Annotated in this window: 43 protein-coding genes, 1 tRNA gene and 2 pseudogenes (1 of these 46 running past the window's edge); 23 read left to right on the top strand and 23 right to left on the bottom strand. The window is 42.7% G+C overall.

Annotation, left to right across the window (positions count from 1 at the left end; translation table 11 throughout):
* The first annotated feature begins 322 nt into the window (after nucleotides 1–322).
* Nucleotides 323–2,182, top strand: a complete 1,860-nt coding sequence (locus AC5JM2_RS31675; RefSeq protein ID WP_495839478.1) for an alkaline phosphatase family protein — start codon at nucleotides 323–325, stop codon at nucleotides 2,180–2,182.
* Nucleotides 2,183–2,266: 84 nt separating this feature from the next.
* Here the strand turns inward: AC5JM2_RS31675 and AC5JM2_RS31680 are convergent, their stop codons facing one another.
* The 4 genes from AC5JM2_RS31680 to AC5JM2_RS31695 form a co-directional block, all read right to left on the bottom strand.
* A complete protein-coding gene (locus AC5JM2_RS31680) occupies nucleotides 2,267–2,527 on the bottom strand; it encodes a DUF7219 family protein (protein WP_495839480.1) in 261 nt (86 codons plus the stop codon).
* Between the two features lie 432 nt (nucleotides 2,528–2,959).
* Nucleotides 2,960–4,759, bottom strand: coding sequence for a S8 family peptidase (locus AC5JM2_RS31685; RefSeq protein ID WP_495839482.1), 1,800 nt, complete (start codon nucleotides 4,757–4,759; stop codon nucleotides 2,960–2,962).
* Between the two features lie 242 nt (nucleotides 4,760–5,001).
* Nucleotides 5,002–5,247, bottom strand: a complete 246-nt coding sequence (locus AC5JM2_RS31690) for a hypothetical protein (protein WP_495839484.1) — start codon at nucleotides 5,245–5,247, stop codon at nucleotides 5,002–5,004.
* A gap of 64 nt (nucleotides 5,248–5,311) precedes the next feature.
* Nucleotides 5,312–5,524: a high light inducible protein gene (locus tag AC5JM2_RS31695; RefSeq protein ID WP_495839485.1), complete on the bottom strand. Its 213-nt coding sequence runs from the start codon at nucleotides 5,522–5,524 to the stop codon at nucleotides 5,312–5,314.
* A gap of 420 nt (nucleotides 5,525–5,944) precedes the next feature.
* Here AC5JM2_RS31695 and AC5JM2_RS31700 point away from each other — a divergent pair, with 420 nt between their 5' ends.
* The 4 genes from AC5JM2_RS31700 (at nucleotide 5,945) to AC5JM2_RS31715 (ending at nucleotide 9,832) form a co-directional block, all read left to right on the top strand.
* A complete protein-coding gene (locus tag AC5JM2_RS31700) occupies nucleotides 5,945–7,324 on the top strand; it encodes an endo-1,4-beta-xylanase (protein ID WP_495839487.1) in 1,380 nt (459 codons plus the stop codon).
* A gap of 240 nt (nucleotides 7,325–7,564) precedes the next feature.
* A complete protein-coding gene (gene rsmA, locus AC5JM2_RS31705) occupies nucleotides 7,565–8,416 on the top strand; it encodes a 16S rRNA (adenine(1518)-N(6)/adenine(1519)-N(6))-dimethyltransferase RsmA (protein ID WP_495839489.1) in 852 nt (283 codons plus the stop codon).
* A gap of 103 nt (nucleotides 8,417–8,519) precedes the next feature.
* The gene (gene ispE / locus AC5JM2_RS31710; RefSeq protein WP_495839491.1) at nucleotides 8,520–9,515 is read left to right on the top strand and encodes a 4-(cytidine 5'-diphospho)-2-C-methyl-D-erythritol kinase; all 996 of its coding nucleotides are present in this window, start codon (nucleotides 8,520–8,522) and stop codon (nucleotides 9,513–9,515) included.
* A complete protein-coding gene (locus tag AC5JM2_RS31715; RefSeq protein WP_495839493.1) occupies nucleotides 9,512–9,832 on the top strand; it encodes a DUF3082 domain-containing protein in 321 nt (106 codons plus the stop codon). The genes ispE and AC5JM2_RS31715 overlap by 4 nt, the downstream gene beginning before the upstream one ends.
* A gap of 44 nt (nucleotides 9,833–9,876) precedes the next feature.
* Here AC5JM2_RS31715 and AC5JM2_RS31720 read toward each other — a convergent pair whose 3' ends face one another.
* Nucleotides 9,877–10,140 (bottom strand): type II toxin-antitoxin system PemK/MazF family toxin, encoded by a 264-nt coding sequence (locus AC5JM2_RS31720; RefSeq protein ID WP_495839495.1) that lies wholly within the window; start codon nucleotides 10,138–10,140, stop codon nucleotides 9,877–9,879.
* Nucleotides 10,141–10,215: 75 nt separating this feature from the next.
* On the bottom strand, nucleotides 10,216–10,374 hold the full coding sequence (locus AC5JM2_RS31725) for a hypothetical protein (protein ID WP_495839497.1): 159 nt from the start codon (nucleotides 10,372–10,374) through the stop codon (nucleotides 10,216–10,218).
* Between the two features lie 133 nt (nucleotides 10,375–10,507).
* Here AC5JM2_RS31725 and AC5JM2_RS31730 point away from each other — a divergent pair, with 133 nt between their 5' ends.
* A complete protein-coding gene (locus AC5JM2_RS31730; protein WP_495839499.1) occupies nucleotides 10,508–12,022 on the top strand; it encodes a cryptochrome/photolyase family protein in 1,515 nt (504 codons plus the stop codon).
* 355 nt (nucleotides 12,023–12,377) lie between these two features.
* Nucleotides 12,378–12,539, top strand: a pseudogene (locus tag AC5JM2_RS31735) (transposase); the annotation flags it as partial.
* Between the two features lie 301 nt (nucleotides 12,540–12,840).
* Here the strand turns inward: AC5JM2_RS31735 and AC5JM2_RS31740 are convergent.
* Nucleotides 12,841–13,722, bottom strand: a pseudogene (locus AC5JM2_RS31740) (P-loop NTPase fold protein); the annotation flags it as partial.
* A gap of 162 nt (nucleotides 13,723–13,884) precedes the next feature.
* On the opposite strand from AC5JM2_RS31740, the gene AC5JM2_RS31745 reads away from it, so the two are divergent.
* From AC5JM2_RS31745 to AC5JM2_RS31770, 6 genes are all read left to right on the top strand, one after another.
* A complete protein-coding gene (locus AC5JM2_RS31745; protein ID WP_495839501.1) occupies nucleotides 13,885–15,198 on the top strand; it encodes an ABC transporter substrate-binding protein in 1,314 nt (437 codons plus the stop codon).
* A gap of 40 nt (nucleotides 15,199–15,238) precedes the next feature.
* Nucleotides 15,239–16,141 (top strand): carbohydrate ABC transporter permease, encoded by a 903-nt coding sequence (locus AC5JM2_RS31750; protein ID WP_495839503.1) that lies wholly within the window; start codon nucleotides 15,239–15,241, stop codon nucleotides 16,139–16,141.
* A gap of 71 nt (nucleotides 16,142–16,212) precedes the next feature.
* Nucleotides 16,213–17,097 carry a carbohydrate ABC transporter permease gene (locus AC5JM2_RS31755; protein WP_495839505.1) on the top strand — a complete coding sequence of 295 codons (885 nt, stop codon included), beginning with the start codon at nucleotides 16,213–16,215 and terminating at the stop codon, nucleotides 17,095–17,097.
* Nucleotides 17,098–17,279: 182 nt separating this feature from the next.
* The gene (locus tag AC5JM2_RS31760; RefSeq protein ID WP_495839507.1) at nucleotides 17,280–18,353 is read left to right on the top strand and encodes an ABC transporter ATP-binding protein; all 1,074 of its coding nucleotides are present in this window, start codon (nucleotides 17,280–17,282) and stop codon (nucleotides 18,351–18,353) included.
* Between the two features lie 556 nt (nucleotides 18,354–18,909).
* On the top strand, nucleotides 18,910–20,388 hold the full coding sequence (gene glgA, locus AC5JM2_RS31765; protein WP_495839509.1) for a glycogen synthase GlgA: 1,479 nt from the start codon (nucleotides 18,910–18,912) through the stop codon (nucleotides 20,386–20,388).
* Between the two features lie 164 nt (nucleotides 20,389–20,552).
* On the top strand, nucleotides 20,553–21,116 hold the full coding sequence (locus AC5JM2_RS31770) for a Uma2 family endonuclease (RefSeq protein ID WP_495839511.1): 564 nt from the start codon (nucleotides 20,553–20,555) through the stop codon (nucleotides 21,114–21,116).
* A gap of 239 nt (nucleotides 21,117–21,355) precedes the next feature.
* On the opposite strand, the gene AC5JM2_RS31775 is transcribed toward AC5JM2_RS31770, so the two are convergent.
* The 7 genes from AC5JM2_RS31775 to pds all read right to left on the bottom strand — a co-directional run bounded on the left by AC5JM2_RS31775 (nucleotide 21,356) and on the right by pds (nucleotide 28,642).
* Nucleotides 21,356–22,333: a 2-hydroxyacid dehydrogenase gene (locus AC5JM2_RS31775; protein ID WP_495839513.1), complete on the bottom strand. Its 978-nt coding sequence runs from the start codon at nucleotides 22,331–22,333 to the stop codon at nucleotides 21,356–21,358.
* A gap of 91 nt (nucleotides 22,334–22,424) precedes the next feature.
* Nucleotides 22,425–23,063 (bottom strand): histidine phosphatase family protein, encoded by a 639-nt coding sequence (locus AC5JM2_RS31780; protein ID WP_495839515.1) that lies wholly within the window; start codon nucleotides 23,061–23,063, stop codon nucleotides 22,425–22,427.
* 290 nt (nucleotides 23,064–23,353) lie between these two features.
* Entirely contained in the window at nucleotides 23,354–24,193 is an 840-nt protein-coding gene (locus AC5JM2_RS31785; protein WP_495839673.1) for a uroporphyrinogen-III synthase, read from the bottom strand.
* Nucleotides 24,194–24,324: 131 nt separating this feature from the next.
* Nucleotides 24,325–25,653 carry an ABC transporter substrate-binding protein gene (locus AC5JM2_RS31790; RefSeq protein WP_495839517.1) on the bottom strand — a complete coding sequence of 443 codons (1,329 nt, stop codon included), beginning with the start codon at nucleotides 25,651–25,653 and terminating at the stop codon, nucleotides 24,325–24,327.
* Between the two features lie 319 nt (nucleotides 25,654–25,972).
* Nucleotides 25,973–26,064: transfer RNA gene (locus AC5JM2_RS31795), tRNA-Ser, on the bottom strand.
* A 113-nt stretch (nucleotides 26,065–26,177) separates the two neighbouring features.
* Nucleotides 26,178–27,110, bottom strand: coding sequence for a 15-cis-phytoene synthase CrtB (gene crtB / locus AC5JM2_RS31800; RefSeq protein WP_495839519.1), 933 nt, complete (start codon nucleotides 27,108–27,110; stop codon nucleotides 26,178–26,180).
* A gap of 80 nt (nucleotides 27,111–27,190) precedes the next feature.
* Nucleotides 27,191–28,642 (bottom strand): 15-cis-phytoene desaturase, encoded by a 1,452-nt coding sequence (gene pds / locus AC5JM2_RS31805; RefSeq protein ID WP_495839521.1) that lies wholly within the window; start codon nucleotides 28,640–28,642, stop codon nucleotides 27,191–27,193.
* A gap of 404 nt (nucleotides 28,643–29,046) precedes the next feature.
* Between pds and AC5JM2_RS31810 the strand changes: the two genes are divergently transcribed.
* Together AC5JM2_RS31810 and AC5JM2_RS31815 are read left to right on the top strand one after the other, a co-directional pair.
* Complete coding sequence (locus tag AC5JM2_RS31810; protein ID WP_495839523.1) at nucleotides 29,047–29,298, top strand: hypothetical protein; 252 nt, start codon at nucleotides 29,047–29,049, stop codon at nucleotides 29,296–29,298.
* Between the two features lie 554 nt (nucleotides 29,299–29,852).
* Nucleotides 29,853–30,575 (top strand): hypothetical protein, encoded by a 723-nt coding sequence (locus tag AC5JM2_RS31815; RefSeq protein ID WP_495839525.1) that lies wholly within the window; start codon nucleotides 29,853–29,855, stop codon nucleotides 30,573–30,575.
* Nucleotides 30,576–30,620: 45 nt separating this feature from the next.
* Here AC5JM2_RS31815 and AC5JM2_RS31820 read toward each other — a convergent pair whose 3' ends face one another.
* Together AC5JM2_RS31820 and AC5JM2_RS31825 are read right to left on the bottom strand one after the other, a co-directional pair.
* Entirely contained in the window at nucleotides 30,621–31,463 is an 843-nt protein-coding gene (locus AC5JM2_RS31820) for an alpha/beta fold hydrolase (RefSeq protein ID WP_495839527.1), read from the bottom strand.
* An 818-nt stretch (nucleotides 31,464–32,281) separates the two neighbouring features.
* Nucleotides 32,282–34,438 (bottom strand): polyribonucleotide nucleotidyltransferase, encoded by a 2,157-nt coding sequence (locus AC5JM2_RS31825; protein ID WP_495839529.1) that lies wholly within the window; start codon nucleotides 34,436–34,438, stop codon nucleotides 32,282–32,284.
* 950 nt (nucleotides 34,439–35,388) lie between these two features.
* Between AC5JM2_RS31825 and AC5JM2_RS31830 the strand changes: the two genes are divergently transcribed.
* The 3 genes from AC5JM2_RS31830 (at nucleotide 35,389) to AC5JM2_RS31840 (ending at nucleotide 41,417) form a co-directional block, all read left to right on the top strand.
* The gene (locus tag AC5JM2_RS31830; RefSeq protein ID WP_495839531.1) at nucleotides 35,389–40,056 is read left to right on the top strand and encodes a sll1366 family intein-prone helicase; all 4,668 of its coding nucleotides are present in this window, start codon (nucleotides 35,389–35,391) and stop codon (nucleotides 40,054–40,056) included.
* Nucleotides 40,053–40,889 (top strand): SWIM zinc finger family protein, encoded by an 837-nt coding sequence (locus AC5JM2_RS31835; protein ID WP_495839533.1) that lies wholly within the window; start codon nucleotides 40,053–40,055, stop codon nucleotides 40,887–40,889. The genes AC5JM2_RS31830 and AC5JM2_RS31835 overlap by 4 nt, the downstream gene beginning before the upstream one ends.
* 228 nt (nucleotides 40,890–41,117) lie before the next feature.
* A complete protein-coding gene (locus AC5JM2_RS31840; protein WP_495839535.1) occupies nucleotides 41,118–41,417 on the top strand; it encodes a CU044_2847 family protein in 300 nt (99 codons plus the stop codon).
* Nucleotides 41,418–41,579: 162 nt separating this feature from the next.
* Here AC5JM2_RS31840 and AC5JM2_RS31845 read toward each other — a convergent pair whose 3' ends face one another.
* On the bottom strand, nucleotides 41,580–42,461 hold the full coding sequence (locus AC5JM2_RS31845; protein ID WP_495839537.1) for a phosphodiester glycosidase family protein: 882 nt from the start codon (nucleotides 42,459–42,461) through the stop codon (nucleotides 41,580–41,582).
* A gap of 247 nt (nucleotides 42,462–42,708) precedes the next feature.
* On the opposite strand from AC5JM2_RS31845, the gene AC5JM2_RS31850 reads away from it, so the two are divergent.
* Nucleotides 42,709–43,473 carry a Uma2 family endonuclease gene (locus tag AC5JM2_RS31850; protein ID WP_495839539.1) on the top strand — a complete coding sequence of 255 codons (765 nt, stop codon included), beginning with the start codon at nucleotides 42,709–42,711 and terminating at the stop codon, nucleotides 43,471–43,473.
* 50 nt (nucleotides 43,474–43,523) lie between these two features.
* Here AC5JM2_RS31850 and AC5JM2_RS31855 read toward each other — a convergent pair whose 3' ends face one another.
* Nucleotides 43,524–43,754, bottom strand: a complete 231-nt coding sequence (locus tag AC5JM2_RS31855) for a DUF6887 family protein (RefSeq protein WP_495839541.1) — start codon at nucleotides 43,752–43,754, stop codon at nucleotides 43,524–43,526.
* Between AC5JM2_RS31855 and AC5JM2_RS31860 the strand changes: the two genes are divergently transcribed.
* Nucleotides 43,746–44,249, top strand: a complete 504-nt coding sequence (locus tag AC5JM2_RS31860) for a WD40 repeat domain-containing protein (RefSeq protein ID WP_495839543.1) — start codon at nucleotides 43,746–43,748, stop codon at nucleotides 44,247–44,249. The genes AC5JM2_RS31855 and AC5JM2_RS31860 overlap by 9 nt on opposite strands.
* A 585-nt stretch (nucleotides 44,250–44,834) precedes the next feature.
* Here AC5JM2_RS31860 and AC5JM2_RS31865 read toward each other — a convergent pair.
* Nucleotides 44,835–46,481 carry a GMC family oxidoreductase gene (locus tag AC5JM2_RS31865; RefSeq protein ID WP_495839545.1) on the bottom strand — a complete coding sequence of 549 codons (1,647 nt, stop codon included), beginning with the start codon at nucleotides 46,479–46,481 and terminating at the stop codon, nucleotides 44,835–44,837.
* 863 nt (nucleotides 46,482–47,344) lie between these two features.
* Here AC5JM2_RS31865 and serA point away from each other — a divergent pair.
* From serA to AC5JM2_RS31880, 3 genes are all read left to right on the top strand, one after another.
* Complete coding sequence (serA, locus tag AC5JM2_RS31870; RefSeq protein ID WP_495839547.1) at nucleotides 47,345–48,925, top strand: phosphoglycerate dehydrogenase; 1,581 nt, start codon at nucleotides 47,345–47,347, stop codon at nucleotides 48,923–48,925.
* Nucleotides 48,926–49,278: 353 nt separating this feature from the next.
* A complete protein-coding gene (gene prmA / locus AC5JM2_RS31875) occupies nucleotides 49,279–50,199 on the top strand; it encodes a 50S ribosomal protein L11 methyltransferase (protein WP_495839549.1) in 921 nt (306 codons plus the stop codon).
* Between the two features lie 709 nt (nucleotides 50,200–50,908).
* The gene (locus AC5JM2_RS31880; RefSeq protein WP_495839675.1) at nucleotides 50,909–51,361 is read left to right on the top strand and encodes an Hsp20/alpha crystallin family protein; all 453 of its coding nucleotides are present in this window, start codon (nucleotides 50,909–50,911) and stop codon (nucleotides 51,359–51,361) included.
* 397 nt (nucleotides 51,362–51,758) lie between these two features.
* On the opposite strand, the gene AC5JM2_RS31885 is transcribed toward AC5JM2_RS31880, so the two are convergent.
* The 4 genes from AC5JM2_RS31885 to hisB all read right to left on the bottom strand — a co-directional run.
* Nucleotides 51,759–53,402 carry an alpha/beta hydrolase gene (locus AC5JM2_RS31885; RefSeq protein WP_495839676.1) on the bottom strand — a complete coding sequence of 548 codons (1,644 nt, stop codon included), beginning with the start codon at nucleotides 53,400–53,402 and terminating at the stop codon, nucleotides 51,759–51,761.
* 128 nt (nucleotides 53,403–53,530) lie between these two features.
* Nucleotides 53,531–55,117 (bottom strand): SLBB domain-containing protein, encoded by a 1,587-nt coding sequence (locus tag AC5JM2_RS31890; RefSeq protein ID WP_495839551.1) that lies wholly within the window; start codon nucleotides 55,115–55,117, stop codon nucleotides 53,531–53,533.
* A 911-nt stretch (nucleotides 55,118–56,028) separates the two neighbouring features.
* Nucleotides 56,029–57,021: an ABC transporter ATP-binding protein gene (locus tag AC5JM2_RS31895; protein ID WP_495839553.1), complete on the bottom strand. Its 993-nt coding sequence runs from the start codon at nucleotides 57,019–57,021 to the stop codon at nucleotides 56,029–56,031.
* Between the two features lie 140 nt (nucleotides 57,022–57,161).
* Nucleotides 57,162–57,671, bottom strand: partial view of an imidazoleglycerol-phosphate dehydratase HisB gene (gene hisB / locus AC5JM2_RS31900; protein WP_495839555.1) — the 3' portion only. Its footprint extends 159 nt past the window's final position; 510 of the gene's 669 nt are visible here — the last part of the coding sequence; its start codon lies beyond the right edge, outside the window — the gene reads right to left on this strand; the stop codon is at nucleotides 57,162–57,164.

The following is a 57,671-nucleotide window of genomic DNA, read 5'->3' on the forward strand; positions in this document are numbered from 1 at the left end:
GGAATCTTAAAAGCCCCCTTTTTAAGGGGGTTGGGGGATCTCTTGTGCGTAAGTCCTAAAGATTGAAATTTAACCTTCTAGTCATACAATCTTGGTGTCCTTTTCATGGAGAAACTGAAAACTTGAAACCTCGATCCCCCCTAGCCCACGCCAGGTGCTACAAGTCGGCAGAGCCGCCCAACGCACTGGCTCCCCTTTTTAAGGGAGGAATCTTAAAAGCCCCCTTTTTAAGGGGGTTGGGGGATCTCTTGTGCGTAAGTCCTAAAGATTGAAATTTAACCTTCTAGTCATACAATCTTGGTGTCCTCACATCCGGAAGTTTATGCGGTTTTTTACAGACGGTTATCGCTGGGTATTTCTAACCTTTTTTGTGATTGCAGTTATCGTAGCGTGTACAGCATCGCCTGGAAAACGTTCTGGGCAAACAACACAACAGCAAGCAACACAACATAATATGATCATATTCGTTGCTGATGGGCTGCGTCCAACTTGGATCAATCCTACCGATACCCCAAGTATGAATGAGATACGGGAACAGGGTGTCAAGTTTACCAATAGTCACTCTTTGTTTCCGACTTTTACGACTGCTAATGCTTCGGCGATCGCCACTGGTCATTATTTAGGCGATACTGGTGACTTTAGCAATACTATCCAAGTCAATGCCCCAGTCAAAAGTGCCAAAAACAGCCTTGTCCCTTTCTTAGAAAACAATGCTGTTCTCCAAGAAGTGAACAAACAGTTTGGTGCTAACTACCTCAACGAACAAACTCTGCTAGAAGCTGCAAGAAAATCAGGTTTCAGCACTGCAGCAGTCGGAAAAATTGGACCAGTTTTGATTCAAGATGTGACTTTGCAAAAAGGTGAACCAACGATCATTTTTGATGACGCCACTGGTACACCCACAGGAATTTCCTTGAGTTCTGAAGTGAGTGAACAACTTGCCAAAAACTCGTTACCAACAGCAACACCTTCACGCGGTGACAATGGCAAACCGGGCGACAGCAAGACTCCTGGTACTAAAGTTGCCAATACAACTCAGCAGCAATATTTTGCTGATGTGACGACTAAGGTGATTCTGCCAATGTTCAAGCAACGGCAAAAACCCTTTGTGTTAGTTTATTGGTCCCGTGATCCAGACGGTACGCAGCATAATCACGGCGATAGTCTCAACCAACTTGTTCCTGGTATTAATGGTCCGACAGTGCAAGCAGCGCGTCAGAATGTTGACAAAAACCTGGCTCAAATTCGCACTGCATTAAAAGATTTGGGTTTAGAAGAAAGTACAAATATATTCTTGACTGCTGACCACGGATTTTCGACTATTAGTAAAGAGAGTAAAACCAGTTATTCAGCAACGCTTTCTTATCCGGATGTGCCAAAAGGTTTTATCCCACCTGGTTTTGTAGCGATTGATATTGCCCAGGAGTTGAAGTTACCTCTGTTTGACCCAGATAATAAGAATGCAACTGTAGATCCAACTAAAGGACAGTTTTCTAAAAATAGTGTGATTGGGAAAGATTCCAAAAAACCAGATGTTATCGTTGCTGGTAATGGCGGTTCTGATTTACTTTACCTGCCTAATGCAGCAAACAAAAAAGCAACTGCCAAAAAGATTGTAGATTTGCTGCTGAAGCAGGACTATGTTAGTGGGATATTTGTGGATGATTCTTTGGGAGAAATTCCTGGGACTTTATCAATGGAGGCGATCGCTCTTCGAGGCGCAGCACGCACTCCCAAGCCATCTATTTTAGTCAATTTTCGTTCCTTCGATACAGGTTGCGGCAATCCTACGGCGTGTGGTGCGGAATTAGCCGATACAGGTTTGCAGCAAGGACAAGGAATGCACGGTAGCTTTAGTCGTGCTGATACTTACAACACAATGGCAGCAATTGGACCAGATTTTAAACACGACTATGAAGATTTAGCTCCTGCAAGTAACGCAGATGTAGCTGTCACCATAGCGAAAGTATTGAAGTTAAAATTATCTACTCAGGGTAAGTTAGTTGGTCGAGTGTTAGGTGAAGCGTTAGTCAATGGACCTGATAACGTTGAGTATAAATCTTTCACCCTGAAATCTCCATCTGCTGCTAACGGTTTAAAGACCATCCTCAAGTATCAAACAGTAGGAAAAACTCGCTACTTTGATGTTGCTGGATTCCCAGGTCGTACCCTTGGACTGTAATTAAACTACTTTGACACAGCATGCACTGTCTACCAGCGATTTTTGACTCATATTTCGGGCATTCGTCTTGAGAACTAAATTCAGTTACACACAACCCTCAGTTTCTGTGTTTGAATCAATTCCCAGTCCTGAATAGCTCCGTTGTAAACGTTCCCAGAGTTCAGTTATTTGCTGGTTAGCATCCTGTGGAGAGAGCTTTCCAAGAGTTTGTAAGTTGCTAATGTAGCCAACTCGTGTTGCAAATTCTTGTAAATTAGCGTTGAACACTAAAGCCTCTGGCGTGAAGTTACCGTGGTAACTTCTTCTTTGATAAAGAAAGTCATGTTTGTCTATTTGCGGTTCCATAATCCAGCTCTTGCCTAAAAATTTCTCTTATATCTTTATATTTCTATACAAGAACGATAAAAGCAAATATTTTTAATTGTTGTTTTAATAAATAAAAGTGATTAAAGAAGAATGCAATTAGCTCAGAGAACTCAATTCTCTCGTTCCTACTCTGTAGTCTGATCTGTGTGTTCTAAAAAATCTTACTTAGGTATGATGAATTACAAAACTTTACATTACATGGCATAAACCTCTTGCAGCGCAAAAAAAACCCTGCACTGTCAATTTGCCAGGCAGGGGGTCTTCACAATCGTTGTTGCAGCATATGTTATAGCTCTCTGTTCAAACAAAGAATATTACGCAAGATTTGCTATTTATTTACAAAACTTAATAAATAGCTTGGTTTAACATATAGAAGTTGCAAATACGCAAACCAAGTTTTTCTCCACAAACTTAACTCAGTTTTGTTTGCAAGACTTTAGATACACCCTGTGATAACAACTTCTCACGTATCTGCTCCAAATTTTTTGGCTTTGGTAACTCAGTCAAAGTTTTTGGTTCCACTTGAGTCCCAGAAGGTTGTTTACTAGATAGAGCAGCTGCAAATTGCTTGTAAAGTTCTGGGTTGACAGCAAAGTAAAAAGCTAGCTCTTGTCCTACCTCCTTCAATCGCTTTGGTAATTCTGTTTCTGTTGTCTGTAAGAGTTCAGCAAGACAAGACCGCAGCTTAGCGTTATCTTGACTCACTCCAACAAAATTACCATCAAGTTGAGTGTCTGATAGTTGCTGCCCGAAGAGATGGACAAATGTATCGAGTCTGCCGTTATCTATAGATGAATGTTCTGCTAAGGCAAACGCTGGTGCAATGACTGAGCTACTAACATTATCAGGTAGTGGTGCAGCAAGTACCTTCTCTGTATTCACAATACCTTCACCAAATAGATTGGGCTTCCATGTTGGAAATTTGTCACAACTGTCACGCAGAATCTGATTAAAGATGAAAGGAATTTTTTCTGCTCCATAACGTTGGATGAGTTGGTCGCGCCCATGATAGGATAGCCACAAAGCCGCCACAGCCGCAACTAGTGGTGCAGAAAATGAAGTGCCGGAGCCTTGGAGAACATTATATTTGAACTCACCATTGTCCTTATCAGTTTTTGCATACCAAACTGACTCTCCAGGGGCGGTGACATCAACTTGACTTCCTCGCGATGAACCCCACCAAATCTCACGTCGCACATTACTACCAGCAACAGCAATGACTTCGTCATAAGCAGCCGGCCAAACTACGTAGGGAACCATAGTACCAGCTGCAGCTACGACAATAACCCCCCGTTTTTGGGCATATGTGATCGCACTCCGCAGGCGCTGGTTAAACAATCCAGTTCCTAGGCTAATTGAAAGCACATGGACACCATAACCAGCCGCGTACTCAATCGCGTCAGCAAGATTAGTTACACTTAATAGAACAACTGAGTATGATACTCGAAGGGGTATTACTTTGGCACCAGATGCCACTCCCGTCACAAATTTTCCAGTTGGGTAATTGGCTTGTGCCCCTTTTGGGCTAATCATAACACTCGCTGTTGATGTGCCATGACCTGGATTGTTTATAACTTCGCCTGGATGTTTTTCCAGTTCGTCCGTTGGGTCTTTGTCGTTCTTGAGAAAGTCGTAACTTTGTTTAAGGAAAAGATTCGCCAAAATTTCTGGATGTTGCGTATAACCTGTATCAGGAAGCCCAATGATAACCCCATGTCCTGGAGGTAGATTCGGGTCAGGGAAAAAGCGTGACCATGCCTCAAAAACTCGAAGTTGCTTGAGACTCCACTCTGGATCACTACTCTCATCTAGTAAAGCTTGATGAGCAAAGTTTCCAACTGGCTGTTTTGACTCTTGATTCCAGTCAGAAGACGGTAGAGGAACAGCAAATAATGGCTGTGCATCCACAACTCCCGGTTGAGAACGCAAATGATATGTTTTATCCCAAGCTTCTTTAACTGATAGTGTATCTCCTTTTTTGCTGACTTCAAACTCGGTACGATTATCTCCTATTGATTTAACCTTCCAATTTGAACCCAGTGTTTTGGTAACAATTTCTCGAACTCTGTGTTCTAATCCCGGCTTAACCATCTGGAGAAAAAAACCTTCAAACTTAGCACCCAAGTTATTTGAGTTGCTGAGTTGATCGCAATCTGCCTTTGGCAGCAAGCTAGCGCCGAAGGGCGCGCTACGCAAACGCTTATCGCCCATACAATTTTCCTCTAGTGAAATCACTTCTTAGCCTTAAATCTAGTTCAGTACTTAACTACACTGCAACTATTGATGATTACGCTGTGAATGTTAAGCAGAGAATTTTTCACGAAATAAGCCTGAAATGAAACGAGTAGAGCGTTTGTATTTGCGTAGATTCTACTCCAAAAAAAGAAGTCCCGGTTAAGGTAACCAGGACTTCTTTGAAGATTTTACGTTAACTACAAGCTTGAGAGAGCTATTCATGCAAGGCTGTTGAAAATGGTAGCCCATAGAGTTCCCGCTACTCCAACACCAATGAATAGGTAAGTGAAAAAACGGCCCAATTCAGGGTTTATTCCCAGTACTTTATCTTCTTGACCACCAGTGAAAAATAATGACCAAGCTTGGTTAACAGTGATTACTTCAGATTTGTTGAAATCAGGTCTAAATACAACAGGTCCAACAAGCTCGTTTTTGGGTAAGTTAAAGTCAGTTTTTGTAATCATTTGTTCACTTTTGTTTGATTTATACAAATTGATTTGATCGTTTTCTAAAAATTCTGGTTCGTTATTACAGGCTTGCGATCCAATTAATCAAACCATGTCCTGTCAAAACTTCAAGCACTATAAGCGAGACAAAACCAATCATTGCTAAACGTCCATTAAGTAGCTCAGCATACTTAGTGAAGCCAAACGTCTGCTTTTGATCCACGTACATCTTGGGTTCAATGGCATAGTTGTTTAATCTGTTGCCTTCTTCTACAACGTAAGTGCGTCCTGTCATCGTTTTTTCCTTAATTTGTTTTTCTTATTAACTAATGTAACGGATTGTAAACAAACATTGCAAGTCGTTTACATAAAAAATGATAAGTCAAAACCGTACTTGACAGGTAGGGAAAACCGTATTTAGGGTGCAGGGAGTAGGGAGTAGGGGGCAGGGAGCAAGGAGTACCGGAGCAGGGAGCAAGGAATAAAAAGGTGCTTTACTACGTAAAGCACCTCTGTTTCTGTGGTCTGTGTCCCCTCTCCTTCCCCAGAGCTTTTGTTTCCCCTACACCCCTACACCCCTTTTCTTCGACCTGAATCTTTACACACACTAAATAATTTCTTATCGAACATTAATGTAATATGCCAATGCTGATTGAGCTAATAGTTCGCTTTCAAATCAAACCACTTGTATCAAAATAAGCAACAAAGAGTGAATATGCGTGATCACAACAAGCAGCAGAAATGGAAACGAAGGCGACAAACAAGTCGCATACTGCTATCGGGTTTCGTCAGTTTTCTCATCGTATTCGGTATTCATATTACACTGACACTAGCGCAAGAAGCGGTTCCCCCAGTTCAGCAGACAAAAGGCAATAACCTCATTGCACAGGTTTCCTCTAATGATGCGTGGCGTCAAGCTGCTGCGAACAATATCAACACATACCGCAAAGGTGATTTGACGGTCGTAGTGACCAATGCCAACGGTACACCTATCCCTAATGCAGACGTACACGTTGCTATGAAGCGCCACGCCTACAACTTTGGTAGCGCAGTTGACGAAAACATTGTATATTCAGGTTCAACGAACCCTGATGCTAACAAGTATCGAGACAGTATCCCACAGCTATTCAATCAAGGGGTGATCGAAAATGGTCTTAAGTGGCCAAAGTGGGATAACTTGGAGTTACGTCCACGAGCCATCGAAACTCTCAAGTGGCTTAGGGACAAAAACCTGACAGTACGTGGTCACAATCTTGTCTGGGGGAGTTTTCACAATTCGCCACCCAGCTTGGAAACCCTGTACAACAATACGCTGAAACAGCAGGGACAGGCAGTCGCCGATAAGGTTTTGCGCGATACTATCATTACCCATATCCGTGACGAGGTAGCGTATTTAAAAGGCCAGATAAACGACTGGGATGTTGTCAATGAGCCATCTGACAATCACGATTTTCAGAACATTCTCGGTCCGTCGGTTATTGTAGATTGGTTTAAAGCCGCTCATGAGGCAGATCCAAATGCCGTTCTCTACATTAACGAGAATTTCTATAACAATAGCACTCAGGGTGACCAATATGAAAGTGAGATTCAGTACCTACTTAACAACGGCGCACCATTAGGAGGTATTGGTATAGAATCTCACTTAATGGATGGTATTATTTCGATACCACAGTTGGTAAGCATCCTTGACCGCTTAGCTAAATTCAACCTTCCAATTAAAATTACTGAATTCGATATTTTTACCTCTGATAAGCAGTCACAGGCTGACATAACGCGCGATTGTCTGACGGCTGCTTTTGGCCATCCGGCGACAAATGGCTTCATAATGTGGGGTTTTTGGGATCGTGCACAATGGTTTGAAAATGGACCAATCTATGACAGGGACTGGAACCTTAAGTTGAGCGGCAAGGTTTACATGGACTTGGTTTATAAAGAGTGGTGGACTGACGTGGTTGGGAAAACTGACGCCAATGGAGAATACAAAATCCGGGGCTTCCTTGGAGACTATCAAGTTACCGCAACCAATAACCTTGTGAGTAAAACAGTATCCACAACACTTTCACGCAACGGTACGAAGTTGACAATAGGAACCTAGTACCGCAAGGCGGAATTCAAAATTCAAAATGTGCTGCGCAGCGGTGCGCTAACAAAATTCAAAATCACCTAAGTTCTGAGCGCCGGCTTCCGGCGATCAGACTTCTCTCAAAATGAATACAGCGTAAGCGTTTCATTTGGCAAAGGAGTACGCGATAACCGCAATTCTTAACACGAGGATGCTAAAAGCCCACACTTCCTTGACGGATAATTGTCGGTAGTTCACACAAAGGCTAGAAGCATGATAGAAAAAGAGTTTCAAAAAGTAAGACCACGCAAAGTCTTTGCACAGCATTGGCTCAAAAGTGAAAAAGCTCTTAACGAAATTATTCAAGCTTCTCAGTTACAATCTACTGACTGCGTTCTGGAAATTGGTCCTGGTACAGGAATTCTGACTCGCCGTCTATTACCTTTGGTACAATCTTTGCTTGCAGTGGAAATAGACCGGGATTTGTGCGATCGCCTAACAAAACAATTCGGACGCCAAGAAAATTTCTTACTCGTGCAAGGAGATTTTCTAGAACTAGATTTACCTTCCTTAATATCACCTTTTGCGGCGTTTGGCAAGCAGAATAAAGTTGTAGCTAATATTCCTTACAATATTACAGGACCAATTCTAGAAAAACTTTTGGGGACAATTAGTAACCCAAACCCCCAACCTTATGACTTGATAGTGCTGTTGGTACAAAAAGAAGTTGCCGAAAGGCTGGTAGCAAAACCAAGCTCAAGAGCATTTGGGGCGCTATCGGTACGAGTTCAGTATTTAGCAAAGTGCGAGTTAATTTATACTGTCCCGGCTGGAGCATTCCAGCCACCACCCAAAGTAGACTCAGCAATCGTGCGCTTAGTTCCACGTCTTGTGGAACCACCAGCCACAGATACGCGACAACTAGAAACTTTGGTGAAGTTGGGCTTTGGCTCAAAACGTAAAATGTTACGAAATAATTTGCAATCAGTTGTAGAGCGCGATCGCCTGTCACAATTACTGGAAAAATTACAGATAAACCCTCAAGCTCGCGCTGAAGACCTCAGTGTTAGTCAATGGGTAACTCTAGCAAATGAGTTATCATTCCTGAGTAACGAGTCAAGTTAAAACAGTTATCAGTTATCAGTTATCAGTTATCAGTTGTTCACTGTTTACTGTTTACTGTTTACTGTTCACTGTTCACTGTTCACTGCTCACTGATTTGTTAAATATGCGTTCTTACACCCTTATCGCCCCTGCCAAAATTAACTTACATCTAGAAATTATTGGTGCCCGTACTGATGGATATCATGAGTTAGTCATGATACTTCAAAGTATAGATTTATCTGACGAAATTTCTGTACAAGCGAGCGATAGACAAGCTATCCGCGTTAGTTGCAACCATCCGGAAGTTCCTACAGATAAAACTAATATCGCATACAAAGCGGCAGAACTTATGGCCAGAGAGTTTCCATCAGTCTTTGCCAAATATAGCGGTGTGAACATTACCATCAATAAGCGCATACCTGTTGCAGCCGGGTTAGCTGGAGGTTCGACAAATGCAGCAGCGGTGCTAGTGGGAATAGATTTGCTGTGGAAGTTGGGGCTAACTCAGTCAGAGTTAGAGGAATTGGGAGCACAACTTGGTTCAGATGTGCCGTTTTGTGTGGCGGGTGGAACAGCGATCGCCACAGGAAGAGGTGAGCAACTTTCTGCGCTTCCCAATTTAAACAACATATATATAGTATTAGCTAAATACCGTAGTCTCGCAGTCTCTACCCCTTGGGCATACAAAAGCTATCGAGAACAATTTGGTGATTCCTATCTTAATGATATCCACAGTTTAAGCGATCGCGCAGCAGCGATACACTCTGGACCAATAGTCAAAGCTATCCTCAATCAGGACGCAACGGAAATTGCTCAAAAGCTACGTAATGATTTAGAGCGTGTGGTGTTACCAGAGTATCCGCAAGTCTTACAATTGCGGGAGACATTTGCTAGCGCTGGTGTTTTGGGGACAATGATGTCTGGTTCTGGTCCTAGTGTATTTGCGATTTGCGAATCGCAACAGCAGGCTGAACAGGTGAAACTTCGTGTGAGGGAGACTATTCCTGATGAAGATTTAGAATTGTTTGTGACTCGTATGACTTCACATGGAATTCAGATAGCATCATCAGTGTCAGGATATGATAACCAGAAACAGGCAAAGGACGCGAAGATTTTATGAGTGACGAAAATCTAACACAACAAACAGAAGCTCAAACGCAGGTTCAATCAAGTCCCTTACGTTGTGTGATTGGGGCAATGATTTCGGGAGCACTTGGGTATGGATTATACTCTCTAATGATTGCCACAGCGACAAGTTTTGCAACCAAACCCATTCATTCAGATAACGTTATAGTACTGAAGATTTCTTCTGCAGTGCGTACCTTAGTTGTGGGTGTTATGGCATTAGGAACTGCAGTATTTGCGATAGTGGCGATCGGGTTGCTGGCTTTGGGGGTACAGTTGTTGGTGCAGCAGTTGACGAAAAAGCAGTCGTGATGATGGAGGTGGAATTGGTTTCAATACCTGCAGTTGATAGGTTTTTAAAGGTAAAGAACTAAACGCAAACCTTCATCCACCTGTTCTTGAAGGTCAGAAGGCAAAGAACATACCCGTTCAGTGAGTAAAGATTTATCAACTGTGATAATCTGAGAAACATTAGCAACCGAATCACGTGGTAGCCCTGTTGCTTTTCGTACTAGCAGAACATTTCCTGGCGCTTCTGCTAACTCTGTGTTTGAGGTGAGGACAACCACAATCACAGTTTGAATTTGACTGCGGTTAAATGCGTCATCTTGGATAATCAAGACAGGTCTACGATAGCCTGGTCCTGAACCAGTCGCTTGCTGGAAGTGTAGCCCACCAAATCTCCCCTCGATACACTACCAATCCTCACGAGGTAAAGAACCAAACTGCATTTGAGCAACAGCTAAGTCTAATGATGAGGAATGTTTGTTGTAAATACGATTTATCGATTGATTACAGTCAACAACCACCACCACCCGCATTTGGAAAACCAGATATTGAGTGGATACAGGCAAGATTAGCAAATTATTGAAAGCAAAATCTTAAGAGATTTGATAAGAAATTTGACTATTCGTACACAACAAGATTCCCGACAACTCTTACGAAGTCGGGAAGGGTGAACTTTTTTTACATGACATAGAGGAGAACATGACCATTGGTGTTTGGATATTAGGCGATCAACTTTGGATAGAACAAGCAGCACTGCAAAGTTGTCAAGATAAAGTGCCTGTTATTATGATTGAGTCGCTGCGTCATGTCCAAGAACGCCCTTACCATCGGCAAAAGCTGGTGTTGATTTGGTCTGCAATGCGACATTTTGCTGAGGAATTACGAGAATTTGGTTATTCAGTCACATACAAATTAACAGAAGATTTTGAAACACCACTCCAAGAATGGATTAAGGAAAACCAAATCACTCAGTTGCGGGTGATGACGCCAAATGATAAACCATTCACCCAAATGATTCAAAATTTTGCTTCTTTAGATTGCACAATTACTCTTATTCCTAACAATCATTTTTTATGGAGTGTCGAAAAGTTTACAACCTGGGCGAAACGTCGTAAAAGTTTAAGAATGGAAGGCTTTTATCGAGAAGGACGACGACGTTTTAAAATTTTGATGGAGGGAGATAAGCCAGTCGGGGGAGAGTGGAATTTAGATAAACAGAATCGTCAACCGCCAAAAGGTAAGTTGAATACGCCACCAGCAAAGTGGTTTGAACCAGATGAGATTACTCAGGATGTGATTGCACACGTTAAATCTCTTTGTTTTCCACTTTACGGAGAAGTAGAACCGTTTCGCTGGGGAGTCACTCGTTCTCAAGCACTCGAAATATTAGACTGGTTTATCAAAAATCGTCTACCAGAGTTTGGTCCTTACCAGGATGCAATGGTGACAGGGGAGGAGACAATGTGGCACTCTATGCTATCCCCGTACCTGAATATCGGGTTACTCCAACCTTTGGAAGTTATTAAAGCAGCAGAGAAAGCTTACCATGACAACCAACTATCTATGAACAGCATAGAAGGTTTCATCCGTCAAATCATGGGTTGGCGGGAATTCATGCATGGTGTCTACCATTTTGTGAGTGCAGATTATCCAGAAAAAAATTGGTTTGATCACACCCAACCTTTACCTGAGTTTTTCTGGACGGGTGAAACGAAGATGAATTGTCTGCACCAGGTACTCACTCAGTTGTTACGTACTGGTTATGCTCATCATATCCAACGGCTGATGGTTCTGAGTAATTTTGCTCTGATTGCAGGGCTTTCGCCCCAAGCGGTGGAAAATTGGTTTCATGCCATGTTTATTGATGCTTATGACTGGGTGATGCAGACAAATGTGATTGGTATGGGGCTATTTGCTGATGGTGGAATCTTGGCATCTAAGCCTTACGCTGCATCTGGGAACTATGTAAACAAGATGAGTGATTATTGTAAAGGATGTGCTTATAATCCCAACGAGCGTGTTGGGAAAAATGCTTGTCCTTTCAATTTTTTCTACTGGGATTTTCTTAATCGTCACCGCAATCAACTTCAGTCTCAAGCAAGGATGGTCATTGTTTTGGGACATCTTAAGATACTATCTCAAGAAGAATTAGAAATTCTGCATCAGCAATCACGAGATTGGCACATGCGCCAATTGTCTGGGAAAGAAATTTAACAGCCGTTGATTAACGAGAAACTTCCTGATGGGAAAACTAAATCTGAGGCTTAAAAAGCTTTTTCTAATTGTGATAGTTCCTCAATAAATCCCTAGCTGTTCCGCCACATCTCTCAAGACTGTATAAGTCGCTTAGAGTTGTGGGGGAATTTTTTGTTAACGCGTCTGTGGTGGATTAACTTTGGGGTTGTTTACTTGATGTCGTCGCAGAGAGTGCGATCGCTCTTGTCAACGTTCGGGTTATTCTTGAGATAATCACCTGCTATGTTGCAACCTTGTTTTAGTAAATCATCTAAACCCAAATTCAAAACCAACTTGCCATCATTGCCAGCAACAATAAGAGCTTGACTGCTAGAAAGGTTTTGTAGTTTTACCTAAACGTTGGCTTGTTGAGAGAACTTTTGGTTGGTTTAATTGGTGCCGACGATTAAGTAAAGATTATGAAATTTTACCTCAGACGACAGAAACATTCATTTATATTGCCATGATTCGTTTAATGCTCAAGCAACTTACGTGATCAAAATCACCTATCAGAAACTTCTCAGACATCCTCTAAACGGTACCCTTCTGGTACATGTGGAAAAGCTCTTGCTAGCACCATTTGTTTGAGTAAATATATTCCTTCTTCACTCATCCCCCGGCTATGAAATTTTCACTCCGTTTAATTTCATAAAAAGCCGGGGGGAAATCGAACTCATTAGTCCTTAGTCGCGAGTCTTAGTAGTTTTAGTTCCTAAGAGGAACCGCTGCGCTACATGATTTTTCGTATTTAATCATACTAATGACTAATGACCAATAACTAATGACGAAGTCGCCTTCTGGTGAAAAACACTACCGTCTCGTTCCAGCACAGGCACCATTGGCAGTACCTTGGGATTGACCATAAATCGCTGGGTTAATCTTTCTATGTCATTTGAATATCTCAACGAAAGGGGCATAGTATAGACAACATGGCAGTTGAGTTGACGTAACTGTTCTCCGCGATCTACAAATAGATATTCTGGTTGTGGTCTTCCCCAGGGTTTTTGAGAATTCTCTACACGGTCAAGATTATCAACGATAACCACAAGTCCTTTTTTGCCCTGTTGCTTGAGTTTTTCAACAGCAGGTTGCAGTAGTTCCTCATTAATTGAGTCTAAAATTCCTTTGGTTCGAGGTCCGAGATATTCTCTTAACTTATTACGGAGTTCTGGACTGCTTTTTGCTTTGGCTGTAATTTTACCAATACCCAGCGGAATGGATGCTTCTGCCGAGACTTCCAATTGTGCTTGCAAGAGTTTGGTGATACCGTGAAGTAAACTTTTCAACCCTTTAGGTTCGTCCAGTTCCAGTGTTTCAATGCTTTCAAGACTTTCGCTAACTCGGCGGGCGATTGCCAGCATAATATCAGCAATATCCACATCACCCAATTCTAAGTCTTGACTGGACTCGAAATAAACGACAAAAAAATCTTTTTCCTCTAATTCTGCTTTCAGCCGCAACAGTTCTGTAGACTTACCGCAGCCGATATGTCCCGTGAATAGCTCACAAGTTGGCTCATCGGGCGAAAAAAATGTAATATTTTCTTTTAATTCTTCAATTATCCTGCCACCCCGCACTGAGGCAAAATCAATATAATATTGTCTATCGAGAGGATTGCTCACAACTAAGGTCTTGCTTGGGTTGCAAGCCAGGTAAAACTTCTGCAAGTCGAGCTTCATAAACTATTATGCAACAAGCCTGATCTTTATTATCTACCTTAGCTCGGTGATACATTCCGAAAAAATATTTAAGTAAATTTTCTAGTCGCAAATCCTAGAGTAGAATATTTCAGTCAGAACCTTTAAAAAATTTTTTCCTAGAATAGAGATATTTTGCTAAAAATGTCTAAAATCCAAAAAATAAAACAAAAGCTGAAAAAATTACGAAAACTCAAATGGCGCACAGGAATATTATTTGCTGTTCTACTGGGCATCATCTTGCTTTCCGTTCCAAAAGCCATACCGCAGGAACCAGTTGTCCTAAATATGCTGATGACTGCTCCTGATGCTCAACCTTGGAAGCTAGGTATCGTCAAAGATTTTGAAGAAAAAAACCCAGGTATTCGTATTAATATTGTTGAAGGTCCCAATTCGACGAATTTACTAGAAGACCTTTATACCTCAGCATTTATTTTGGGAGATTCTCCTTATGATTTGGTTAATATGGATGTTATTTGGACACCCAAATTTGCAGCGGCTGGATGGTTATTAGATTTGAGCGATCGCCTCACAAAAACAGAATTAGCAGCATTCTCACCCAAAGATGTAGAAGGCGGACGTTACGAAGGTAAACTCTACAGAATTCCTGTGCGAAGCGATGCTGGAGTCTTCTACTACCGCGAAGACTTGCTCAAACAAGCAGGTTTTAAACCACCAGAAACATTCGCAGACGTAGTGAAAATTTCTAAGTCCTTAAAAGAACAACAAAAAGTTAATTGGGGTTACCTTTGGCAAGGTCGCCAGTATGAAGGTTCAGCTGCTATGTTTGTGGAAGTTTTGCAAGGTTTTGGTGGATTTTGGGTGAAGCCTGATACTTTAGAAGTGGGGCTAGATAAACCAGAGACAGTAAAAGCGATCGCCTTTCTCAAAGACACGATTCAAGAAGGAATTTCTCCGTCTGGAGTAACAACATATATCGAAGAAGATACCAGACGCATATTTCAAAGTGGTCAAGCAGCATTTTTACGCAGTTGGCCTTATGTTTGGCCATTAGCAAATGCTCAAGATTCTCCTCTCAAAGGTAAAATTGGCATTAAACCAATGGTTGCTACCCCTGGAAACAGTGGAGGAGGATGTTTAGGTGGTTGGGGTCTGGGAATTGCTAAATTATCAAAACATCCTAAAGAAGCTTGGAAAGCAATTCAATTTTTTACCAGCGAAGAAGCACAGCGCCAGTTTATTTTGAAAGCGGGTTTTGTACCAAGCCGACGTTCTCTGTTTATAGATCCACAAATTGTTAGTAAATACCCCTATTATCCTGAGTTACTTAAAATAGCTGATAAAGCCGTTTTACGTCCACCCATTGCTCAATATGCTCAAGCATCAGATATTTTGCAACGTTACCTGAGTGCAGCACTCACAAATCGCATGACTCCTGAGTTCGCAATGCAAGCTGCGGCTAGTGAAACTAGGCAACTACTAAAAGCTAAAGGCTAATTGATGAGAAACTTTGTATACCAGGCTTATACAATAACTAATGACTAATCTACAAACGATCAGAAGTCGAGAACAACGAACAGCGTGGATTTTCTTGGTACCTGGGTTGCTGTTACTGTTGTTTGTCTTTGGATATCCAATAGTTCGTGCTTTTTGGTTAAGTTTCTTTACCCAAAATTTAGCAACAAATCTGCAACCCGTCTTTTCTGGTTTTAGCAATTATGTACGGATGTCGGGGGATGGTCGTTTTTGGCAGACTTTCGGGACGACAACAGTATTTACTTTTGCAACAGTGTTGCTAGAGCTACTGTTGGGATTAGGTATAGCTTTAGTGTTGAACAGGCAGTTTTTTGGCAGGGGTGTGGTGCGTACAATTGCTATCCTACCTTGGGCTTTACCTACTGCTCTTATTGGTCTTGCTTGGGCTTGGATTTTCAATGATCAGTTTGGAGTTGTCAACGATATTTTAATGCGGCTAGGCTTGATTAAAAGTGGAATTAACTGGTTAGGAGACCCGACATTGGCAATGATAGCCGTGATAATTGGAGATGTCTGGAAAACGACTCCGTTTATCAGTATCTTGTTATTAGCTGGTTTGCAGTCGATTTCACCCGACTTATACGAAGCTCATGCAATTGACGGTGCAACACGTTGGCAAAGCTTCTATCAAATTACTCTGCCTTTGTTGATACCGCAAATCCTCATCGCCACATTGTTTCGGTTTGCTCAAGCTTTTGGAGTTTATGACTTGATTGCTGTAATGACTGGGGGTGGTCCAGGTGGTGCAACGGAAGTGGTGTCGCTGTATATTTATTCTACCATCATGCGCTACTTAGATTTTGGATACGGAGCAGCTTTGGTTGTTTGTACGTTCCTGTTACTAGTTGCAGCGGTAATTATTGCTAGTTTTTTGCTCAAAAAATCTCGTGTCAATACCTTTTAAATCAGTTACTTGATAACTGATAACTGCTTGGTGTTAAAAATATAAATGACAAACTCAAATAGAAAATCTCTATGACTGTTCATCAGGAAACTTTAACTACCAAAACCACAAAAAAAACAAAAGTAAAAAAATCTTGGGAAAACATTTTGCTTTGGATAGTAGTTGCCCTAGTAGTCGTTTTCTGCTTAGCACCAGCAATGTGGCAAGTACTAACTTCATTCAAAGTGAATCAAGATATTTCAAAAGTTCCTACCATTTATTTTCCCTCTCGAATCACTCTCAATCACTACACGGAATTATTCACTCGTCGTCCGTTTGTGCGCTACATATTAAATAGTGCCTTTGTCTCAGTTGTTTCTACGGTTTTGTCTTTAGTTCTGGGTGCGCCTGCTGCTTACGCTTTAGCACGGTTGCGTCCTTGGGGTGGCAGAGTTATCCTTGCAGGTATTCTGATTGTGACTTTGTTTCCAGGAATTTTATTATTCTTGGGACTTTTGGAAATTATCCAAAAGTTACATCTAGGGAACAACTATTTAGCCTTGATTATTCCCTACACTGCTATCAACTTACCATTAACAATTTTAGTGTTACGTAGCTTTTTTGAGCAGTTACCAAAAGACTTAGAAGATTCTGCAAGAGTGGATGGCTATAACACTTTGCAAATGTTAATACAAATATTAATACCTATGACACTTCCTGCTTTGGTAACGACGGGAATTCTAACATTTATTTTTGCCTGGAATGAGTTTATCTTTGCTCTCACGTTTATTACCCGTGAAGAGATGAAAACAATTCCTGTTGCAGCAGCACAATTAGGTGGTGCTACAGTTTTTGAAATTCCCTATGGTCCGATTGCTGCAGCAACCGTCATTGGAACATTACCCTTAGTTTTACTGGTTTTGTTCTTTCAGCGCAAGATTATTCAAGGTTTGACCGCTGGTGCTGTTAAGGGATAATTAACAGATATAGGATTCCTATTTGATTTTGAACGGAATTCAGTAGAGTTTATGTTAAGCATTCGGGTGTTCCCTGTTAAGCGTTCCCTGTTAAGCGTTCCCTGTTCCCTACCTCTACTTTGTCAATTCACCAAATCAAACCGGATTCCTATAATCAACAAATAATCAAAAGATAAATCATTATGGCGAAACTGGAACTACAAAACTTAAATAAGACTTATACTTCCAAAGTCATTCCAGTTAAAGATGTGAGTTTAACTGTAGATGACAATGAATTTCTGACTTTACTTGGTCCGAGTGGCTGCGGTAAGTCTACAACACTGCGAATGATTGCAGGGTTGGAGGAACCGACTCGTGGTCGGATATTTCTTGGGGATGAGGATATTACATTTAAGCAACCAGGCGATCGCAATATGGCGATGGTGTTTCAAAGCTATGCCCTTTATCCCCATATGTCCGTGTACGAAAATCTAGCTTCTGGACTAAAGCTGAAAAAAACTCCTCGCACTGAAATTCAACAGCGAGTCACGGAAGTTTCAAAACTTTTGGGATTAGAAGAATTATTACAGCGTAAACCTGGTCAATTATCCGGGGGACAAAGACAGCGAGTCGCCGTCGGTCGGGCCTTAGTGCGTCGCGCCCAAGTTTACTTGCTGGATGAACCACTCAGTAACCTAGATGCACTCCTGCGGGAACGAGTCCGCGCAGATATAAAACAAATATTTGCGGCCCAAAAAGCCCCAGTAGTCTACGTGACTCACGACCAAACAGAAGCAATGACGCTTTCAACAAAAGTCGCTGTCCTCAACGACGGACTGATTCAGCAACTCGACCCACCAGAACGCATTTATAACCAACCAGCTAATTTATTTGTAGCTGGATTTGTTGGCAGTCCGCAAATGAATTTGCTCACGCTACCTTGTAAGGGACGTTCAGCAATCTTAGGTGATGCAAACATACTTTTGCCAGATATACCAACAGTTCCACCAGAAATTATCTTAGGTATTCGTCCAGAACACGTCCGCATTGCACAACCCGATGATACACAGATTATCCAAGGACAAGTGTATCTGGTGGAAAACTTGGGTATGCATAACTTGGTCAGTGTGCGTGTTGCAACTGCTGAAACAGAACCGTTGACCATACGTGCATTGTTACCCCCAGAGCAAAAATGGAATAATGAAGAAATTAGATTAGCTTTGCCGCCCCAGAATATCCACTGGTTTGATGTGAAATCAGGTGATGCACTCAAGTAAAAGTAGGAATATTCCCAAGAATGCAAAGAAAAAAGTGCAACTTATCTAAAATAATTCCCATTAGTCTACCCCAAAATACAAGGTAGCGATTAAGCGAACTTGGTATAGGACTCCTCCAAAGATTTTTGCGAAGCTAGGTACTGGAGTTTAGACTAGTTCCCGGTGCAAAACTAAATTTCCAAAAAATAAGGGTACGAATTTAAGATGTTTCCAGGAACCAAAACCTTGGTTTTTATGCTTGATAGAATCAGCCTTCTGAGTTTCGCACCGGGAACTAGTCTAAACTCCAGTAGGTACACTTTTATCAGTTATCAGTTATCAGTTAACAGTGATCAATTGTTCACTGGTAACTGGTAACTGATAACTGTTCACTGTTAAGCGTTCCCTATTCCCTGTTTCCTCCCTTGTCAAAAATATTTCCTAACAAATAATACAAATCATGTCATTTTTTCAGATTTGTACCTAATGACTGGGTAAGTGACTTGCCAATGGATACATCTTTTGTGTCATGATCGAAAGGATAATAAAAGTAAATTTTTGTTAAGCGAGGAGAGAGATGTACATCGTACAAATTGCCTCGGAGTGCGCTCCTGTTATCAAAGCTGGAGGTTTAGGCGATGTTGTTTACGGACTCAGCAGGGAACTAGAAAACCGGGGACATTGCGTCGAACTCATTCTGCCGAAGTACGATTGCATGCGTTATGACCACATTTGGGGACTCCATGACGCCTTCACGAACTTGTGGGTACCTTGGTACGGCGGTGCAATTCACTGTTCAGTTTATTGTGGCTGGGTACACGGGCGGCTGTGTTTCTTTATTGAACCCCACTCTGGGGATAATTTCTTCAATCGCGGCTGCTATTACGGATCTAACGATGACAATATGCGCTTTGCGTTCTTCAGCAAAGCCGCTTTGGAATTTCTGCTTCAAAGCAACAAGCAACCTGATGTTATCCATTGTCATGACTGGCAGACGGGCTTAATTCCTGTGATGCTGTATGAAATGTACAAATATTATGGGATGGAGTACCAACGGGTTTGCTACACTATCCACAACTTCAAGCATCAGGGATCTGCTGGAGTTGAAACTCTTTGGGCAACAGGTTTAAACCAAGAGTCTTACTACTTCCAGTCTGATAAGCTCCAGGATAACTTCAATCCCTTTGCCCTGAACTTTATGAAAGGGGGCATTGTTTATTCCAATGCTGTGACCACAGTTTCACCACATCATGCTTGGGAAGCTCGTTACACTGACATTGGCTATGGATTAGGTCACACCTTGCATCTACACCAAGATAGATTCACTGGTGTACTAAACGGCATTGATCATGATTTTTGGAATCCTGAAACAGACCGATACATTCCCTCTCACTACACCAAAGACAATTTTGAAGAAAAAGCCAAGAATAAAAAAGCTTTACGAGAGCGGCTGTTATTGCAGGATGTTGAGAAGCCAATCATTTCCTACATTGGTCGTTTAGATGAGCAAAAAGGCGTTCATCTTGTCCATCACGCAATTTATTACGCTCTCCACAATGGAGCACAATTTGTGTTGTTGGGTTCAGCAACAGAGTCAAGCATTAATAATCATTTCCGCCATGAAAAAGACTTTTTGAACAATAATCCTGATGTTCATTTAGAACTTGGCTTTAACGAAGAATTATCCCACCTCATTTATGCTGGGGCAGATATGATTATTGTCCCCAGTAATTATGAACCTTGTGGACTCACTCAAATGATTGGCTTGAAGTACGGTACTGTACCTATAGTTCGCGGAGTCGGTGGACTAGTTAATACTGTGTTTGATAAAGACTACGACCAAACCAAACCACCAGAAGAACGCAATGGATATGTGTTCTACCAGTCAGATTATCATGCGCTTGAATTTTCGTTGGAACGTCCTTTGAAGTTGTGGTACAACAATCCAGAAGAGTTCCGCAAACTTGCCCTTGCGGGTATGGAGTATGACTACTCTTGGAATCATCCAGGAGAAGAATATGTAAAGATTTACGACCATATCCGACACAAATGGTAGTGGCTTAGTCTGCTACTGCGAAGGATGATATAGCGATCCTAAATCATTTGTGATAAACAAGATCCCCGACTTCGTAAGAGTTGTCGGGGATCTGTGGCTTTCAATTATCACGAATTAAATGGGATTACTATACTAATGGGTACTTCCCACTTGAGGTGTTAAATATGGTTGCTTCACCTGAAATCTATATCACCCCCGACGAATACCTCCAAATGGAGGAACACAGCGAGATTAAACATGAATATATCGACGGCTACATCTACTCAATGGCTGGAGCGCTTGACTCCCATGTTACTATTGCGGGTAACCTATTTGCTCTCCTGCGTAATCATGTACGTGGCTCAGGTTGTCGTGTTTACATCGCCGATATGAAAGCACGTATCGAATCTATAAATCGATATTACTATCCCGATGTGATGGTGACTTGCGACCAACGAGATCAAGAAACTCCTGCGTATAAAAAATTTCCCTGTTTAATTGTCGAAGTTTTATCTGACTCGACTGAAGCCTTTGACCGGGGAGACAAATTCGCCGATTACCAAACTTTAGAAAGTCTCCAAGAGTATGTTTTAATTAACACCAAACGTCAGCGAGTCGAGTGTTTCCGCCGTAATGATGAAGGGCTGTGGGTTTTGCAATCTTACACAGCAGAAAATAAATCATTTCGACTACACAGTATTAAGTTTGAAGGAACGATCGCACAGCTTTACGAAGATGTCGTTTTCTAGCAGCAATTCCTAAAAAATAGATTGTAAAATTGTATGAAGCTCTTTGGATTTATATCTTAGTAGTCCGCCAAACCAACAATGCTTGGTTTATCAACTTTTAAATTCATCTTCTTTTCCTCTTCCTTTGCGCTCTTTGCACGCCAGGTGCTTCAAGTCGGCGGAGCCGCCCAACGCACTGGCTTGTCTTTGTGGTTTTTTTTCTACCCCTCAAAGTTGCCTTGATAGAGTACTAGATACTATTAATAAACATCAGGATTGACACAATTAGGCAATCGCTCTCCCTTCAACCCAGCAATCAAGTTGGCGATCGCCATATTTGCCATTTTTTCTCGTGTTTGACGGCTAGCACTGCCAATATGAGGTGTAATAATCAGGTTATCTAAGGTTAGTAAAGGACTATCAGTTGGTATCGGTTCTGGATCGGTGACATCGATGGCAGCACCTGCAATTTCACCACTTACAAGCGCTTGGTATAACGCTTCTGGATCGACAATTGCTCCCCGCGCTGTGTTGATGAGAATGCCAGACTGCTTCATTAATTCAAACTCGGGAACGCTAAAAAGATGATAAGTTTCATCCGATAATGGTGTATGAATTGTCACAAAATCTGCCTCTTGCAGCAGATGTTCAAACGTAGTAAACTCCACACCTAAATCTTTTTCTAACTCCTGGTCACATCTGTGTTTGCTGGTATAAAAAACTTTCATGTCAAACCCTTTGGCACGACGAGCAACTGCCTGACCAATACGCCCAAAACCAACAATCCCTAATGTCGCACCTGTGATGTTCGGTCCCAATAACAAATTTGGTTCCCACGTCCGCCACTCACCCCCACAAACAAATCGGTCTGCTTCTACCACTCGTCGTGCAGCCGCCATGAGTAACGCCCAAGTCAAGTCAGCAGTCGCGTCTGTTAACACACCGGGGGTATGACCAACTGGTATTTTGCGTGCAGTCGCAGCGGGAATATCAATATTGTCGTATCCAACTGCCATTTGGCTAATAACTTTAAAAGAAGTTCCGGCTGCTTCTATCAGTTGCTGATCAATCTCGTCTGTCAGCAAGCACAGCAAACCATCAATTGTCTTGACTTTTTCTAGTAAAACTTTATAGGAAGGCGGTTGGCGTTCTTCCCAGACTTCAATGGTAGCAATCTCTTGCAGTTGGTCTAATTTGGTGAGAAGGCGGCGAGTGATGAAGACTTTGGGTTTGGGCATAGTTGAGGGTTTATTGGGTTTGCTTACGTTCAATTTAAGCTACTAGCTGCGACATGTGAACGCTTCGCTCAAGACAGCCCCACGACAAATATTATGTTCCTGGACGAGAGCGAATATGATCGGGTATATGATGGCGATCGCCTAATAGTTCTAACAAAGGACCATTAACGTCAAATTTAACCATACTTACCGACGCGACCAAAATATTCACCCGATAGCGATAGCGTCCCAAATCAATTCCTAATAAACTGCAAAGCATAATCCGAATCGTAGCTTTATGGGATACTACTAAAACATTACCTTCGGGATGTTTTTCTTGAATTTCAGCAATTACAGGCATAGAACGGTTAGCAATATCTACCGCAGTTTCTCCACTTAGTGGTGCATTCCAAGCCGGTTCTGTCAACCATTTTACATAGTTTTCTGCATAATTCTCTTGGACAAACGATTTACTCTTAGTTTCCCATTTGCCGTAGCTACCTTCTCTAAGTCCGTCACGCAACTGCATATCCATACCGATAGCATCACAAAATGGCTTAGCAGTTATAATTGTGCGCTTCATCGGGCTAACATAAACCGCTTCCCACTTCAATTTTTGATAAACATCGGCAAAACTCTCTGCCATCTGCATCCCTTCAGAGGTCAACTCCGCATCAGTTTCTCCGCAGAAATTACCACTTTGACTAAAAGTAGTTTCTCCATGTCGCAGTAAATATAAATTGAGTGTCATAGCTTGTATCGCGATTGGGATAAAGGAGTTTGTGCAAAAATAAAATACCATCAATCTCGCAATCGAGTTTGTGACACCAGGACAAAGTAATCAACCAAAAAAGTCAATCAATCACAAACTTTTGCGATACGCCTCTGGCGTCTGCCCTTTGGGCAGACGCCCTGAGTGAGTCTCCCGTATGGGCGATCGCCCAAGGGGCGGCTCCCTGCTGGAGCATCGCCGCAACTTTGCCAAATTCAGCTTATATGCCAACCGCCGCAAGTGAGTACGAAGAATTTAATACCAAAAAGTTATTGCTGTGCCCAAAGAGCGATCGCCTCAGCAAATCCTGCAAATGAACTATAATCCTGGGCAACTATTGAGACATTTAAGCCCAATTTCTTTGCATTTGCTGCAGTGTAAGGTCCAAAGCAGGCGATACGCGTAGCGTTAAGCCAAGGGCTTATCGCGCAATGCTTGTAATCACTTTTCGAGTCAACCATTTGCAAAAAACCTGCCACTTCCGCAGTGCTGCTAAAGGCAATGACATCTATTTTGCCTTGCCGAATCAGATTTAACTCAACCTCATAAATATCTTTATCTAAACACCGCGTCCTATAAGTTGGTACACGGGTGACCTTCATGCCCAATTTTTCTAACCCTGCAACAAAGTTTGGAATCACATCGGGTTCTGGTACGCCTACAACTTCTGGAACTGGGACAAGGACATTTTTCTGAGCAATATCCGGAATTTTAGCCAATTCAGCAATAACTCCTGCTGGGCTGGGTTCTTTCGGTACTAAATCGACTTTGACTCCCAAAGCTGCTAATCTTTCAGAGTCCAATCCTATCGCAGATAATCGACAATTTGTCAATCTAAAGGGGTTTATCTGCAAATCTTCCAGACGTTGGAAAAATGCATCGATACCGTTTCTGCTGGTAAAAGCAATCCAATCAAATGCATCGATACGTTGCAGTGCAGCATCTAACTGTGTAAAGTTTTCTAATGAACAAGTTTCGATGGTTGGCATCACAAACGGCATACCACCTTGGTTAATGAGTTGCTCAGATAACCTGGCGGCATAGTTGCGAGGTGCGGTAACGATAATGCGCTTACCATGTAAGGGTAGTTGTACGGTTGGAGTAAGCAGTTTGATTGACCTCCTTTGATCCCACCACTAACCTATAAGGATATAGTGGGGGATTTGTTGTCGAATTTTGTTAAACTTCTGGGCAGTGCGTTAGCCGAGAGTACGGCACCATACCTGTTATGTTTTAACCTCTACTTCGGGCTAACTTTATCAATCGTCTTGATTTTACCGTCGTCCCCAACTGTCCAGACATCGTAGATACCGATCACATCGCCGTTTTGGTCAACATCCACGTTACCACTAGCTCCCTGGTAGTTGATTTTTTTACCTTCTTTCAATAACTTTAGTCCCTCGCATACATCAGTTACTTCTGTACCAGGACCATTGGAAACTTCGCGGATTTTACTGGCTATGCCTTCGCCTGTATTCTGCTTAGCAGCTTGTGCTGCTAGTGCTAGCAAGGCGGCGGCATCCCAGCCTTGAGGAGCAAATTCACCTGGTGCGCCTCCTCTTTTAGATTGCCAGAGTTTATTTAAAGCTTCTAACGCTTTGCCGTTAGAACCTGGTACTGTACCAATCACTCCAGATACGATATATTTACCATCACTGGTTTTGCCAACTTGTCCAGGAAAATCATTTGACTTCATTCCATCTGTCAGCATCACCTGCACTCCTTGCAGCAAACCTTGCTGGTACGCTGCTTTTAGGAGTAAACTTCCTGTTTCTACGTAAAAAACGCCAAGGACTGCATCAGGCTTACCAGCAAAAGCAGCAGATGCTTCAGTATCAAAGGTGGTTGCTTTAGGATCGTAGCGGACGGGGTTGTTTTTATTAACAATAGTTCCCCCCGATTTTTCAAAAGCTTGCACAAATGCTTTTTCAAAGCCGACGCCATAGTCGTTATTTATGACGACGGTAGAAACTTTTTTATAACCTCTTTTATTAGCAAGTGCGGCTATGGCTGGTCCCTGGTAACTATCAGGTGGAACAGTACGTGCCCAAAAACCTTTAAATTGCCCTTTTTTTGCCTGTTCAGTAAATACGGGGCTGGTACTACCGGGAGAAATCAGCATGACTTTATTTTGAGCAGCAATTGAGACAGCAGCAGTAGAAACGCTGCTGGCAAAGGAACCAACAACACCTGCAACTCTATCTACAGTTGCCAGTTTGGTCATACCAGCAGCACCAGCTTTAGGATCAGTTTGGTCATCTACCTGAACAAGAGTCACAGGTTGATCATTAACGCCACCGCAAGCGTTGACAGTTTCCACAAGCAAGGGGACTGAGGGTATAATCTGCTGTCCAATGGAAGACAAGTCACCAGTGGCTGGTAGCAGGGAACCAATTTTCAACCCATTACCACTGGTAGCTGTTGTCGTTGAGCCTCCTCCTGGGCTGGCACTTGTGGTATTAGTATTACCTGTTGGGCTGGTTGGGGGAGCTGTATCGCAAGCAGCTGCTAGGAAACCAACTGCTAGGGTTGTCAAAGCCAGAGCAAAGGCAGCATTTATCTTTTGCATAATATTTAGTTTCACTCCTCATTTATTCAGGAGCCTAAAAGTAAGATTCAAATTAAATGATGAATTAAATTCTTTAATGGCTCCAGATGATAAATAATAACATCCCCTTTAGAGGATGTCTGAGAAGTGAAAAATGTCAAGCCCAACGCAGCAACACTGAGGGCTTAACGCTTACGCTAGTCATATCAAGTTCGCCTAATTACTTACAAGAAAAACACATCACCCCCATCACCTTGCCAAAATCGCGGAGAGAGAATGGGAGTGAGGTTCTTCGTTTTTTATAAACCTGTCTTGTTTTCCCTTATTTTTTCTTAATCAACGGAGAGGGAGGGATTCGAACCCTCGGTACAGCCTTACGAACTGTACAACGGATTAGCAATCCGTCGCTTTCGACCACTCAGCCACCTCTCCAGGGTCACGAGGATTAATGTTAACAGAGTCTAAGGTTAAATGTCAATAGCTTATTTGTCATTTGTCATTCGTCACTTGTTATCACAAACGAGAAAGGACAAATGACAACTTTCTCATAAGACTTGTGCTCGTAACCATGCAGCTGGCAAAGCACGTAACTTTTGCCATTGAGGCACGTAAGCACGTCGAGTGAACACATTGTAATCGTTGCGTTCAATGATATTCAAAATTCGACTGTAATGCATCAAAGATGCCCATACTGGTAAGCGAGCATCGGCAGATAGGTAAGAGATTCCCTTTTCTGCTTTGGCGTAAAATTGGCGTGCCCGTGCAATTTGAAAGCGCATTAGCGATCGCCAGCGATCATCCACCACTCCTTTAAACAGGTCTTGCTCTGTATAGTTAAAGCGCGCCAAGTCTTCTTGGGGAATATAAATCCGCCCCCGCCTTGCATCCTCCCCGACGTCTCGTAGAATATTGGCGAGTTGATGGGCTATTCCCAGAGTAATCGCTTCTTCTGTGGGGATATAAGGCTGTTGATGACAATTCCACGGAGCCGTGTTTGTGGAGGTGTCAACGCCCATCACTGCTGTTGACATCAAACCGACTGTCCCAGCAACGCGGTAACAGTAAAGGTGTAACTCCTCAAAGGTTTCGTAGCGACTCCGGTATAAGTCCATACGCTGACCAGCAATCATATCCCGAAAGGGCTGAATGTCTATCGGGAAACGCTGAATAGTATCCACCAAAGCGACATCAAGATTATCCAATGGGTGTCCAGCAAAAATCCATTCCAGCTGCTGTTCCCACAGATCCAAAGTTTCTGGTGTGGTCATAGCAGATGCGGGACCATCCACGAGTTCGTCTGTACGGCGACACCAACCATAAATTGCCCAAATGTGTTTGCGCTTTGGCTTATCCACCAGCAAAGTGCCGATGTAAAAAGTCGTGGAATACTTGACTATAAGCTGGCGACAAAGTTTATAGGACTCGTCCACAGAGACCGGTGTTTTCATGCGAGGGATGGAATCAGGCAGTTTCAGCATTCGTTGCAGGCTGAAGGGTTTGCATTTGCAGGCTTTTTGAATTTGCCACCGGATGTGCTTCAGCAGTCGTGTAGCGCGTCCTACCGACCCAAAGCCTTTTCAGGGGTTTGCCTTGTTTCCTCGAAAGGAGGAAGGGGTTTTCCTTCAGAAAATCCCTCGGCGGTATTACGGACGATCGCCTGCGCTGTCAGCTTACCAGAAAGTACGGCACCTTCCATACTCCCCAAGTAACGTTGCATTGTGTAACTCCCTGCTAAATAAAAGTTAGCAATTGGGGTGACTTGTGAGGGACGGTACTCTTGACGACCAGGCGTTGCTTTGTAAACTGAGCGTGGCGTCTTCACGATATGATATTTCAACAGCTTTGCCCCATTGTCTCCCGTAAAGTCGTCAGGAAACAATTTTTCCAGTTCAGCAACAGTTGCTTGCAAAATTTCCTCATTAGATTTTGCAATCCAATCTGCGGCTGGTGCTAGAACTAATTCCAACATTGAGCGGTCGGGGTTGGCGTATTCGCGGCAGGTGTTACTCATATCAGCATAAACACTGAGCAGGGGCGATCGCGAGAATAGCAGATGGTCAATTTTAGTCAGTTTACGGTCAAACCATAGCTGCAAGTTTATCACTGGTACACCCTCTAAACCTTCCAATTTTTGGAAAAATTCAATTTGTTTCCAACGTGCAGGTGCCAAAATCTTCATCACGTCAACCGACATTGCCGATACGTAGGCATCAGCCGTAAATACTTCATCTTCTTCTCCATTCAACCCCCGAATCACAAAATGCTTGACTGTGCCATCGTCATTCAGCACAATTTCTTTGAGCGGTGCATTCAACCGCACTTCTCCACCCCGTGCGGTAATGTGATCAACGATTGGCTGACACAGACGTTCTGTTGGGGAACCGTCCAGAAAAGCCATTTTTGAGCCGTTCTTTTCTTGCAAAAACCGATTGAGAGCTGTTAAAAGAATTGTTGCCGAAATTTCATCAGGATTTATGAAGTTCAGCGCCTTAGACATGGCGATAAAAACTTCTTTTTCTACTCGTGGCGGAATCTTTTGTTTTTTCATCCATTCCGACCAAGAGTATTTGTCCATCTCTTCCACGTACCGTTGTCCCAGAATCATCGCTGGTAGCAAACCGATACCAAAGCGAATTTTTTCTGGCCATGTGAGCATATCGTTATTCCGCAGAATAGCTACTATGCCATTCAAAGGCGCTGGCACGTCCGGAAAATCAAAGCGACTGTAAGTCCCTGGATTATTGGGCTGGTTGAAGATCATGGTGTGTTCTTTCCACTCCAATCTATCTTCAATCCCCAGTTCTTTGATCAGTTGCAACATATTGGGATATGCCCCAAAGAAGATGTGCAGCCCTGTTTCATACCAGTCGCCATCTTTGTCTTTCCACGCTGCTACTAACCCTCCCAACACGTCTCGGCTTTCCAAAACAATAGGAGTGTGCCCTGCATCTGTGAGATATTTAGCACAGGAAAGCCCTGCTAAACCCGCTCCCGCGATCGCTACTCGCATTGAACCTTACTGCTCTTCAATATTTTGAATTGTTTTATCGTTTTCATTATACTTTGCAATCTGTTACATTTAGCAGTTTTTCGGTGATCGCTTTTTGAGATTGGCTGCTTCCCTCGGGGAGCATCGTCCATCAGAGCGTTGCTTCTTGAAGCACAATTTTTGTCTCAGACTCATTTATACCCCAATACACTTGAGTTAACAATACACTTCAACATAATGAAGATTTTTCGGTTGGCTTCGGCAGTTGCAACCCAAGCGCAACAGACAACCTTTACCACAAAAGTGTCCTCTGCTTTTTACATTTTATGTACTTTCTTTTACCATTTTTTACTTAGTTAGACGAAAATATATAGGAATCCGGTTTGATTTGGTGAGACCAGTGCTTGATGAGGGGAGCCACTGCGGTGGTGAGGCAGTCCGGTTTTGGGGGTTTCCAACGCCAGATACCAAGTGAGGGAAACCCTCCTATGGCACAAAGTGCCACGCTACGCGCTTCAGTACTGGCTCCCCATGAGGAACTGCCGAAAGGGTTTCACAGGCTTAGACGCCCGGAGGGCGGCTTCCCGCAATCTGTCGCATGTGGCGTTTTCCCGACAGAGGCATCTGGCGGAGCTAACGCTAACACCAGTCGCCTAGGTCGGGAAACCCTCCTGTAGCGCTGGATTCACCGCAACGCACTGGCTCCCCTACCAAGAGCGCTGCTCTCACCGTAAGGCGTGGCGTTAGCCATAGGGTGAAATTGTTTGCGTAGGGAGGGAACGCTTAACAGGGAACAGGAAAAAGGCTCTTGAAGTGTACCTAGCTTCGTCAAAAATCAAATAGTAGTCCTATAAAATCTAGATACATTTCACTCTCCCTACTCAAAAACTGCCTTTCCCTGATATTTGTGGGATTGTTGTGATCAAAGTGGATAAATTTAAAGGATAAACTCTGACACAATAACCTCGTGAGTCAACACTTAGAAAAGTCATCCCGAAATCTTTAGTGGAGGTATGTAAAAGAGATTAAGGAAAGGCTAATGGACTTTTGGAGCTTATATGACTTTTAGTGTTTTATTAGTATTAATATGAACACCGTATTAAATTGTGACTCTAAAATATAATTTTTGTTAATTTTGTTGACAAACAAAAATGGCGGCTTTATTTGTTTGGCATCAATTTTACTGTTATATAATACTGGAAAAAAACTATATTAAGAGGATATTAAAGCTGTGCGTAATGATTTACAAGGATTAGAGATTAGTCCAAAAGAACTGCAAAAATTGACTAATTTGCCTGTGGGCGATGAACTCATAATTATTACTCATCCGATGAAAAGACTACTGAGTCAAGTTATAGAAAGAGCCAAAAGTTCTGAGGCTGCTACGGTAGTTTTTATTGGAATGACAATACTAGTTTCTAGTTATATTACATTTGATGTTATTATCAGACTCTTTGTTAATTGGGTTACTATACCTTCCTGGCTCTTACTAGTCATATCTAGTTGTTCAGTAGGAATTTTTACACAAGTATTTTTATATTTTTTATGGAAACAAAGAATTCGTATTGTCAGACAAAACATGACACATTCGCTAAAAATTCTATTGAATGATGTTGAGAGATATAATGCTGTTATTAAAGCAATAGACATCAACGATCAAATAGAAGCAGCAGGAAATTCAGGAGTGAGCTTGAATGAAAGAAAGAAAGTTATAGAAGCACTAAAACTGACAAGAAATGATTTAATTCGGGCATTAAAGACAGAAAGAATATTAAGAGAAAATAAAAATTTTATTGTTAGTAAATTAGAGCTGTTTGCTGATAATTTAGCAATATTAACAGCAATGCAAGTGAGCGAACAGGCTAGTGAACACGGACGATTGCTGAATGAAGCATTGCAGATCGCATTGGATGTACAACAAGAAATGAAAAGTTTACAGAGTCAGGGTTCTTAAGACTGTAAAATCTTAAGAATCTCTGCTCCTGAAAAATGGACAGTGTCAATATCTATGCTCTTGTAAAAAAGCTTTCACAGTTTGGTTAAACGCCTCAGGCTGTGTTAAAAAAGGCCAATGATTACCAGGAACTTGACAAATGCGTAAATTTTTCAGATTAGTTTTGTAAGGTTGGAGTTGCCAATCTTTGCGGTTAAGTCCTTTTTCTGGCTGCACAAACAAGGTGGGGATATGAATGGGGGCTGTAGTAAAACCGGGACAAAGCATCACTGCCTCAAAAATTCTATCGCGAGCTGCGATGGTAAATTTACTACCCCAAGTCCCATCGGTTTTTTGTTCAATACTTGCTTGAAAAACTTGCTGTTGTAAGGAACTCCATCCTTGAAACTGATTTAACTGACGCGCTTGCTGTTGGGCTGACTCGTAAGTCGCAAATGGTCCCATACCTTTGAGAAAGGATAAAAATTGGTACAAAAGCGGAAAAGTAACCTTAAAAAAGCTGGGTATTTTCCAAATAAAAATGGGATCGACCAGAACGATACTCCGTAAACGTTGCGGATTGATCCTTGCCCATATAACAGCTAGTTTACCTGTCCAGGAGTGAGCGACAACATGGGTGGCTGACCATCCCAAGCTATCCATCAGTGCTTCTAAGTCTGTGATCACGCTCTCAAAACTATAATCTCTCTCTGGTTTCCCACTCTCACCATGACCGCGCATATCTGGCGCGACTATATGGTAATCTGGCGCTAAGTCATCTGCTAGACTCGACCAAACTAGTGCGTGGTCGGCTAAACCGTGTAATACCAGTAAAGGTTCTTGGCCTTGGTTCCATTCTAAATAAGAAAGTTGGATATCAGGTTTCGATAAGGTTTGACGTATTGGCATAATCGCAGATTACCAGACTTTCACACAATTTTGACTTCTACAGGTTTAGAAATCCATTCATTTCTTTTACTGTCTTATCAAAAGAAATTGTTTTTACGGTGATTCACGTGAGACGTTGAAAGCCCTCTTTCTTTAGAGGAGGGATGAAAACGGATTAAAGCAAATTAATTTGCTTTATTGTAAGGACATATTGCTAGGATAAATATAGACAGCGGTAATTCGCAATAAAAAACGAAGTAGGTCACGCGGACAACTCCTGATCCGGAAACAAAGGTAGTAAAAATCTTAAATGTTGTACCGCCACTTGCTTTATGCCGGGAACCCTTTCGGCAGTTCCTCATGGGGAGCCAGTACTGAAGCGCGTAGCGTGGCACTTTGTGCCATAGGAGGGTTTCCCTCACTTGGTATCTGGTGTTGGAAACCCCCAAGACCAGACTGCCTCACCACCGCAGTGGCTCACAAATGTGGGAGTCAAAGGAAAGCTTTGTACAAACCTTTATGCCCTAAGGGGCACGCTACGCGAACAAACGCGGTCGGGCAGTCCTTGCGAAATTTGGACGTATCCAAACGGGGAGACTTGAATGCAAGCATTTAAGTGTCTAGGGAGGACGGATGAAGCAAGAATCTTCTAGCCTTTAGGCACAAGAGTGTCAAACATCCGTAGATTTTATTCTTTCTGTTCCCTGTTAAGCGTTCCCTATTCCCTGTTAAGCGTTCCTTATTCCCTGTTAAGCGTTAAGCGTTCCCTCAATAGACACCAAACTGGATTTTAGATTTGCGATTCATCCTAAATCTACAATCTAAAATCCAAAATCTAGTTACCGGTTGACTGCTGCTGCTTCTCGCGCTGCGGCTGCTTGGTCTGGGTGAATACCCAGGCGGGTAAGATTAATTCTGCCTTTGTTATCAATTTCTCGCACTTTAACAATCACTTCATCACCAACTGTGACTTCGTCCTCAACTTTGCCAACACGGTAGTCAGCCAGTTGCGAAATGTGGATCATTCCTTCCTTGCTAGGAAGAAATTCCACAAAAGCGCCAATTGGTATAATTCGTGTGACTCTGCCTGCGTAGACATCACCTTCATTGAGCTTTCTTGTCATGCCTTGGATAATGATCCGTGCTTTTTTCGCTTTGTTTTCATCCACAGCAGAAATCGTCACTGTACCATCATCTTCGATGTCAATTTTAGCACCTGTTTCTTCGGTGATCCCCTTAATCGTCTTACCTCCTGGTCCAATGACCAGACCAATCATGTCTGGATCAATCCGGATAGTCAACAGACGTGGGGCATAAGGTGACATTTGACCGCGCGGTTGATCGATTGTCTCCAGCATTTTCTCCAGAATATGCAACCGTGCTGCTTTGGCTTGGTGAACGGCTTGGGAAATAATATCCAAGGATAGACCGGAAATTTTCATATCCATTTGTAGGGCGGTTATGCCTTTGTCTGTCCCGGCAACTTTAAAGTCCATATCGCCCAAAAAGTCTTCTATACCCTGAATATCAGTCAGGACTCGGACTTCGTCGCCTTCTTTTATCAAACCCATTGCAGCGCCACTAACCGGTTTAGCAAGAGGTACGCCTGCATCCATCAATGCCAGTGTCGAACCGCACACTGAACCCATTGAGGTGGAACCGTTGGAAGAAAGCACTTCCGATACCACCCGAATGACGTAGGGGAATTGTTCTTTTGGTGGTAACACGGGTAGCATTGCTCTTTCTGCCAGTGCCCCGTGACCGATTTCCCGACGTCCTGGCGCACGTAAAGGTTTTGTTTCCCCAACGGAGAACGGTGGGAAATTGTAATGGTGCAAGTAGCGCTTATGTTGATCCTGTTGCAAGTCATCAGCCAGTGATTGAGCATCTCCTGGTGTACCAAGAGTGCAAGCGGATAGCACCTGAGTTAATCCCCGGTTAAATAGACCGCTACCGTGGACTCGCTTGGGCAAAATGCCAACATCACAAGATACGGGACGTACTTCATCAAGCTTACGACCGTCAACACGGACATTATCTTCGATGATTTGACGGCGCATGAGCTTTTTGGTAAGGTCTTTGAAGGTATTATCAAGAACCTTACTATTTGCCAATGCAGCAACGCGAACAGAATCTTCTTCGCTAAGTTCAGCGATCGCAGCTTTAATCGATTCCTTGACTGCATCTAAAGCTGTATCGCGCTGTTTTTTGTCGAAATCAAATTGTGACAGAATTTTCTTAATTTCAACAGTAGCGCGATCGCGTATATAGTTTTCCAGTGTTGAGTCTACCTCTGGTGGCTCCTCTACTGGAATTTCTATACCAATTTCAGCGATCAAATCTTGCTGCGCCCTAATTAGATCCTGTACAGCTTCGTAGCCAAATTCAATTGCTTCGATAATGTCTCTCTCTGAGAGTTGATTTGCTCCTGCTTCCACCATGATGACACCTTCTGGTGAACCAGCAACGATCAGATCCAGATCTCCAGCTTCAATTTCTGCATAGGTGGGGTTAATGATAAAATCATCTCCTACTAACCCGACACGCACTGCCGCCATTGGTCCGTAAAATGGTATTTTAGCCATTAAAGTGGCGATCGAAGCACCTGTGACTGCTAGCACATCAGGTGGCACCAATTCATCCATTGAGAGTGTCAGCGCAACAATTTGCAAATCGTCTCGCAACCAAGACGGGAACAAAGGACGTATTGGACGGTCAATTAAACGACTAGTGAGAGTTGCTTTTTCTGGCGGACGACCTTCCCGCCGCATAATTCCTCCAGGAATTCTACCTGCGGCATACAGTCTTTCTTCGTAATCTACTGTCAACGGAAGAAAATCAATGCCCTCTCTGGCTTGTGATCGCGTAGCCATCACCAAAACTGTTGTGTCCCCAGATTCTATCAACACCGAGCCACCAGCCTGGGGAGCTAAATGACCAACCTTCAGTCGAATATCCCGTCCGTCAAAGGATATTGACTTCTCAAATTCTCCCATTCAATTTTTTTTCCTTCTATGCACGCTATTCTCTCTCTGTGGCAATCCTAACATTTATGCTCTCTGGCTGGCGTCAATGACATACAAAGTTGATACTCTATCCTTTTCAATATTTTGCTTGCCTTCGGCAATGTCTACTACTCGACCAAGCAAAGCAAGTAAATTTACGGGGTAAATCGATGGAAAAATGGGGAATTAACGAGTTAGGGATTTTATTTTTGTAAACAAAAAGCGTCTTGACCCGCTAGGGACAATATGGTGTCACCCTGCCATAATAGAACTATCGCCGCAAAGGACAGGGCAGCGGCTAGCCAGAGTCCCTGAGAAGCAATCAGATCGATTCGCTCGCTTTCGTCTGTACCAAAGGCTTGTGCAACGTTTGTCCCTAAAGCTTCCAGAATGCGAGCACAAACAACAGGGTAAAAAAGATGATGACACCCAAGGCTCCTGCTGCTAAACTTTGAGTGGCCAGTAAGCCCATCATGACAACATTGACAGTGTTAATGCCAAAAGAGCGCGGGTTGAGATATTACTAGGGGAACTACCAATTGCAGGCTGGCTCGGGCTTCTGATAAAATTTTTGACTGAAATTCTGTTGCGATAAGTTCCATATCTGACATCATAATTCTTAGATCATAATGTATATAGCAGTCCTAAATCATGCGTGAGAACAGATAAAGCCTGTAAGGCTTGCAAAACAATATTTTTTGACTCGGTGAATTCTCACAACTCATATAGGATTGCTATAGCAAAATATGATTGTAATTGTCGCACACATCATAAAGTGCGGTACATTATGGTAATTGCTGAGGGGTTCTGCATTGCTTAAAATACCTAAAATGCCCTAGTACGTTGCCTAAGTCTTGATAAATTGAAAATAAGGAATTGCAGAAACTAGAGAAACAGCTAATTAAAGACCATTATTTTGTGAACATCTGAGTAATTGTTAAATGGCAATTTTACACGGTAGTTGGTTAATAGCAAATCAGGGTTGTTTATTTGTTTGGGGAGAGACTTGGCGAACTCTTGGGACAAATTCTAGTCATAGTACATTTGATGATGTACTAACACATCCTCTGGCAATGACACCATTAGAATTAGTCGAGTGGCTGCATTCACGTAACATCACAATTGCGAGAATGCTGCAAACAAAACATATAGTGACGTCAGATGCAAAGTCTCTAAAAAATGGGAAAACGTCCAAAGCAGCCAGAACTGCCGATGTGAGTTTGCCAACGCACTCCCAAGTTGTTGCCCTACCAACTTATATTTTAGAAAATACTCAGCAGGGAACAGTTGAAATCTTGCCGGCGCATTCTGCCACATTAGATTTACCAAATAAAACTCCCCAGTACTTACAACCGTGGCTTATTGAAGGTTTTTGCCTTAACCCCGAAGAGGCAATAAAATTCCTAACTTCATTACCTCTAAGTGTTCCTAATGGTGAAGATAATTTTTTGGGAGGAGATTTACACTTTTGGGTGCAGGTTGCCCGCTGGAGTTTGGATCTAATTTCGCGTGGTAAGTTTTTACCCACAATTCAACGCCAAAGCGATAATTCTACAGTCGCGAAATGGCAAGCACTTCTAGATAGCGCCCAAGATGGAACTCGTTTAGAAAAATTTTCTCAATTGATGCCATTGGCTTGTCGGACTTATCAGGAAATTTTCCAATTCGGGGAAGATAAGGAGACAAAATCCTCCTCATCTGTTCACATAAACTTGCCACTCGAACCTCAAGAATTACTGCTGGTATTTCTTAACAGTACAATAGATGCTCAAGTACGAGGGATGGTGGGTTCCCAACCTCTGTTAGAAACCAGAGTGATGGCGTCTTTACCAGCGACGGTGCGACAGTGGTTACATTCTCTGACGGCTGCGTCTAACACCTGCAGTGCTGATCCCTTTGGGGTGGAACGACTAGAGGCCGTCCTGAAAGCTTGGACTATGCCCTTGCAATACCAAATGGCGGGAAACAACCAGTTTCGTAGCTGTTTTGTATTACGTTCTCCAGAGTCAGGAGGGGAGACTCACTGGACTTTAGCTTATTTCCTGCAAGCTGCTGATGATTCCAATTTTCTCATAGACGCGACAACGATTTGGAACCATCCTTTAGAAAAATTTGTTTATCAAAATCGAACAATTGAACAACCGCAAGAGACATTTTTACGCGGTTTGGGATTGGCTTCACGATTGTATCCACCAATTGCAGATAGCTTAGAAACTCCGTATCCTCAATTTTGCCACCTCAACCCAATTCAGGCTTATGAGTTTATCAAGTCTGTAGCATGGCGGTTTGAAGATAGTGGTTTGGGTGTGATTTTACCGCCTAGTTTAGAGAACCGCGAAGGATGGGCAAATCGTTTGGGTTTGAAAGTTACTGCCCAAACATCTAAGAAAAAGCAAGAACGTTTAGGTTTGGAAAGTTTGTTGAATTTCAAGTGGGAATTGGCGATTGGTGGACAGACGATTTCCAAAGCAGAATTTGATCGGTTGGTGGCTTTGAATAGCCCATTGGTAGAAATTAATGGCGAGTGGGTAGAATTGCGATCGCAAGATATCAAAACAGCACAAACCTTTTTTGCTTCTCGCAAAGAACAAATGGCGCTGTCTTTGGAAGATGCTTTGCGTATCAGTACAGGAGACACTCAGACGATTGAAAAATTACCAGTGGTTAGCTTTGAGGCGTCTGGGGCATTACAGGAACTGATATCTGCCTTGACGAATAACAAAGCAGTTGAACCCTTGCCCACACCCGCCAGCTTCCAGGGAAAGTTGCGACCTTATCAAGAACGTGGGATGGCGTGGCTTTCGTTTTTGGAACGTTGGGGCTTGGGTGCTTGTCTGGCGGACGATATGGGATTAGGTAAATGCGTTGTAAATAATACATATGTATACGTAAACGGAGAACTACGCACAGCAGAAGAAATTTGGCAGACCTATGCTGGAGAAACAGAGTTTGATGGCGAGGGATTCTGGGCTGATCCGACTGATAAATTACTAGTGAATTCTATAGATGAGAAAACTGGTAAAATAGTGCAGGCTCCCATCCGACGACTGTATCGGCAGCAAGTTTGCGAGAAGTTGCGAAAGGTCACGCTGCAAGACGGTAGCAGTATCACTATCACCCGTCGTCACAAGCTGCTGACAAGCAAGGGTTGGACAAATGAGCTAAAGGTGGGTGATTATGTCTGTGTACCCGCGAAAATGCTTTGGGAAGGTCAACCAGAAGACCCTGATTTGGTCAAGTTTCTTGCTTGGCAGATTGCTGAAGGTCATGAACAGCTTAATTTGGGACAATTTACAATATCACAGAAAGATACCACAGTCTTAGAAGATTTACTCCAAATTTTGCAACGCATTGGTGCACGCAATAACCTAAAGATTAACAGTCCTAGTATTTGCACTTTTCCCGGCAGAGTTCCATGTCTTAGAATTAACAGCCAAGCCTATCGACGATTCTTGGAAGCTAAAGGTTACCTTTGGGGCAAACTGTCAGCAGAAAAGTCAATTCCGCCCTTTATCATGCAAGCAGACTTAGACAGTGTACAAATATTTTTACAAAACTACTTCGATGCTGAGTCTGCTGTTGTTTATAGTATGCGGAGTATCGAGATTGCCACAGCTTCACCGCTGTTGATTCAGCAACTTTCTACATTACTGCGACGCTTCGGTATCTGGTTACGAATATCGCCCAAGCAGAAGTGTGCTACCAATGGAACTCGTACTTTACGCACCTATTATATCGGTGTTATTGGAGGAAATTCTGCTCGGAGATTTTTGCAAGAAATTGGATATGGTATCCCAGAAAAACAGCGGAAGTTAGAAGAAATTTGCCAACAAGTTAGTAACACAAATGTTGAGGGAATTCCTGCTTCTAATATTGTTGCTCAAAAAGTGACAGCAACGGGGTTACCTTTGCGGCATTTTGGTATGCACAACACGGTTTACATTAATGGTTCACAGCAATTTTCCAGGAATAGCTTGCAGCAAGTTATAGCTGGGATGAACCGTATTATTACTGGAGAAGCCCAACAGGAGTATCAGTTACTCAAAGCTTCTAAATGGACAACTCAAACCCTTGAAGCTTATGCGCGCTTAGATGTAGAACAGTTAAGCTTAACACGACAATCTGTGCTACATCTTCTCGACCAGGAAGTTTTCTATTGCAAAATTGAAAGCATAGAAGATGTCGAGTATGAAGGTTGGGTTTATGACTTTGAAGTTAGTGAACATCATAATTTTGTTGCTAACAATATTATCTGCCATAACACGATCCAATTCATCGCCTTCCTCTTACACTTAAAAGAACAAGAAACACTCGAAAAACCAACCCTGCTTGTTTGTCCAACTTCAGTTTTAGGCAACTGGGAAAGAGAAGTTAAGAAATTTGCCCCAACGCTGAAAGTTATGCAATATCACGGTGACAAGCGTCCTAAAGGTAAGACGTTTGTAGAAGCAGTGAACAAGCATGATATAGTCATCACTAGCTACCCGCTGATTCACCGTGATCTAAAATCCTTGCAGAGCGTTTCTTGGCAAATCATCGTTTTAGATGAAGCACAAAATGTCAAAAATTCAGATGCAAAACAGTCACAGGCGGTACGACAAATAGAATCTACATTTAGGATTGCTCTTACGGGAACACCAGTAGAAAATAGACTGCAAGAACTCTGGTCGATTTTGGAGTTTCTGAATCCTGGTTATTTGGGAAATAAGCAATTTTTCCAAAGGCGTTTTGCTATACCAATTGAAAAGTATGGTGATGCTGCTTCGTTAAATCAATTGCGTTCATTGGCTCAACCTTTTATTCTACGTCGTCTGAAAACTGACCGCAGCATTATTCAAGATTTGCCAGAGAAGCAGGAAATGACTGTATTTTGTGGTCTGAGTGCCCAGCAAGCTCAACTGTATCAAAAAGCTGTGGAAGAGTCTCTGGCTGAGATTGAAGAAGCTGAAGGTTTGCAACGTAGAGGCATGATTTTAGCTTTACTTGTTAAGCTAAAGCAAATCTGCAATCACCCATCGCATTATTTGAAGCAAGACAAATTGGAACAATATCACTCTGGTAAACTCCAACGCTTGCAGGAAATGTTGGAGATAGTTGTTGCAAGTGGCGATCGCGCTTTAATTTTCACTCAGTTTGCAGAGTGGGGTAAGTTACTCAAACCATATCTGGAAAAACAATTAGGACGAGAAACATTGTTTTTATACGGTAGTACTCAGAAAAAACAACGTGAGGAAATGGTAGACCGTTTCCAACACGATCCCCAAGGACCACCAATTATGATTTTGTCGCTGAAAGCAGGTGGTGTAGGATTAAATTTAACACGTGCCAATCATGTTTTCCATTTTGATAGATGGTGGAATCCAGCGGTAGAAAATCAGGCGACAGATAGAGTTTTTCGTATTGGTCAAACTCGCAATGTCCAAGTCCATAAATTTGTTTGCACTGGAACTTTAGAAGAAAAAATTAATGACATGATTGAAAGTAAAAAACAACTTGCAGAACAAGTTGTTGGTGCCGGTGAAAATTGGCTGACGGAACTGGATACAGACCAACTCCGCAACTTACTCATACTTGACCGAAGTGCAGTTATAGATGAGGAAACAGAATGACAAATGATACCCTTCAAGCAAGTCGAGAATGGTGGTCACAACGGTGGCTTGATTTGTTGGATTCTTATCGTTTTAAGAAACGTTTAGAACGTGGGAGAATTTATGCGCGTCAGGGAAATGTTCTTAGCATTGAGTTTCAAGGTGCAAAGGTATTAGCTAGAGTGCAAGGTAGTGAACAAGAACCATACAAAGTTTCCTTGTCCCTTGACCCTTTTAGTGAGGAAGAGTGGGGTTATGTGGTTGAAACAATGTCCCAAAAATCAATGTTTGCTGCCAAGCTACTAGCAGGAGAAATGCCACAAAATATGGAAGACGTTTTCACTGCCAATGGTCTTTCCTTATTTCCTTTTACCTTATCTGATGTCCACAGTAAATGCTCTTGTCCTGATAAAGCTAACCCTTGCAAACACGTCGCTGCAGTTTACTATCAGTTAGGCGATCGCTTTAGTGAAGATCCATTTGTTCTTTTTCAATTACGGGGAAGCACAAAAGAGAAAATTATCAGTGATTTACGTCACTTACGCAGCAAAACTGTTAAAACTTCACAAAACGAATTATCTGAGATTCAAGAGTCAACACACGAGAAACGATTCTCTGTAAAAATCGAATCTTTCTGGCAATACAATGAGCCATTGGAATCTTCTTTAGTTGTTATTGTACCATCAACAGGCGAAACAGTTTTAGATGTGTTGGGGTCAATTCCTTTGGCTAAGGAAGAGGAAAGTTTAACAAATTTAACTGCTGCTGATGTGGTGATGAAGTATTTGGGTACAGTGTACAAAGATGTCAGCCAGAAAGCTGTTTTGGCTGCAATGAATGTTGGAGGAGGTTAAGATAACAAGGACGAGACAGATGAAAACAGTTATCAGTTATCAGTTATCAGTTATCAATTGCTCCCTGCTCCCTGCTCCCTGCTCTCTGCTTCCTGCTCCCGAAGAGCCTTAATGATAAGTCTTTAACCGAACGCGGTATTGGACTTTGCTTTGGTATATTTTTTGTCTTCCTGATAATTAGTTGAACGATGGAATGCTATAAAAGCAGAGTAATCCAGTCGAAGACACATGGAACTTCAAACCAAGATAATTACAGTGGAACTAACTGATGGTACAAGTGTTAGAGTTGAAGCGACACAGATAGGCGATCGCAAAATAAATTTTCAATCCCGACCTTTTGAAGAAGTTACCACCGCTATTGAATCGCTGACCAAAGAAATTGTAGAAGCATTACACAAAGTTAAGCCAGATAGAGCTACTGTAAAGTTTGGTGTAGATATTGCGATTGAATCTGGTAAACTTACCGCTTTACTGGTAAAGGGTTCCAATACAGCCAACATAGAGATTACTTTAGAATGGGGTCAATAGTTCCTAGCTAATTTATGTAAAACATTTATAATTTGGTCAGCAATATCACATAAATCAAAAGTATAGGATTCCTATTTGATTTTTGAACGGAAGTTAGTACAGTTTCTGTTAAGCGTTAAGAGTTCCCTGTTTCCTGTTAAGCGTTAAGAGTTCCCAAATTATTTATTTAACCTCTGACAAAGTTTCCTGAACGATTAAAACAGACTTCACTGGTCGTTTTACCAGATTTCCCTTTGAATCAACTTTTCCATAGAAGATTTTGCCGTCATAATAAAGCGAAGACGAACTTCCACCATCCAGATTCATCGCTTTCTCAACACCAAAAGTTTTCATAAAATGAGCCAGTTCTGGCAAGGACATTCCAGAGTTACCAGGAGTATTTGGTTTTTGAGCAACCATCACCAAAACAATGCTGCCATCACTGATAATACCAATAGCACTTCGAGCATTGGGTTTGGTACTACCAAGAGCATCTCTTTTGTTAGCGTTATCTACAAAACCTTCTTGGACTGAGGTTAATTCTGGTAAGAGTTGCGGACCACCACCCACAGCATCAACTAATTGACAACCTGGTGGTAAAGGCTCACTGTGGAGAGTGATAGAGTAGCGCACAGTTTGCTCGCACAAGTATCGCCGAAATTCTGTACGATTGAGAATCTTGTTGAGGTAAGGTTTTAGGTCAGGATTATCTACCAATCGCTGATTGTCTTTAGGATTACCCGTTAGTTTTCCTTGTTGAAAAACAATAGATGTTGTTTTTTGGTTGACTGGATCAAAAAAGCCAGCATTGATAATGGCAACTGCTTGATGTTGTTTGGCAAATTCCTCTACTGTATTTAATTGTGACGACAATGCAGGAGTTACTATAAATTGACTATGAGCAGGAACTTTTAAGATATGGACAATGCTGTTTGGTAAATTACGTTGCTCATAGTTCATGGTTTTGGTGATTAAGTTTGTTTGTTTTGATGTCGCAGTACGAAAAAACAAAAGCAGCACACTCGCACTGATAAATACTCCTGCTAGTATCCAGATTTTTCTCATGCATTTTTGCCTCAATTTAGCCGAATGGATTATATCCTTTGAAGTTGGGCGATAAGCCAGAGGACTTCGGCGTGAGCGCTACTTCGACAAGCTCAGCACAAGTCAGTCGAACACTTGACGTTACGCGTATCGCACAAAGAACAGATGCTACTAGACGTATCGCATTACTGATAATCCCTTTACCGATAACGGTTTGCTACGATCAAATCCATAGACTAAAGCCTTATTCTTAAACCACTATATATTTATGACGACTATAGGAACACCCGAAACCCTGTTAAAATCTTTTCCAGACCATACGCAGTTGCCAGAGTCAGACGGAACGTTTGTGAAGAATTTTCAGGAACACCCACAAAGTATTCTTTTAACTGATTCTATAACTCCAATCCTACAAAAGCGTCATCCAGATGGTAATTACTGCATCGGTCAAGATTCTGGTATTTACTGGCGGATGACAGATCCACCAGAAAAAGGAGCAGAAGCACCAGATTGGTTTTATGTGCCTAATGTACCACCGTTACTGGGTGGTCAGATTCGACGTTCTTACGTATTGTGGCAAGAGATTATTCCACCACTCATTGCATTAGAGTTTGTATCAGGGGATGGTTTAGAAGAACGAGACAAAACTCCTTGGACAGGCAAATTTTGGGTTTATGAGCAAGTGATTCGACCCGCATTTTATGGTATTTATGAAGTGCGCCAAAGTCGGGTAGAAGTTTACCACCTAATTGAAGACCACTATGAACTTGTACCAGCAAACGAGCGGGGACACTACCCAATCCCTCCTCTTGGTGTTGAGTTAGGTATTTGGCAAGGTCGCTATCAAAATGTAGAATTGCCTTGGTTGCGTTGGTGGGATGCACAAGGTAACCTGTTGCTCACTGGAGAGGAACGAGCAGAACAAGCAGAGTTATTGTTACAACAAGAACGACAACAGCGAGAATTGGCACAACAACGCGCTGAACGTTTGGCAGAGCAACTGAGGGCAATGGGTATAAATCCAGAGGAGTGAGTGTTTGCTTTGGGAATTATATTCTTTGCTTTTGTTAGGTTGCTACACTTTTAACTTTGAGAGTCAATATTTCCTTTTTTCTCCTCGACTATACGCTTGAATAATTCAAATTGTTCTTGCTCCTCTTCTTTAGTCTTTGGCGGGTGAAATATTATCGCTTGTGAATTTGGCTTGCGACGACTAAACAGCACACGCAAAGCTTCAATGTCCTCTTCTGAGCGATGTTTCAGTGCATAAGCTTTCAGTTCAGCGTTAGTCATTTGTTCAAAGTTTTGTTTCATATAAACTCCCAAAGTCCATATACCAACTATGTTTATTCCGTCGCCATTAGCCCAGATGGCAAGATTTTGGCGAGTGGAAGTGCAGACAAAACTATCAAGATTTGGAATCTGCAAACTGGAGAATTGAAATCCACCCTGACTGGGCATACCAGCTTGGTTTATTCCCTCGCCATTAGCCCGGATGGCAAGACTTTGGTGAGTGGAAGTGACGACAAGACTATCAAGATTTGGAATCTGCAAACGGGTGAATTGAAATCTACCCTGACTGGGCATACCAGCTTGGTTTATTCCCTCGCCATCAGCCCGGATGGCAAGACTTTGGTAAGTGGGAGTAACGACAACACTATTAAGATTTGGAATCTGCAAACGGGTGAATTGAAATCTACCCTGAGTGGGCATACCGACTTGGTTTATTCCGTTGTCATCAGCCCGGATGGCAAGACTCTGGTGAGTGGGAGTTGGGACAAGACTATCAAGATTTGGCGAATGCTGTAGGGATTTGAGGATTTTAGATTTGAGGTTGCTGCACTTGGTTGGCGATGCTTCGCAATTTTGGGTAAGTGATGGTGCGAATAAAAACGCGCGATAAGCCGGAGGACTTCGGCGTGAGGCTTCGACGGTGATCTCAGCCGAATCGCGCTACTTCGACAAGTTTTACACTAGACCTCTTGCAAAAGTCCAAAAGTTGGGGATGTTATTCTGAACGAAACGTAGTGTAGTGAAGAATCTCGCGAGATGTTTCGCTCCGCTCAACATGACATTTTAAGTATTTATGCAAGAGGTCTACTGAGTTTATCGAAGTGCTCAGTACAAGTCAGTCGAACGCTTGACGCTACGCGTATCGCGCTTCCTGTTATCCCTCTTCTGTCACTCTCCGAAATCAAAAATCAAAGGCAATGTTTAAACCTTAGACTAGGGTTGGGTTTGTGGCTTTCTTTTCTAATATGATAAACATCACCATCGCTTTAGACTAAAACTCTTGTGTAGCAAGGATTTCATGTTTTCATCTGGGGAAAGTGACAGAAGAGGGTTATAGCAGTCGCCAGGTAGATTAGGACACGAACTAATGAGAAAACACGCTCACCAAGAGACTTTCAAGTCTGTTCCCTGTTCCCTGTTCCCTGTTCCCTGTTCCCTGCTATAGTTTCCCATTGCTGAAGCTACTTGCTGTGAAACGCCACCAGCGGCTTTAATTAAATCGGCTCCTTTTTCACCGATCATAATGGTGGGCGCGTTCGTATTGCCCCCGACCAGAGTTGGCATGATCGATGCATCAACAACCCGCAACCCCGTAACACCGCGTACTCGGAGTTCGGGATCGACAACCGCCATTGAGTCAGTTCCCATTTTGCAGGTGCCGACAGGATGATACCCCGTAACGCAAAATTCCCGAATGTAAGCTTCGAGTGCTTCATCGCTAGTCACCTCAGCACCGGGAGCGATTTCCTCACCTCGAAATTCATCAAAAGCACTTGTATCAAATAATTTACGCATTATTTTCACTCCTTCAATCACCTTTTGCACATCGGATTGACTTTGCAGAAAGTTGATCCGAATAATCGGTGGATCTTTGAGGTCAGGCGAGGGCAAACTGACACTGCCAATATTTTGGGGATGAGTCAAACTGACTGTAACAGTGAATCCCAAACCAGAGAGAGTCTTGCCAGGAGATATCCACAGAATGGGACCGAAGAAAAACTGTAAATCTGGCGCGGCATCCAGATTACCTTCGGTATGCAAAAACAATCCGGCTTCAGCGTTACCATTACTGGTAGTTACTGGGTGTAACCCGGCAATTACCTGGTGTGGCACAGGACTGGCAATTAGCTGGTGTGCCACAGGAACAAGAAAGTGGTCTTGGAGGTTTTGACCGACACCTGGCAAATCAACGACGATAGGAATCCCCATTGTTTGCAGGTGTTCTGCATCGCCAATGCCGGAAAGCATCAGCAGCTTGGGCGAATCGAATGCACCAGCACTTAAAATCACTTCTTTGTTGACTCTGGCTTGGTGCAGCTGACCATGTTGCATATATTCCACCCCAACGGTGCGGGTTCCCTCAAACAACAACCGAGTCACCAACGCTCCAGTCGTTATTGTCAAATTGGGACGCTTGAGAATTGGCATCAGGAATGCAGCAGCAGCACTGTGACGTTTACCATCCTTTACCGTCAACTGATAAATTCCCGCACCTTCTTGCTGTATCCCATTGAAATCAGGATTGTGGTTATATCCGATTGCCACGGCTGCTTCTACAAATCGTTGGGATGCTACAGTAGGGGGTTGAATATCGCTCACGCTCAAATCCCCATCAACCCCGTGGTATGCGTCGGCACCGCGTTGCTGGTTCTCAGATTTTTTGAAATAGGGCAATACATCTTGGTACGACCAACCGGGATTCCCCAATTCCTGCCAGTGGTCATAATCGTGATGATTACCCCGGATATAAATCATCGAATTAATCGAACTGCTGCCACCTAAAACTTTGCCACGGGGACAAAAGATTTTACGGTTATTGAGGTACGGTTCTGGTTGGGAGAAATATACCCAGTCTACCTCCGAGCGGGGTAAGTTGGGGGATTCCAACGGGATTTGAATCTCTGGTTTAGTATCTGGGTTGCCAGCTTCGAGTAATAACACGGTTGTTTCACCGTCTTGTGTGATCCGGTTGGCGACAACGCAGCCGGCCGTTCCCGCACCAATCACAATATAGTCATATTGAGTCATGACATCCTCGCTTGTAAATTCAACTACTTCAAGACTTACCCATTAACAAAAATATGATTATGTCAGTCAGACTTATTTGCTGCCCTATCGGGACTCAGCGGCTCCCCGAGTGAGCTTCCTCCGGAAAAATCGCCCTATGAAAGGTTGTTATTTTTGTACAATAGCTAAAATTAGGGCGATTTATCCGCGCCCGTTCGTGCACTTCTTACCTGTTGACTTGTAATGAAGTGAGTCCAGCGCGCATGAGGAGGGTTTCCAACACCAGATACCTACGGAGGGAGACCCTCATCAAGTACTGGCTCCTCCGTAGGCGACGGGCGTTCCCGAAGGGCACCGCAGTTTTTCCAGATTATGAAACGGCTGCGCGAACAGGAGGTTATTCTTCCATCACTTTTGCCCAACGATTGAGCGCAAATAATATTGACAAATTTCTTTTCCTTGTGAAATGAAACAGCCCTGCTTTTTAAGGGGAGCCACTGCGCCCTTGCGGCTCTGCCGACAGTCACGCAAGTGGCGTAAGTTGGGGGATCAAACCTTAAGCGAGAAGTATTGAGTAGGGTATTAGTGAACAGTACCCCAGTAAGCAACAAAGCAGCTAAATCTAAGAAAATTTCATAATTTATATAGGTTTTGGATATAGGTTTTGACACTGTGAATGGTTTATATTTACCGAGTAGGTGGCATTAGATATGGGAGGAAGCGCTGCATAATTGTGAACAACTGACCCTCTAGTACCATCATCAACACACGTGAGTGTCACTTACTGGCATATAAGAAGTTCTCATTTCTGCTAAATTGCAAGCGTTACAGTCTAAACTGAAAATCCGTCTTCCGGAATACCTCTAGCTTTAAAATAAGTAATCATGTCTAAGGTTCTTGTCTCCGATCCAATTGACCAGGCTGGGATTGATATTCTTTCCCAAGTTGCTACTGTAGATGTGAAAACAGGATTAAAACCAGAGGAACTGGTACAAATCATTGGTGAATACGACGCGCTAATGATTCGCTCTGGTACCCGCGTTACTCAAGAAATTATTGAAGCTGGGACGCAATTAAAAATTATCGGTCGCGCTGGTGTAGGTGTGGATAATGTGGATGTTCCCGCCGCTACCCGCAAAGGAATTGTGGTGGTTAATTCTCCTGAAGGGAACACAATTGCTGCTGCAGAACATGCGCTAGCGATGATGTTATCTTTGTCTCGCTACATCCCTGATGCCAATGCTTCAGTCAAACGGGGTGAGTGGGATCGTAAAAGCTTTATTGGTGCTGAAGTTTACAAAAAAACTCTGGGTATTGTCGGTTTAGGTAAAATTGGTTCCCATGTTGCTGCTGTTGCTAGAGCAATGGGAATGAAATTATTGGCTTTCGATCCCTTCATCTCCACTGAAAGGGCAGAACAAATCGGCTGTCAATTAGTGGATTTGGAAGTTTTGATACAGCAAGCAGATTACATCACGCTGCATATTCCCAAAACTCCAGAAACCACTCACTTAATTAACACTGAAAGATTGGCAAAAATGAAACCCAACGCCCGCATTATCAACTGCGCTCGCGGTGGGATTATTGACGAAGAAGCATTAGCAGTTGCTCTGCGGGAAGGTAAAATTGGGGGTGCGGCGCTGGATGTTTATGAGGCAGAACCTTTGGGTGAATCCTCATTAAAGTCACTCGGGCAACAAGCTGTCCTCACTCCACATTTGGGCGCTTCAACAACAGAAGCACAAGTGAATGTGGCAATTGATGTTGCTGAACAAATTCGGGATGTGTTGTTGGGACTCCCTGCGCGTTCAGCGGTGAATATTCCCGGACTGAGTCCCGACGTGATGGAAGAACTCAAACCCTACATGCAGCTGGCAGAAACCTTGGGTAAGTTGGTGGGACAGTTGGCTGGCGGACGAGTGGAGTTGCTCAACGTCCGGCTACAAGGCGAACTAGCAACAAATAAGAGTCAGCCTTTGGTTGTTGCATCCTTGAAAGGACTACTTTACCAAGCTTTGCGGGAACGAGTTAACTACGTTAATGCCAGTATTGAGGCAAAAGAGCGCGGAATTCGCGTTATTGAAACGCGCGATGCTTCCATTAAAGACTATGCTGGTTCTTTGCATCTAGAAGCGACTGGTTCTTTGGGGACTCATTCTGTCACAGGTGCTTTGTTCGGTGGTGGAGAAATTCGCCTAACCAATTTGGACGATTTCCCCATCAACGTTCCTCCTAACCAACATATGCTCTTTACCCTGCACCGTGATATGCCAGGGATTATTGGCAAACTTGGTTCTTTACTTGGCAGTTTTAATGTCAATATTGCCAGTATGCAAGTCGGTCGCAAAATCATTCGTGGTGATGCGGTGATGGTACTCAGCCTTGATGATCCCTTACCCGACGGGATTTTACCTGAGATTATCAAAGTGCCTGGAATTCGTGATGCGTATACGGTAACTTTGTAAAGGCAAAAGGCAAAAGGTAAAAGTGAGCCAGTGCGGGGGTGAGGGAGCACTTGATGAGGGTTTCCCGACCTAGGTGACTGCCGAAAGGGTTCCCCGGCATAAAGGAGCCAGTGCTCGGCTAGAGTTTCCCGACTTGTAGACGCCCGGAGGGCGGCTTCCCGCAGGGTAGCACCTGGCGTCAACTGGCGAACCCGTAAGGGTAAAAAGAAAACCTTTTTCTTATGCCTTTTTATACCAAATCGCGTTTAAAGCCTCACCCCTGCCCCTCTCCGAACTCGCGGAGAGGGGTGCCCGTAAGGGCGGGGTGAGGTGATACGTATGAAGGCAAAGCGCGTATTACTTTTTACTTTTTTATGGCAAACACTTGGTGGGAATTACAAATTTTATGTGAGCCAGAGCTAGAAGATACCATCTTTTGGCGGCTGGAAAATTTTGGTTGTCGTGGAACAGCCAGTGAAAAAAAAGCAAATGACTTTTTGGTAAAGAGTTACTTGCCGCAATTTCAAGCGCAGCCTTCAGATTTGGCTGATTTATCGCACCTGTTGCGTCAAGATGCTTTGTCTATGGGATTTCCTGCACCTGTTGTACAGTGGGAGGTGATTGATGAGGAGGATTGGGGGAGTAGCTGGAAACAATATTGGCAACCCCAGGAAATTGGCGATCGCCTCCTCATCAACCCTGCATGGCTACCACTCCCTGAAAATTCTGATCGTCTCATCCTTCGTTTAGACCCAGGTGTCGCATTTGGTACAGGTGCTCATGCGACAACTCAATTGTGCTTGGAATCCCTGGAAAAGCATATAATCCAAGCCAATAAGCCTTATGGGGATAATGATAAAAAAAATCATGATGTGGTTATTGCGGATATTGGTTGTGGATCTGGTATCCTTTCAATAGTATCACTCCTACTGGGAGCCAAGAAAGCCTATGCAGTAGATGTTGATCCTTTAGCAGTCAAGTCAACTGTAGAAAACTGCGAACTCAACACTATAAATCCTGAAAGCTTGGTGGTAGCAGAGGGTAGTGTAGACGTTTTGACTAAACTGCTGGAACAACCTGTAGATGGTATTGTCTGCAATATTTTGGCTGATGTGATTATAAGTTTGGTTCCGGATTTGAGTGCGATCGCTAAACCCAGTACTTGGGGCATCTTTAGTGGGATATTATTTGAGCAATCTAAAGCCGTCGTCGATACTTTAGAGAAACACGGCTGGGTTGGTGCAACCGTGTGGCGGCGCAACGAATGGTGCTGTATTAATGTGCAGCGTTCCTAGGTTCAGCTGTCTTTAATCATTAGGTGCCCTACATAACAAGGCAGACATTTTAAAAGCCCCGGATCAATCTGTGATAGTGATCGCGAGCCTTTTGTTTTGTGTCTTGTTACCAAAGTTAACATTTTTTGGTACAGCACTGGGAACGCGGTGGTCAGTTTGGAGTGAGTTGTAGTAATGCTTGCGAAAATTGCGTGCAATTGCTGGATGCGATCGCAAAAGGTGATATTTTTATATATAGCCACTTATTGGCCCTGTATATTTTTGTCCCGCGCCTTCGCTTCATTGGCGCGGATTTTTTTTAACCTGCTTTCGCCATTACCTGATAATCGAAAATTGCCTCCATTGGGCAATACGCTTGAATAGGGTGTAGGGGGTAGGGTGTGGAGTGTAGTGTTTAAGACAATTAAATTTTAGTTGCTCAAGGAGTTCAACATCTTCTTAATTCCCCACACCCTACACCCTACACCCCACACCCTGTAGGACAGGGTGTGACTCCACACTTTGCTAATAAGGATTATTTTTGGACGAGGTGTAAAGACAGGTTTGATTTTCTTTTTGTTCTTGCTTTAGAAAAGTTCGGTGATCATGATTTTTTAAGTGAGAAAAACCGTATTATGACTCACTCTTTTTTTAAATAACATGATAAATAACTGAAGCAAGTTAAATGCTGAACTGATTAAACAAAATCCTATTGACTGGAGAGAAAATGATGACATTAGTTCGTTGGAATAATTGGCAACAAATGAACTCCTTAAACCGTCAAATGAACCGCTTATTCGATGATATGCTCGTACCCTCAACATTGATTGAAAGGAACCTTCCAAAAGTTCCTGCTGCTGAATTGCAAGAAACAGAAGATGCTATCCATCTCAAGCTAGAACTGCCAGGAATTGAAGCTAAAGACTTAGATGTGCAAGTCACACAAAACGCTGTTTCCATCAAAGGAGAGCGCAAGTCTGAAACTAAAACTGAAGAAAAGGGTCGTACTGTGACTGAATTTCATTATGGTAAATTCCAACGCGTGATTCCTTTGCCTGCGCACATTCAAAATACCAATGTCACAGCAGAATACAAAGACGGTATTTTGAATTTGACACTGCCCAAGTCTGAACAAGAAAAGAACAAAGTCGTCAAAGTTAACTTGGAAACACCTGCTGCTTAATTCATTGCAAGAAGTTATTAATTTTAGGAATTGTTAGGAAAAGGTAGCCTGAATGCACAGTAGGTTGACCTAACAAAAATGCCCAGTCAGATGAAACTGACTGGGTTTTTTTATTGACTAACAACTGATATAGCAATCCGTGCAGGAGTTGTGAAATAACTCGTTGAGGTAGGGAACAGGGAAGAAAAATCTACAAATTTACTTTGTTTTTTCACAAATGAAATAGGACTGCTATATAGCAGTCCTAAATGAGATTGTAAATTGTCTCATGAGGGCAGGGAACGCTTAACAGGGAACGCTTAACAGGGAACAGGAATTGTTTATAAATGATTTAGGATTGCTATATCCTAAAGTATTATCTAAAATCGCTAACCATGTCCTCATAGGAGAAGCTGCACTATTTCTCGACAGGCTCCAGCCATCGCTTGATACTTGCTGGTAACTCAGAAGCAAGACGCAATGGTAGTTCAGGTGTAGAGAAAGATTGTGCGTAAGCTGGTGTGAGAAAAGGTTTGTAAATTTTTGCTTCTGGTGTTATTTGCTTGATAAATGCCAAGCTGACACCTTTGGTTAATTGACGAAGAGATTTCGTTTCTTCACCTCGCCTTTCTTTAACAATAGTCGTCGCTGCACTTTGTGGGTATATTGGATCGCTAATACTCAAGTGAGTACCACCAATAGCAGTAAGCAGATACTTCTCACCCCGCAGTTGAGTAAAAGGTTCTATTTGATGTTTGAGCGCTGGGGTTAAGGCGTCTTCTGTTCCAGTTAAGATTAAGACTGGCTTGGTAACTTGTGTTAGACCTTTTTTGCCAAAAAGATTCCCAACCAGAGGGTTAAGAGCGATCGCACTCTTAACTCGCTCATCTTTTACTTTCAGTCTTCTGTCTCGTAAGGAAGTCGCCGAACACTGTAACCAATCACCAGGAGCTTCGCCGAGATTTAAAGAATCTTTACAAAATTTCCGCAACTCTTCCAAGTCAACCTCTCCCCCTACCAAAGCCAAAGCGGTATAACCTCCTAAGGAGTGACCGATGACAGTGACTTTTTCAGTATTTAACTTACCCTGAAATTGACCAAATTGAGTATTCAATTTTGCCAATTCATCTAGGACAAAGCTAATATCTTTTGGTCGATCAACAAACTCAGTACCTGGTAGCAACTGTGCCAAATTCTGTTTATCTGAAGCTCTATTGACAGCATCAAAGTTGCTTCCAGGATGTTCAACTGCAACAACAGTTATGCCATAAGAAGCTAAATGACGCGCTAAATAGCTCAAAAATTTCCGGTTTGCCCCGAAACCGTGGGAGAGGACAACGAGTGGGTTTTCGGGGTTTGCCTGACTCGAATAAATGTCTACAGGAATGGTACGATTACGCTGTCGGTCATTTAAAACAATTGTCTGCTGCTGTACCACTTGATTCCCCAACGCTGAGGGATCGAATGCAGCTTTAAAGGGTATGGTAGTTGCAACAGACAACTCTCGTTCTAATAACACACCAAAAGCTTGACTCTGTAAGTTGTTTGGGTTTAAATCAACAGCTAAACCGACAGCTTTCGTGGCGTCTACGGTAATATTTTCTCCTGGGTAAGCCCGCAAAAAACTTAATGCGCTAAAACCGTTTGCTTGTCGCAGTGCGAAATTCAGGGTGGCTTTGATACTTTCTGCTGTACTACCTGGTATGACTCCACCCAAAGATGATATGAACTGTCTACCTCCGGGCGATCGCACCAAGTTGTCAATAAATTTGTCCGCAACAGCAGGATTGACTTCCAACCGCTTGGTTAGGAATTCTCGCACTTGCGAGTTTAGCACGGGTGACAAAACTTCCAGTCCTTGTGGTAATCTCCCGGTTTTGGCAAACTTTTCTAAATCTGCGAGCGCCACTGACTGCTGAAATGGACCTAAACGGATGGTAACTGTTTGGGCGGCTATTGTAGAAGGCATTCCCACACCCCATCCCAAAACAAGCATCAAAGGACAGAGTAATTTTTGTACCCAAGATGCCTTACACCAATTTTTGCCAAGCTGAAACTGCATATGAGTCATTGGTCATTCATCACTAGTCTAAGGGGCGCAAAATCTATGACTTGAGGAATTGCAATGCAGTTTCTTTGAAAGTCTGGGGACACAGAATAACAACCAGCGCCCCCAGTTTGTCGCTTTGTCTAAAACCCGAATAAAGATCTAAAAATACCAAGCACAGTGCCAAAAGGATTGAAGAAAGCACCCACAGTATCACCGACTTTAGCTATGCCAGAGCGGTTGACTATCACAATATCATTATTACGGAGTATGGGATTAGTTTGCTCATTAATTCCTTGTTTGATATCTACTTTGACTTCTCGTTTGGTCACAGAGCCATCCGGGTTGAGGCGAACCAAATCAACAGTAGTCCTGCTGGCTCTAGCATCGTTAAATCCGCCAGCTGCAAGCAATGCTTGATTTAACGGGGTATTAGGCTGAATTTCTTTCACGCCTGGAGCTTTTACTTCACCCACCACATTAACTTGAATCCGAGAAGGAGCCAAAGTCGTAGTCGCTAATTGAGTCGCTTCTGCTCGACTGACTTCAGTTGCTGTTGGAAATACAATCGTATCTCCGTCTTGCAAAATTACGTCCTGAGTAATGTCACCACTATTGAGTAGTCTCCAAAGGTCAACTTTGATTGATTGTTCGCTGCCTGTTCTCGTGGATCGGCGTATTGAGATATTACGAACATCAGCCTGTGGCGTAATTCCCCCAGCCAATTGCAGTGCTCGCATCAAAGTTGGTTGTCCAGTGATACTTGGTGCACCTGTTGTATTGTTTGCATTTCCCCCTTCTGCAGTACCTTCGCTGACAAGATAGGAGCCTGGACGCAGAACCTCACCAATTAGTGCTACTGTACGAGGTTTGGTCGGATCTGCTGCATAGCTTGATGAAGCTAAATTTCGTGCATCTGCCAAGTCTATAGTCGTTGCTGTTGGCACAAAGATGGTATCTCCATCCCGTAAGGTCAGATCTTGCCTTATCCTGCCTGTTTGTCTAATCTCTTTCAAATTCACAACAGTGACTTGCTCTGGACCTCGTCCTATCTTACGCCTCAACTGCACTTTTGTCTCATCCGCTGACTGTGTGATCCCTTGAGCTGTCGTCAGTGCTGATAGTACAGTTGGGAATTGCACACCAGGATCATTCCCTCCGCCTCCTTGTAAACTGAGAGTGTAAGCTCCTGCACGTGTCACCTCTCCGGCAACGAAAATATTAATGGGACGGGGTGATAAAAGATTAATTGTTATGATCGGTCGTTTGAGATAGCGAGAGTATTTCTGAGTAATTAAGTCCGCTGCTTGTTCTGTTGTCAGTCCTAAAACGGAGACATTACCAACTAAAGGTAGGTTCAGCCCTCCACCCGGAGGAACTTGGTACTCGCCTGAATATTCCGGAACTTCAAATACGCTGACTCTGACGCGATCGCCACCTCCCAACGTATAATTTGTATTTATTTGTCTTACTCCCGGATCTGGTTGTCTTTGTGTATATTTTGTATCTGTTTGTCTCGCTGTAGGTACGGTTTGTCTAGGAGTTTTTGTATTTACTGTTTGAGTCGCTGTAGATACTCCCTGCTTTTGTGTATAATTATTTATCTGCGTTGTTGATTGTTTGGTTGGATTCTGAGCTAAGCTAATAAGCGGAAAAGCGAAATTAATAGCGGTTAACAGTACTACACCCCCAAAAGGTTGGCTGATAAACTTTAACCTTGTATTCTCCATATTTACCTAAAACTACTATTAGTAAAGTACTGTCTAAATATTTTAAGCTTGACTATTGTCTTTTCTTCAAGTTCCCTAACACTTTTATTTTCTGAAAATTTTTGGTTTTTCCGAATCAGAATTGTTTTTTATTTTGAATTTTTAGTGAAGTTTATTGAAAGTTATAAAGTTTATCATGAATCATCTTCAATATTGTGGTTTTTATGACATTTTATCTGAACAATATTGTCTTCGTACAGTATCGTCAACAAAAATATTCTTTGCTAACAAATATTACGTATAAGAAAAGTAGGATTTCTAAGTAAAGAAAGTCTGTCAGAAAAGCAGAAAAAGACGTACAATCAAAAGTTTACTAAGAAAAGACAATGGTTTAAGAAGTGGATATTTTTGTCTAGAGCATCTGTTTTTTTTAATCATAAAAAAAAATCTGTGACTTAAGACGATAAGAAAACAAAAGTTCAGGAGTTTGAATCCGTAGTTGTCATAATAAATTCGTTACAAAAATGAAGGAAAAACTTTATTCCTTCCTTCAGAAACTGCTCTTTTTTTTGTCAACTAAGTTTATTGCTAGAATTTTTTACAGCTATTAAAAATAACATAAAAAATACAAATACACGTAGAAAAGAATATATTAGGACTCCTCCAAAGATTTTGCTCAGCTAAGTACACTTCAAAAAGCCTTTTTTCCTGTTCCCTGTTAAGCGTTCCCTGTTCCCACGAGTTAGTTCACCCTATGGCTAACACCACGCCTTACGGTGAGTCCAGCGCTGCGGGAGGGGAGCCAGTGCGGTCTTGGGGTATCCCCAAGTAGAGCACCTGGCGTTCTCCCTCGTGCCGGCTCTGGGCGTGCGCTTTGCGCATACGCCAGATGCCTACGGAAGGAAAGCCGTCATTCGCACCGTCTCACCAAATCAAACCGGATTGCTATAAGACTGCTTGTGTTTTTGGATCTGTTCGACAAAAAAATCTTCCAAACAGGGACGAGACAAATTCATACCAATGAGTTGCCCTCCCATGAGACGAAAACTGGCAAGAAAATCATAAGCATCGCCTTGGACTTTACCTTGCCAAGAACCATCAGGTTGGTACTCTAAATTGGGAACCCATTTTTTAAGAACTTCCCAATTACCCCCGTAACCTTTGACATGATACAGGTGATTTGTTCCTAATAGTTCATCAAGAGAACCAGAGGAAATTACTTCTCCTTGAGCAAGGATAGCAACGCGATCGCAAATTTGTTCAACTTCATTCAGAACATGGCTGTTGAGAAAAATTGTCTTGCCTGCGGCTTTCAGCGCTAAAATAATTTCTCGCATTTGGTGACGTTCCACTGGATCAAGACCGGACATCGGTTCATCAAACAACAACAGTTCTGGGTCGTTAATCAGTGCTTTTGCTATACCAACACGTTGTAGCATACCTTTAGAGTAGCGACGAAGCAGCTTTTTGCGGGCGTCAGCTTGGGATAAGCCTACCAGTTCCAGGAGTTGAGGAATGCGTTGACGTTGCACCTTTGTAGAAATTTTAAAAACCCCAGCACAGACCTGCAAAAATTCCCAGCCTGTGAGATAGTGAGAAAAAGAGGGATTTTCGCTTAGGTAGCCGATGCGTTCCTTAAGGGTGCGATCGCCCAATGGTCTGCCCATAAGCAATCCTCGTCCTGAGGTTGGACGAATTATTCCCAGCAACAATTTCAACAAGGTTGTTTTACCAGCACCATTTGGTCCAAGTAACCCAAAAGTCTCTCCCTTATAAACTTTCAAAGAACAGCTTTTGAGGGATACGATTTTTTTGTTCAAAAAAAAGCCTGTGCGATAGACTTTTTGCAATTCAGAAGTTAGAATAGCTGGCGGAATACTTGTGGTATTCAGTTCAGACTCAGGGGCGTTTGCTACAGACATCATGTTGTGCTTAATACAACAGATAAAAAATGACAAATTATCCAGTTGACTGATAATAATAACACCATTAAGACCAATCTCCCCTCAATGTCAAGTGGGGGAGATGGGGGAGAGGGGTAATGATTCTGTGTGCTTGTGCTAGTTCACAACATCCCCTTAGAACTAGGGATTGTACCAGCACGACGCTGATCAATTTCTACTGCCATGCGCGTTGCTCTGGCAAACGCCTTGAATGTTGCTTCAATAATGTGATGGGAATTTATACCATCTAATTGACGGATATGTAGCGTCATTTGGGTATGGTTTACCAAAGCTACGAAGAATTCGCGCACTAACTGGGTGTCATAAGTTCCCACTCGCTGGGTAGGAATTTGCAAACCATAGCTGATGTGGGGACGTCCGGAAAAATCTAGCGCCACTTGAATGAGTGCTTCATCAAGAGGCGCAACGAAATGACCAAAGCGGACAATACCTTTTTTATCGCCAAGTGCCTTGCTAATAGCTTGACCCAAGGTAATACCAACATCTTCGTTGCTGTGGTGATCGTCGATGTGCAAATCTCCTGTCGCCCTAACTTCTAGGTCAATTAGCCCGTGGGAGGAAATTTGATGCAGCATATGATCCAAAAAGGGAATGCCAGTTGCTGCATTGCA

Source organism: Brasilonema angustatum (genome assembly GCF_059505445.1).

Excerpts from the sequence above, each read along its gene's own strand:
- AC5JM2_RS31770 (WP_495839511.1), top strand. The coding sequence starts at position 20,553 with ATGGTTGCTTCACCTGAAATCTATATCACCCCCGACGAATACCTCCAA.
- AC5JM2_RS31865 (WP_495839545.1), bottom strand. The coding sequence starts at position 46,481 with ATGACTCAATATGACTATATTGTGATTGGTGCGGGAACGGCCGGCTGC.
- AC5JM2_RS31885 (WP_495839676.1), bottom strand. The coding sequence starts at position 53,402 with ATGCAGTTTCAGCTTGGCAAAAATTGGTGTAAGGCATCTTGGGTACAA.
- serA (WP_495839547.1), top strand. The coding sequence starts at position 47,345 with ATGTCTAAGGTTCTTGTCTCCGATCCAATTGACCAGGCTGGGATTGAT.
- AC5JM2_RS31745 (WP_495839501.1), top strand. The coding sequence starts at position 13,885 with ATGTCTAAAATCCAAAAAATAAAACAAAAGCTGAAAAAATTACGAAAA.
- ispE (WP_495839491.1), top strand. The coding sequence starts at position 8,520 with ATGCGTTCTTACACCCTTATCGCCCCTGCCAAAATTAACTTACATCTA.
- AC5JM2_RS31855 (WP_495839541.1), bottom strand. The coding sequence starts at position 43,754 with ATGAAACAAAACTTTGAACAAATGACTAACGCTGAACTGAAAGCTTAT.
- AC5JM2_RS31750 (WP_495839503.1), top strand. The coding sequence starts at position 15,239 with ATGACTAATCTACAAACGATCAGAAGTCGAGAACAACGAACAGCGTGG.
- AC5JM2_RS31730 (WP_495839499.1), top strand. The coding sequence starts at position 10,508 with ATGACCATTGGTGTTTGGATATTAGGCGATCAACTTTGGATAGAACAA.
- AC5JM2_RS31685 (WP_495839482.1), bottom strand. The coding sequence starts at position 4,759 with ATGGGCGATAAGCGTTTGCGTAGCGCGCCCTTCGGCGCTAGCTTGCTG.
- AC5JM2_RS31760 (WP_495839507.1), top strand. The coding sequence starts at position 17,280 with ATGGCGAAACTGGAACTACAAAACTTAAATAAGACTTATACTTCCAAA.
- AC5JM2_RS31840 (WP_495839535.1), top strand. The coding sequence starts at position 41,118 with ATGGAACTTCAAACCAAGATAATTACAGTGGAACTAACTGATGGTACA.
- AC5JM2_RS31895 (WP_495839553.1), bottom strand. The coding sequence starts at position 57,021 with ATGATGTCTGTAGCAAACGCCCCTGAGTCTGAACTGAATACCACAAGT.
- AC5JM2_RS31845 (WP_495839537.1), bottom strand. The coding sequence starts at position 42,461 with ATGAGAAAAATCTGGATACTAGCAGGAGTATTTATCAGTGCGAGTGTG.
- AC5JM2_RS31715 (WP_495839493.1), top strand. The coding sequence starts at position 9,512 with ATGAGTGACGAAAATCTAACACAACAAACAGAAGCTCAAACGCAGGTT.
- AC5JM2_RS31820 (WP_495839527.1), bottom strand. The coding sequence starts at position 31,463 with ATGCCAATACGTCAAACCTTATCGAAACCTGATATCCAACTTTCTTAT.
- AC5JM2_RS31850 (WP_495839539.1), top strand. The coding sequence starts at position 42,709 with ATGACGACTATAGGAACACCCGAAACCCTGTTAAAATCTTTTCCAGAC.
- rsmA (WP_495839489.1), top strand. The coding sequence starts at position 7,565 with ATGATAGAAAAAGAGTTTCAAAAAGTAAGACCACGCAAAGTCTTTGCA.
- AC5JM2_RS31830 (WP_495839531.1), top strand. The coding sequence starts at position 35,389 with ATGGCAATTTTACACGGTAGTTGGTTAATAGCAAATCAGGGTTGTTTA.
- AC5JM2_RS31680 (WP_495839480.1), bottom strand. The coding sequence starts at position 2,527 with ATGGAACCGCAAATAGACAAACATGACTTTCTTTATCAAAGAAGAAGT.
- AC5JM2_RS31755 (WP_495839505.1), top strand. The coding sequence starts at position 16,213 with ATGACTGTTCATCAGGAAACTTTAACTACCAAAACCACAAAAAAAACA.
- prmA (WP_495839549.1), top strand. The coding sequence starts at position 49,279 with ATGGCAAACACTTGGTGGGAATTACAAATTTTATGTGAGCCAGAGCTA.
- AC5JM2_RS31695 (WP_495839485.1), bottom strand. The coding sequence starts at position 5,524 with ATGACAGGACGCACTTACGTTGTAGAAGAAGGCAACAGATTAAACAAC.
- AC5JM2_RS31880 (WP_495839675.1), top strand. The coding sequence starts at position 50,909 with ATGACATTAGTTCGTTGGAATAATTGGCAACAAATGAACTCCTTAAAC.
- AC5JM2_RS31780 (WP_495839515.1), bottom strand. The coding sequence starts at position 23,063 with ATGACACTCAATTTATATTTACTGCGACATGGAGAAACTACTTTTAGT.
- AC5JM2_RS31890 (WP_495839551.1), bottom strand. The coding sequence starts at position 55,117 with ATGGAGAATACAAGGTTAAAGTTTATCAGCCAACCTTTTGGGGGTGTA.
- crtB (WP_495839519.1), bottom strand. The coding sequence starts at position 27,110 with ATGCTGAAACTGCCTGATTCCATCCCTCGCATGAAAACACCGGTCTCT.
- AC5JM2_RS31675 (WP_495839478.1), top strand. The coding sequence starts at position 323 with ATGCGGTTTTTTACAGACGGTTATCGCTGGGTATTTCTAACCTTTTTT.
- AC5JM2_RS31775 (WP_495839513.1), bottom strand. The coding sequence starts at position 22,333 with ATGCCCAAACCCAAAGTCTTCATCACTCGCCGCCTTCTCACCAAATTA.
- AC5JM2_RS31825 (WP_495839529.1), bottom strand. The coding sequence starts at position 34,438 with ATGGGAGAATTTGAGAAGTCAATATCCTTTGACGGACGGGATATTCGA.
- glgA (WP_495839509.1), top strand. The coding sequence starts at position 18,910 with ATGTACATCGTACAAATTGCCTCGGAGTGCGCTCCTGTTATCAAAGCT.
- AC5JM2_RS31835 (WP_495839533.1), top strand. The coding sequence starts at position 40,053 with ATGACAAATGATACCCTTCAAGCAAGTCGAGAATGGTGGTCACAACGG.
- pds (WP_495839521.1), bottom strand. The coding sequence starts at position 28,642 with ATGCGAGTAGCGATCGCGGGAGCGGGTTTAGCAGGGCTTTCCTGTGCT.
- AC5JM2_RS31690 (WP_495839484.1), bottom strand. The coding sequence starts at position 5,247 with ATGATTACAAAAACTGACTTTAACTTACCCAAAAACGAGCTTGTTGGA.
- AC5JM2_RS31790 (WP_495839517.1), bottom strand. The coding sequence starts at position 25,653 with ATGCAAAAGATAAATGCTGCCTTTGCTCTGGCTTTGACAACCCTAGCA.
- AC5JM2_RS31700 (WP_495839487.1), top strand. The coding sequence starts at position 5,945 with ATGCGTGATCACAACAAGCAGCAGAAATGGAAACGAAGGCGACAAACA.